Source organism: Paenibacillus sp. HJGM_3 (genome assembly GCF_045062745.1).
Taxonomy (GTDB): Bacteria; Bacillota; Bacilli; order Paenibacillales; family NBRC-103111; genus Paenibacillus_AA.
Genome location: NZ_JBJGED010000016.1, coordinates 57,672 through 115,342, shown reverse-complemented (window position 1 = coordinate 115,342; position 57,671 = coordinate 57,672). Strand labels below are relative to the sequence as shown.

The window sequence follows — 57,671 nt, the reverse complement described above, 5'->3', positions numbered from 1 at the left end:
GTTCGAGATCGCGATTCCCGGGCAGGATGAGAACGGACAGCCCGTGCTGCGGCCCGCTTGGACCCGCGACGGCACTTTTTCGCTCAATGCGAACCCGGGCGATCCGGATAACTTGTATTTGACGACCAAACAGGGCAACGCGGTTCTGGGCGTCAACAATGAACCGATCCGCATCCCGAATTATCACAAGATTAAGGTGGAAGCGGACGGCACGATTTTGGCCTTCAACGAACGGACCCCAGGTGCCCCGGCAATCCCCGCGGGCCAGTTGAAGCTCGTTCAGATCGTCCGGCCGCAAGTGCTGCAGCAGATGGGCGAGAATATGTACACGGTACCGGATACGATCGATCCGGCCGTGGGCGATGTCATTCGCGTAGTAGGTACGGATGCGAACAATCCGGAAGCGGCGAAGCTGGCGGTACGGCAAGGCTACGTAGAGCAATCGAACGTGAATTTGGCGGATGAGGTTACGGAACTGATGTTGACGCAACGGGCCTTCCAATTGAATGCGAAGGCGCTTGTGTCGGCGGACAATTTGATGGCTCTTACGAATTCCCTCCGGAGCTGAGCCTAACGTGAAGCCGAAGGATCTGAAAGCGCCTGCCGCTCGTCCGGCCTCGACCGGCGATGGGTCGCCATCCCCGTCGCAAGCGAAGCCAAACCCGCCGAACGCGAAGCCCAACCCACCTGCCTCTTCCGCCAAGAAGCGCATGCCTACCTGGCTGCGCCTTACGCTTCGGGTTCTCCGGACCATCGCTATTCCGCTGCTTTGCCTCCTTGCCCTCGTAATTGGAGTGCTAGTGGGCTACGGTTATGTAGGCGGACGGGATTACGGCGACGTATGGAGCTTGGACACTTGGAAACACTTGTTTGAATTAGTATTTGCCGAATGAACACTCCCAGTCGGAACGGACGATTGAATCGTCGGTTCTGACCCCGACGGGAGTTTTATTTTTAGGGTAAGAACGGTATAATGAATGGATGATAGTACGATGAGGGAGAGGGTTGCGATTGAATCTTCCTAACTTGCTGACGCTATGTCGCTTTGGGTTAATCCCGATATACGTCCTTTTTTATAGCCTCGGGTACATCAAGACCGCTTTCGGCATCGTCGTGCTGGCGGGAGCGACCGATGTATTGGACGGCTATTTGGCGCGAAAACGGGGCCAGGTCACGGCCATCGGAGTGATGCTCGACCCTCTCGCCGACAAATGCATGATGGTGACCGTCATCATCTCGCTGCTCGTCACCGGCCGGATTCCGTGGGAAGCCGCCGTGGTGATGCTGATCCGGGACGCAGGGATGATTTTCGGCTCCGCCTTCTTCCACTTCCGGGGAAAGCGCACCGTTCCCGCGAATACGATGGGCAAGGTGGCCACGGTGCTGTATTATTTGGCGTTCTTGTTCGTCTTCTTCGATCAACCGCTTGGGATTGTGATTCTCTGGTCGGCGATCGGTCTGTCGTTCTTGGCTTCCTTCATCTACATCGTGCTGTTCAAATCGCTGAATCAGGAAGCACCGCCGACGCCCCCTTCTCCGCCGCAAGCCCAGCCCCAGGACGCAGGAAAAAGAGCATAGGGAAGCCCATTCGGGGGATCTTGCCCTATGCTCCTTATGTGAACCTTCTCGCCTGCAGACGGGAAGGGACATTCGTTAGTCTAAGTACATCCCGATCGAATTATGCGCTATACATGAAAGGAGTTGCCCACATGCTGGATATTAACCAAATTCAAGAGATCATTCCGCATCGATACCCGTTCTTGCTCATTGATCGGATTCTGGAGGTAGAGGAGGGCGTTCGCGCCGTCGGCGTGAAGAACGTTTCGATGAACGAGCCGCATTTCGCCGGCCATTTTCCGGGGTATCCGGTCATGCCGGGCGTGCTGATCGTAGAGGCGCTGGCGCAAGTGGGCGCGGTCGCCATTCTGAAGATGGAAGCGAACCGTGGCAAGCTGGCGTTCTTCGCCGGCATTGATGAATTTCGGTTCCGCGGGCAAGTCGTCCCGGGCGATACGCTGACGCTGGAAGTGACGATTACCCGGCTGAAGGGCACGATCGGCAAAGGTCAAGCGGTTGCGAAGGTCGGCGATCAGGTCGTGGCCGAGGGCGGGCTGATGTTTGCCCTGTCGAACAAGAATTAAGGGATCCTAGTTGCTAGGGGCTGAAGGAGGAGAACGGCTTGGATAAAAGTACAGCGCAACTTCGCTATGAAGCGTGGAGGAACGATGCGACCCTTGACGAGGCCACTCAGCAGGAGCTTCGCTCGATTGAGGGACAGGCGGCCGAGATCGAGGATCGCTTTTATAGAGATTTGGAGTTCGGGACCGGGGGCCTGCGCGGGGTGATCGGGGCGGGGACGAATCGGATGAATCGTTACACGGTCGCCCAGGCCACGCAGGGACTCGCTCAGTACGTGCTCGAGGAGCAGCCGGCGGGCGGTGCGGTGCCGCCTTCTGTAGCGATTGCGTACGACTCCCGGCACCAGTCGCCGGAATTCGCCCTGGAGTCGGCGCTCGTGCTGGCGGGGAACGGCATTCGCGCGTACGTGTTCGACTCGCTCCGCCCTACGCCGGAGCTGAGCTTTGCCGTGCGGCATCTGCGCGCGACGGCCGGCATCGTCATCACCGCGAGCCATAATCCCCCCGAGTACAACGGGTACAAGGTGTATGGCGCCGACGGCGGTCAGCTCGTGCCTGCGCACGCGGAGCGGGTGCTCGCGCACATTCAGGCTACGCACGGACCTGGGCAGGTCCGGCGGCTGGCTCAGGCGGACGCTGTGGCGCAGGGCTTGCTGGTGTCGATCGGCGCCGAAGTTGATGAAGCGTTTTTGCAAGCCGTGACGGCGGTCAGCCTGCATCCGGATGAAGTACGCTCTGTGAGTGCGGACTTCCACATCGTGTACACGCCTCTGCACGGCGCGGGCAACGTGTCCGTTCGCCGGGCGCTGGCGGCGATCGGCTTTCAGCATGTGCATGTGGTGAAGGAGCAGGAGCTGCCGGACCCGAATTTCACCACGGTGCGCTCTCCGAATCCGGAGGAGCGTGAAGCGTTTACGCTCGCTCTTGCATTAGCGAAGACCGTCAATGCGGAGATCATTATAGGCACCGATCCGGACTGCGATCGCGTCGGAGCGGTCGTTCGGAACGGGGATGGCGAATACGAGATTTTGTCGGGCAACCAATCGGGCGCGATCCTGACTTATTATTTGCTGAGCGGTTTAAAGGAGCAAGGAAGGTTGCCTGATAACGGCGTCTTGATAAAGACGATCGTCACCAGCGAGATGGGAGCCGTCATTGCCGCCTCTTACGGAGTGCCGACCTTGAATACGCTCACCGGATTCAAGTATATCGGCGAGAAGATGACCGAGTTCGAAAGGACCGGCGCCCATACGTTCCTGTTCGGCTACGAGGAGAGCTACGGCTATTTGGCCGGCAACTACTGCCGCGACAAGGATGCGGTGCTCGCCTCCATGCTGCTCTGCGAAGCCGCGGCGTACTACAAGAGCCAAGGCAAGACGCTCTATGAAGTGCTGCAGGAGCTGTACCGAACTTACGGGACTTACCTGGAAGCGCTCGAATCGCGCACGATGAAGGGCGTGAACGGCGTGGCCGCCATTCAAGGCATTATGGCCGATTGGCGCTCGAATCCGCCGGCCGTAGTTGGTGGCGTGCCTGTGGCGACGATCCGGGATTATGCCGAGGGGATCGAAGGTCTTGTGAAGGCGGACGTGCTGAAGTATACGCTGGCGGACGGCTCTTGGTTTTGCTTGCGCCCATCGGGTACCGAGCCGAAGATCAAGGTGTACTTCTCCGTCTGCGGGCAGACCGCGGCCGAGTCCCAGTCTAAGCTGGAGCAGCTGCGGAAGGACGTTATGGCACGCGTAGATGGATAGACTAGCATAAGAAAGTTAGGAGTGGACGTAGTGCTGGAACGGTATTTGCAATACAACCGCCGGGTGAGCCGCTGGCTGTGGGTGCTGGTGATCTTAGGCTTGATCGCGGCGTTGCCGCTGGCCATGGAACGTGTGCAGACGGAGCGCTCCACGAAGAACGTCGAGATCGTCTTCGACTACCGGGACTTGCTGGAAGCGTCGCAATACAAGCCGAACCCGCAAGCTTACGTGCAGGAGCAGCTGACCCGGCTGAAGGAGGCCGGCGTCTACTCCATGGCCGTCTACGAGGCGACTTTGGAGGAGCTGAAGTACAGTCGCAGCATCCAGCTCTACACGGCGAACGAATATGCGGCGATGACCGGCAAGCCCGCGGCGATTAACGAGAACTTCACGTATTTGCTGTTTACGTCGACCGAGGCCAAGAACACGCTTCAACCCATGATCGAGAATGTGTACCGAAACCGGGTGAAGACGGAGGTGCGGCCTTGGACCTTCAATGGCCAGAGCGGGCTCATCATTCAGCTTCCTTATGAGGAAGCGAATACGAAGCCGCTGCCGCCGGATCCGATGGCGATGGACAAGCTTAAGAATCAATATGGTTTTCATATTGTCGCCCGGTTGTCGAACCGCTTGCAGCCCTTTTCCAAGGAGGAGTTCGAGGCCGTCGTGAAGAGCTTCAGCCACTATGGGGCGAAGCGCGTGATCTTCGATGGAGCGCAAGTGACGGGCTACGACGAGGATCCCGAGAAATCGCACGTCGCGGACGTTGTGGAAGTCTTGAAAGAATACAAGATGGGTACGGCGGCGATCGAGCGGCTGAAGGCACCTCAGAAGGGCTTTACTGTCTCCTTCGTTAACAAGCTGGGCGGCAATGCGGTGCGGGTATTCCCGCTGTACGAGACCGAGGCCAACCTGAAGCCGGATGTGATCGCGGATAAGTTCGTCTTAGGTGTGAAGGACCGGGATATCCGGATGGTATTCCTGAACACGAAGGCGGGCAAAGATCTCGACAAAGGCTTCATGAACGACTATATGGACAACCTGATCGATAGCTTGAACGGGCCGGATGGGGCCATCAAGCGGATCGAGAAGTTCGGCTTCGACATGGGCGAGGCCCACGCTTTCGTGGAGCACGGCAAGACGATTAGCTGGCTGAAGCTTGTTCTGCTCGTTGGCGGCACGGCGTTCATTGCGCTGACGATCGGGTATTTCGTGAATTCGCTCGTCTTGATCTTGTTTCTTCTCGGCGTGGTCGGGATATTCGGCCTGTACGGCCTCTCGAATTCGGTCGCGCGTCAAGCGATGGCCTTCGGGGTAGCCGTCTGCGCACCGACGTGGTCGACGATGTACGCCATCCGCACCATTCAGGCATGGGCGCGGAATGGGGTCCGGCCTAACGTGGGTCGAGCGGTGTGGGTGTTTTTGCGGACTTCGGTGCTTACTGTGGTGGGGATTGCCTATGTGGTCGGGCTTTTAACCGGGCTCTCCTACTACCTCGTGCTGGAGCAGTTCCGCGGGGTGGCGATGCTGCATTTGCTCCCGATGGTGCTGGTCGGCTTGTACGTCCTCTTGTTTTTGGGGCAACCCGGGCTGCGAGGCGCGATTCAGCGGGCGCGGACGATATTGTCCGCCAAGATCAGCATTCTGATGGTCGTCATTGGCGGCGTCGCGTTGGTCGCCGTCTGGTACTATTTGACCCGGACCGGCAACGAAGGACAAGCCTCTAGTCTGGAAAAAACGTTCCGTACCCTTCTGGAAGACACAATGGGCGTCCGGCCGCGCAACAAAGAGTTTTTATTTGCGCATCCGCTGTTTATACTGACCGCCTACTTGTTTATGAAATATAAGAATGCGGCTTACTTGTTCGCCGGGGCCGTTATGGGCCAATTGTCCATGGTCGATACGTTCGCGCATATCCACACGCCCGTTCTGATTTCGCTTACCCGAATCACGTACGGCCTGATCTTGGGGCTGATCATCGGCCTGATTGCCGTAGCCGTGTGGGAAATCTTGGCGAGGAGTTGGAAGCGTTGGTCGCCTTACCTGTTCGAAAAATAGCGATCTCGGGCTATTACGGGTTCCAAAACAGCGGGGACGAGGCGGTGCTGCAGTCCATACTGCTGGCGCTGCAAGCGGAAGGCGAAGCCCAGGGCATCCGGGTGGAGCCTATCGTACTGTCGGCGGATCCAGCGTGGACCGAGCGCACGTACGGCGTAAGAGCCGTTCCCCGGATGAAGCTGGGGGAAGTTGCGGCGGCACTGCGGCAATGCGACGGCCTGATCAGCGGGGGAGGCAGCTTGCTGCAGGATGCGACAGGTGCGCTCACGATTCCGTACTACTTGACCATTCTGCAACTGGCTCAATGGTTCGGCAAACCTACCTTTATATATGCGCAGGGGATCGGACCCGTCAATAGGCGCTTGTATGATCCGTTTATTCGGGGCATCTTTAAAAGGAGCCGGTATCTTTCCGTCCGAGACCAGGAGTCAGCGGAGCTGCTGCAACAGATGGGCGTACCTGCGGCCCGGATTGACGTCGTTCCGGATCCGGTAATGGGTTTGCGACTGCGCGAGTCGGCTGAGCGCAAGTCTGGGAAAGAAGGGCAAGCCCCGGTTGTGGGTATTTCCGTACGGTACTGGAATAAGGAGCGGGCCGAGCTGAACGCCCTTGCTGAAACATTGAAGCAAGTGTTGTCGCTGTCGGAACGCGAAGTGACCCTGCGGTTTCTTCCGTTCCACCTGCCTTCCGATGTGGAAGCCTCCGGATACGTCATGGAGCGACTGCGCGAGCTCTCAGTCGAGCCGAGTCGACTCCAGCTTGTAAGCGGAGTTACGCATCCGCAGGATATGCTGGCGGAAGTGAGCGCTTGCGACGTTCTGATCGGGATGCGGCTGCACTCCTTGATCTACGCTGCCTCGCAGAGCGTGCCGCTTGCCGGCTTGTCCTACGATCCGAAGATCGACCAGTTCTTGCATCGGCTCGACATGAGGGCGTCGGCATCGACTTCGACCGACGGCACCGAGTTCGATCCGGGCCGAGTCGCCGGCGAGGTGCTGGAGCTGCTTGAGCACGGAGAGGCCTGGAGGGCGGCGAAGCGTGATCGGATCGAGCGCCTGCAGCAGGAAGCGCAGCGTCCCGCGCAACAAATCGTCTCCATTTTGCGTCCGAAAGGATGAAAGACCGCATGACATTTTCTACCGTTTCGATATTTGGGGTTCCGTTCTCCAAGATGAGCATGGCGGATACGGTTGCGTATCTGACCGAAGCGATCGAGAGCCGGAAGCCCCATCAAGTCATAACCGCCAATCCGATCATGGTCATGGCCGCGCTGCAGAGCCCGGAGTACATGGCGATGATGAAGCGAGCCGAGTTGATCGTCCCGGACGGCACCGGTGTCGTCTGGGCTGCTTCCTATGTGGGCAATCCGGTCGCGGAGCGGGTGCCGGGGATAGAGCTGATCCACAAGCTGTTCGCCGTTTGCGAGCGCCGCGGCTGGAAAGTGTATCTCCTCGGTGCCGCGCCGGACGTCGTTCGGGAAGCGGGTCTGAAGATTGCGGAGCAATTCCCGAACCTGAACATCGTCGGGGTGCGCGACGGCTACTTCGGGCCGGATCAAGACGCGGAAGTGATCGCGTCGATCCGGGAGACCGCTCCCGACCTGCTGCTAGTCGGCCGTTCGGTTGAAGGCCAGGAGCCGTGGATCGACCGCTACAAATCGCAGCTCCAGGTTCCGGTCACCATCGGCGTGGGTGGCAGCTTCGACGTCATTTCGGGTCGGCTGAAGCGGGCTCCCGCCTTGTTCCGCAAGCTCCGGCTCGAATGGCTGCATCGGTTGCTCAAGGAGCCGAAGCGCTACAAACGCATGCTTGCGTTGCCGAAATTTGCAGTGAAAGTGATCCGCGAAAAAGAGAACGTCCAGAAAACGTGAGAAATCACGAGAAATCTGCCTAAATGCCGGTTTATTTCCCATTTTTAGCTGTGGTAATTCTATGGTTCAGGGAGTATAATGTGTCCGTTGGCCTACATGCCTAGAAGGGAGACCTGCCCAGTCTCCTTCGTGAACGATAGAACAGAAGCAGGGGGGTGCAAGAAGACAGATGGTATTTCTATATGGAATCGGCTTTCTCGCGGCTTGTTTGTTGGCGATTTGCTTGACTCCTGTTGTGAAACGATTTGCCTTCTTAGTTGGCGCCGTAGACAAACCAAATCAACGTAAAGTTCATACGCGCATTATGCCGCGTTTGGGCGGATTGGCCATCTTCATCGCCTTTGTCGGAGCTTTCTTCGTCATTGCTCCCGCCGTTGATGATTATAATGTGAAAGTAGCTTCAGCCTTGCTTATCGGCGGTTCGATCATAGTGCTGATCGGGGCTTTGGACGATAGATTCGATTTGTCTCCGCGGGTCAAATTGGCGGCTGAGATTGTAGCGGCTCTTGTGATTGTGTTTTATGGGGATATCCAGATTGAACTGTTGAATCTGCCTTTCGGCGATGCCTTCGAGACCCGTTGGCTGAGCATCCCGCTTACGATCCTCTGGATCGTAGGGGTTACGAATGCCGTGAACCTGATCGACGGCCTGGACGGACTTGCGGGTGGGGTATCCGCGATTGCTACCGGTACGATTCTCGTCATGGCGATTATCATGGGCAATCCTACGGTTATCGTCCTGAGCGTGCTGCTGTTGGGCAGCGTGATCGGGTTCCTGTTCTACAACTTCCATCCCGCCAAGATTTTCATGGGAGACTCAGGTGCGCTCTTCTTAGGGTTCAGCCTGGCTACTTTGTCCGTCTTAGGATTTAAGCAAGCTACGGTCGTCTCTTTCATCGTGCCTATCCTGATCCTGGGCGTTCCGCTGTCCGACACGTTCTTTGCTATCGTTCGTCGGAAGGTGAACAAACTGCCGATCTCGGTGGCCGATAAGAATCATTTGCACCATTGCTTGCTTCAGTTCGGCTTCAGCCATCGCAAGACCGTACTGGTCATCTACGGCATTTCCCTTTTCTTCGGGACGTGCGCGATTGTGTTGTCTCAAACTACGCTGCTCTGGGTGACGCTGGTGTTCGTGGCGGTGATCCTGCTTATTCTGCAGCTCGGCGCCGAATGGATCGGCATTGTGAGCAAGAGCAAGCGTCCGGTCATCAACTTGTTCCTCCGGGTGCGTTCCAAGTCGACGTCCAAGTAAGTGGAACTTTTTCTGAATTAATATCGATTATGGGAAACCAATCCGGGGACGGGTTGGTTTTTTTGCGTTTGTTTCATTTTTCGGCATCTCTAAAATTTGACTCAACCCTGACCGATAACAACTATACGTGAAACTTTTGCTTCAGGCTCCGCGTCTACATCATCAGCCATGTCATATTCTGGGAGAGGAGATCGAAACCGTAGCTGCGAGGACCTGTTTAGATAGTAGAGAGAAAAAGAACGATCGAACATAAGGAGGAACCGGTTTTGAAGAAGTCCTACCGCAAGTGGACAAGTCTCCTCGTGGTCTTGTCTATGCTCATGAGCCTTTTCCCCGCGCTGACGGCCTACGCCGCTACCTCGCGGATTACGATCAACGGGCTGTTCATCTCGGAGTCGCAGCCGGATTTGAAAGAACCTCTGGTCACGAGATTGACTACTAATCCGATTAGCCTGCCAGTAACAATCGAGAACATTAGCGATAACCAGATCCCTAACCTGTACTACGAGATCACAAACGTCAGCATGGGCGGATCTCCAGTGGCTGATAAGTCCAATAAAGCCCAGAAGACCTCTCAGTACGATGTGGTCTTCAACAATGTACTGCTGACTGAAGGTTTAAACAAAATTACTGTTAAACTCGGGGATACAAGCGTTGTTTCATCTGCTCCAGCCTGGGTGTACTATACCCCTACGACTAATTTGGAAACCATCAATGTGAATGGCGTTCCGTTCCAAGATGGGAAGATGTATCCCGAGAACCCGCAACAATCGACAATGTTGAACATTTCGGGAACCGCGCCAAACGCGACGGAAGTCAAGGCATACTTGTATGGCGATCCTGTGGCTAAGAATGCTTTCTTTAGCAATGGCAGTTACTTCTTTTTGGCTGACGATATTAACAAGCCATCTTCTACGGCAGCTTTCCGCTTGCGTCCGGGCGACAACCCATTGACGATCATGGCGGTGAACAACTCGAGAACGTATGAAATCCAAAAGAATCTTATTTATGATAATGGGAAGCCGTTCGCTTTTAATGCCAAAATTGGCGAGTTGGAAAATGACGGGACTCCTGTTAAGGATGGCTTTGGGAATGTAATCCCTCCACAAGATTTGATCAAAACTCCAACCGTTACCAAGCCTAAGGCGCAAATTTCCGCGTACTTAAAGGATGATCTCACTGCATTAGGCGATCTCCAGTATAAGTTCGTCGAGGTCATGGTTGGCGGTCAACGCTTTGGTCCTTACAATTTGGATGGGGCTAACGCTGCACCAAGAGTGTTTTCTTTGAATACGAACGTTTTGTATGAAGGCTATTCTGCAACAGACTTGTTCGTAACCGGGCAAGCCTTGTCCAGTTCGGCTTTGCTCACGTTGAAAGCTAAAGACGGTACAGCAGTTTTACCAGATGCAGCTCCCATTGCCCTGAACAGTAGCAACACAGTAGCTGCTTATCGGATTCCGGCTGGCTTGCTAACCGCAGTTGGTTCCCCCTATACGGTAGAGGTTGAGGTTGGGAACAGCCTGATTCATGATAGTGTGCTCACGCTCGCAGTTAATGCTCCAACTGGCATCACTACGCTTCCTCGCCTAGATGGCAATGCGATTACCAGTCCAGTTCCTCCGGGGACGGTGACATGTCCGACATCAACAATACCAATACCGTGTGGAGATTACGTCAAAGCCGGCACTGCGCCAGCACCAGCCTCATTCACGATCTCTACGGCACCGGATCCAGCCGGTAATACCTACGGCATGCAGATTACAACCGTTCAGAACGCACCGGTTGCTACGCTTACAGGAACGGGGGCAGGACCAGTATCCTTCCCAATGCCAACCATCCAGAATGAGGGAATGTATAAGTATCGTATTACCTATGCTGGTGTCACGGTCATGGAACGGGCATTCACCGTGGGCAAGAAAGATCCGACTCCGCCTAGTTTGTCCATCAATGGCCCTAGAGTATTGAGTCATGCAGGGGCTGTCGCTGGTTTTTCAACCACAAATCCAACTACGCTGTATTTTAGTGGCGCTAACTTGGGGACAAATGCTTCCGATATTCAGAATCCAAGGTTAGTTGCGGGAGCTACTACTATAGCTCTTGAAGTAGTGGAAGTAAAAGACACCAGTATCTTGTTCAAGATTCCAAACCAATCCGCCTTGAACCCGTTGACGAACTATCAACTGGCATTCGACAAGAGGCTTCGCTATCCCGACGGTTCCCTAGGCAGCACCGTCCCTTATTCCAGCGGAGCTACTGTAGCGGAGTCGGTATATGCCTCTTCTACAACCGGTACCATTGCGATTACTGGAGTTACGATTCCTCAAATGTTGCCTTCTGAGGTTAATACGACCACGTTCACGGTAACAGGAGTCGGCATCGATCCGTCTAATCTTACGCTTACAGTTACGAATGAAGACGGTTCTAATCCCAGAAACGCTGCCAATGTAGCGGCAGGAGCTACCTCGACTCAAATGAATGGGAACTTCAGCACTATACCGGGCTTGATCGCAGGCGGCTACATGTTGAAGGTAATCAATAAAACTACAAACGAAGTGCTTGGACAGTACCCGTTCGTAGTGGTGGATCCAGCTCTATCCGGATTTGCGGAAGTTGGTGGGGATCTTCAGGCAATCGGGACTAATTTTGGTCGTGATGTGAATCTACTCAAGCTTCGCTTTTCGCTGAATGACAACCCAGCGCAATTCGTGGAGCAGACCGCCCAGTCCATTGAAGCTGGAAGACGCGCAATTTTCGATATTCCGAATGGACTGTCAAACGGGGCGTATACTTTAACTTTGCTGTATAACGACACGGTGGTAGGGAATCCGTTCCCTTATAATGTGAGTGCTGCAGCCACAACGTTGAATGAGGTTGCTGCCTGGTCCAAAACGAACCGATACAAAGTATTCGACTTTTCGGCCAAGCTGGACATTCCCACAGACAAGGTTCAAGTCGTTGAGTTCCGCTTCTTCAACTCTTCGAATGATGTGGTGCCGCCTACGTCATTCACGTTTAATTATGTAGATCCAAACCTGCCGTACATCGAGAGTACGAAACGTTCCGATGGGATGCAATTGGTCGAAGGCGGACGGAATGATATTACCGAACTGCCATCGACACTTACTATTACCACGGATCTGAAGACGGAGAAAGTCAATGTCTATATAGGGGATTACACTTCAAGCACTCCTATCGAGACTTCATTGGATCAATTTGTATTAAATGCAGATGGAACAAAACGATTATTTAAATACTCGATTCCTGGGACGTTTAATAATGGGATTACTAAGGTTACTTTTATCCCTTCCACTAATGCAACACCAATGTCCAAGGCTGGGGAGAACTATTCAGGTAGACGACAGTACGACCTAACGATCTCCAATACGCCATATCTGATTGTGAATAACATTTACCACGGCCGGGTTGTAAAAAACCCGAATTTGGAGATTACTTGCGTAAAGCCGACCGAATCGATTGCAACAGGTAGCTGTATTTCAGGAAAATTGGTCAATATCCCGATTCCACTAGGCAATCCGTATTCGGTTGAAGTCATTGTGAATGAGAGCAAGACCAACACTTTGGTTGCTGAGCCAGATTTCAACACCTTCTATGTACAGGTAGGTAATTTTGTAGAAGGTAAAAATACGATCAAATTTAACGTAATCAAGAATGGCCAAATTGTAACTTCAAGCTCTTATGAATTGTTTGTTTTCAGCACCGATGCACCTGAGTTCTTGTCCATTAAACCGGTGGAAACCACCGATGTGCCGAAATTCGTACTAGGGAGTCAGGCAGAAACGTATTCAACGAATGAAACATCGGTATCCTTCTCCGGTCAGTTTGCTAACGCGAGTGAGATCAAGTTGACCGTTCGGAGCAAGGATGGAAACGGGGTGCCGGTAGTCAAGTACGACCGGAGATACAATAACTTTACGTCCGCGGAGCCTTTGAGCGCGAATCCTAATTTCTTTAAACGTCTGAACAGCCCTTCGGCTGGTCAATTTGAAACGAACCCCATCACGTTGGCAACCAAAGGAGAAACGATTTTCGAATTCTCGATCACGAACGCATCTGGCATTACTGTCATGCGCACCATCACGATTAGCCGTGAGCCGTTGCCGTTCGTCATCAAGTACCCGACACTCATTACGAACGAGAAGGGCGAACTCCAAGCCAATATCAACAGCAACTACATCGAGATTGAGATGGAAGCCGAAGGCGCCGATAGCGTTGTGTTCGGCAAAGACATGGCCGTTCAGCGTGAAGTGATTGATGAGAATAGCGTCAAGCGCAAGCGGTTCTTCTATGAAGTCGATGATCTCAAAGCAGGCAAGAACAGCATTAGGTTCACGGTCAATCGCGGGACTCAAAAAACGAATGGGACATTTGTTCTTTATAATGTGGACACACCGGTTGAAGGGGCACAGTACAAATCGGCGCTAAAGTCTTCAATCGATGCATTCGATGGTAAAGTGAAGCTTGTGTTCCCGAAAGGAACGAACTTCATCCGCAATGAGCCAGGTGCAGTGAATCAGTTCCTGACGGCTGATCGGAAAATTTTATTCGGCATTGCTAGCCAAGCCGATGGACGTGTCGACAAGTACAGACACCCATCAGTAACAGACGGGCAATCACCCAAATTCCCGTATGCTGATACGAGAATAGGAGCGCAGTATTTGAGCGAGCCGAGCGGTCGTTTCCGTCCTGCAGGACCGTTGATATGGATTGACGCCGGCAGTATTCGCAAGAATGAGACGGACATGAACAAAGCACTAAGCGGAAGTGGCCGGCTTCCATATGACAATGAGACCTTCTACTCAAGAAGTAAAGAAGATCAAGTGGTCCCGACAGAGCGAGGGACACTGACGCTGAAGTACGATTCGATTATCCGTGATGATGCTTGGAAGTATGTTTCGGTCTATCACTTCGATATATACGAAGACTATACCGGAACAACACAATGGCGGTGGAGAAATCTCGGCGGGGTAATCAACACATCGAATAACACCATTACAGTACCGTTCGATACCTTTGGGTATTATCAAGTTATGTATATGGGAAGCAGTTACGATGACGTAACGGGCCATCCATGGGCTCGTAACGAACTCGACACTCTGTATTCGAAAGGGCTTATGCTGAACAAAGAGGCCTCCGCATTCGTTCCAAACGATGCGATTACTCGCGGCGAGTTTGCGACGATGCTTGTCAAGATTTTCGACATTCCGTTGCAATACACGGAACAGCCGACCTTCACGGATGTACCGCGTGTCAACATCTTGACCCGCCTGTACGACTACAAGTACATCGAGACGGCCGCAAAGGCGGGGATCGTCCGTGGTGCAGCTCTGGGCCGGTTCTTGCCGGACAGTGCCATCACTCGTCAGGATGCTGCGGTCATGATCGCCCGTGCAGCTGATCTGAAGCTGGCGTCTGATTCGACGCTGGATAAGGTTCTGGCTAACCTGCAAAAGAGCTTTACGGATGCAGAACAGATCGACATCTACGCCCGTTCCTCTGTAGAAGCCGTCACTAAAGCGGGGTTGATCGAGGGTAAAGAGAACGTACTGCAGCAAGGCCAGACGAAGGCCACCGTTCGCTTTGATCCGCTCAACACCTTCACCAGAGCGGAAGCCGCGGTCGTCGCGATGCGCGTGCTCCAGCAGCAGAAGAAAGTGCCTAAATGATGACCCTGAGCTGTCGGTCTCCGGACCGGCAGTTCTTTGTTTTCATCGGGCTGACCCGGTCGGTATTACTGGAAAATACTTAATAATGACGTATGCTGATAGATGGTTGTATACTAAGCACGTAGCCGATACAAACAGCATCAAAGTATAGCACACATATCAACTCTGCTTCAGAGCTTGAACGCATGGCATACATAGTTCGAAAAAAAGTTTTTTGCGGGACGCGCAACTTTTTTTAGCCCTCTGCGTTTAATTAAGTGAACCAAGCAGAACACCGGGAACTGAGACGGATACTTGGGTAATTTTCACAAATATCTCTTTACGCTAGATATTCACCATTGTATAATGTTATAGTGGTGTCTATGTCTCTAGTTTTCTATCCAAAATTTGTTTACTAGTTTCTGTGACATTTTGTTGCAGACATTTTATAGTAAATAACGCTCAGCTCTGGGAAGGGGGTGAAATGGCCGATGAGTGAATCGAGCTTGATTTTAGAACCAAATTCTCAAACATTGAATGGTAATCGAGGAGGAGAAAAAAAGGTTATGAAGAAAAGTTTATCCGTTCTTGTAGCAGGTGCAATGGTTTCTTCCATGTTTGCATCCATCGCATTTGCCGCTGACACTCAATTGACGACACAACAAAAGTTAGACGCACTTATCGCAGCAGGTATCTTCGACAAAGACGGAACTGGTAACGGTTCTGAGCTCGACGCTAACATGACTCGTGAGCAACTGGCTAAAATCTTGTTTAAGCTGAAGGGTCTGACTGAAGTATCCGGTACTAGCTATGGTGACGTAGCAGCTGACCGTTGGTCCGCTGGATTCATCCAAGCAGTAACTAAGGCTACTCCTCCGTTGATGGAAGGCCAATGGGAAGGCGTATTCAACCCGGCTGGCGATGTAACCATTGAGGAATTGGCTACTGTAGCGGTTCGCGCATTGGGTCTCCAAGTTGACAGCAGCGCTTCTGTAACTGGCAAAGTATCTGATTGGGCTAAAGGATACGTCGGTGCAGCTCTCAAAGCCGGAATCCTGCCTAACACTTTGACGGACTTCACAGCAGAAGCTATCCGCTCACAGCTGGTTGAAGTTACTTACGCTGCGAAAGATATCGTAAGCGTTCCTGGAAAGGTTTCCGTAAAAGAAGCTAAAGCAACTGGCGTTTCCAAAGTACAAGTAACTTTGGACAAAGCAGTTGACACAGCTAAGGCAACTCTTACTCTGAAGAAAGGTGCAGCAACAATCACTACTACTGCTACCTGGTCTGACGATAAGAAAACAGCCACCTTGGCTCTGAAGGACACCAAACTGTCTGCTGGTGATTACACTGTAACTCTTGGTGGTCTTGAAGCATCTGAGATTGCAACGGCATCGGCAAGTTTCAAAGCAGAAAACGAAACGGTATCCAAGATTGAGTTCGTAACTGCTAGCGAAGAGATCGCAAAGGCACCAAAAGTAACTTTGAAAATCAAAGCTTCCAACCAGTATGGCGAAGCTGCCTCGTTCCCGGCAGGATCTTATTCCTACCTCGTATCCGCTAATGGTACGAATCCAAACCTGACTAAGGGTGACGACGGCCTGCTTCAATTGACTTTGAATACTTCTGGAGCTGACCTGTTGACAGGAATTGGCGTTGTGCCGATTACGGTGTATCACAACGAAACTCGCACAACGGTTACTAAGACCTTCAAAGTTGGTACAGAAGCTTATGTAGCAAAAGTTGAAGCTGCTGAAGCTACTTACTCTAACGAGCGTAAGGCCTTAGCATCTACAGATGACAAAGCTACAATCAAATTGACATTGTATGATCAATACGGCGGTGTCTTTACAAAGGATTCTATCAATGCTACACAATCGAACAAACCAAATATTCAAGCATTGGTAAGCCCGTATGAGCCAAACTTCAAAGAAATTACAGCTGATGCTGAATTTAAAGAAATTACTGTTCAACTCAATAAGAATGTTGAGAAGAACGGTGAATACACTATCACTATCTATGCAGGTACTTCCAGCACAACTGCAAAGGTAAAGGTTGAGTCTTCCAAGGTAGCTAACAAAGTTGAATTTGTTGATTATGCTGGCACCCTTGCAACTGGCGACGTAAATAAGTACATCGTAATCAATGCATATGATGCAGCAGGCAACAAACTTTCGGCAGACGACATCGTTACCAACGCACAAGCTGGTCGTTTCTCTGTATCCATCAATGGTGCAATCACTGCAAGCGAAGCTACTGACACTAGTGTCGTGGGTACCACTGGAATTGTGAAATATGGCGAGCACAAAGGTAAGATCAAGCTTTCCGAAATCAATTCCCCTGCCAAAGGCATCGTATATGCAAACTTGGGTATCTATACAGCCAATGTTCAAAACAATGCAACATTGACCGTTCCAGTTGTAGATGCTCGTGTTCCTAGCTCGATTTCGATTGACACTGAAGCCGCTACTAAAGCTGTTCTTGGTGCAGAAAGCAAGTTCAAGTTCTTGGTGAAGGACCAGTATGGTGAGAAGCTGGATTCCGTTGCTACTTCGAGAGTAGAAGCTGACGACTACAAAGTGGTAGTTACGGTTGCGGACGCAACATATGGTGGCTTGAAAACGCAAAAGACAGGTAATGCAGTGGTAGTTAGTGGTACGGAGTATAGTGCAACAGGATTCGCTGACTTTAACGCTGGGTACATCTTCACAACAACTGGTGTTGTAGGTAAAGTAGAATTCGAAGCTAAGTTGTATGACACAAAAACTGCGACTGCCCGTGAGATTGCATCTGTCAAGAGATCTATCGAAACGGTTAACGCAGCTACAACCAATTTGACTTATTCGATCAATGCAATCACTGATTTGTTCGCTGCACAGGATAGCGCGTTGATTCCTGCAGCAGATAAGGCAGACGATGCTGGGAAATTTGGAAGCACTCTTGCTAAAGCCATCACAATCACTGCTAAAGACGGCGCAGGCAATGTTGTTGCTTTGCCAGCTAAGGGCCTGATCCAAAATGTTACTTCTTCGAATCCTACTGCAGTGACTGCTGTCGTATACGGAGCTCAAACTGAAGCCAAAGTGCTTGGTAACAAAGCTGGAACGTCTACGATTAATGTCTTGTTCCAAACTGCTAAAGGCGAACTTCAAACCCAATCTGTCGATGTTGTATCTAAAGCGGACGCTGTTGCAGCTGTAACTGTAACTGCAAATGCAGCTAAGACGATTAGTTCACTTACTGGTGCTACTCCTCCAGTGGCAGTGACAGCTGTTAACTTGATGGGCTTGAAAGTGAAGGACAACTACGGTATCGAGTTCTCCGGAGCGAATATTGCTAAATACAGCAACTTTATCGGAGTACTGTACTCTGTATCGGATGTAAAACTTATCAATCCGAATGCTGCTGCAAGTGCTGCTGACCTTGTAACAATTGACCAAGCAACAGGTGCAGTAACAAGAGGTGCTAACGTTGCAGAGTTCGTCCTGAAAGCTACGACGAACAATGGTAAGACAGCAAGCACTGTAGTTACTCCATAATTTGGAGCTTGAGAAAAGAAGACCCGACAGGGTCTTCTTTTTTTTTGGTACGCCCAGCGTGGGCGCCATCTTTAGGGCCTGAAGGAAGCCGAAGGCGTCTGAAGTTCCAGAAATCTAGAAAGCAATCTGCTTTTTTACCGAAAGAAACGCCCGACCTGAATGTAGGAGTTGTGAGAGGATGACATTAGTCACCCCAGAATAAATAAAATCCAATTCCGCGAAACAAACCTGTCACATATATCGTCTATACTTATGATAAAATCTATTTATTCCCAAGTAGGAGGAGGCCCGACAACGTGGCAAAGCCATCAAGGTTCAAGCGATTAACGGTCCAATCGGCAGTGGTATTCACCCTTTTAGCGGGAGCAGTAGTACCGTATGCTTATGCGGACCAAGCACAAATAACAGCGAGTAATGAATTGTACAATCTCCCATCAGTAGGATCGGTATACATAACAGATAAAAGTTATTTTGAGATCAAGGAAGCGAATCTCTCGGTTGGTTCCGATCAGAATGTGGTGAACTTCAGAGTTAAGATTTACAACGGAGAGGCCAGCGATCTTTCACTGATTGATTACTGGATCAAACTGCAGTCCACTTCGGGAATCAAATACACGGTGAATGTGGCGCCTCAGGATAAGGACAAAAACACCATTTCCCCACAATCGAGTCAAGAAATCATGTTCTATGCTAAAGTGGGGCCTACGGTTGGGCTAGCCGATTTGATTTTCAAAATCATCAAGTGGGATTTCAGTATTCCAGGGTTCGAAAAGAACTTAGGGGAAATCACGTATCCGGCAGATTATAACAATGTGGTGCCTGCGTATCGGAAAAGGAATCTACAGATTTTAAAAACGGCGGTTACGACAAGCATTAAGAAAGCAACGATTGCTAGCAACCAAGACAATTACTTACCTACCTTGCTTGTGGAGTTGCAAAATGCGGACACCCGTAGTCTGAAGTTGCCGCAGCTCCAATTCTCGATTCGGACACCAGATGGTCTTCAATACCCGCTACAAACAACGAACCTTACAGATAAAACAACGATTGATCCGCTTATGAAGAAGGAAATAACGCTAAGTGGCACGATTCCTAAATCGATCAGCGCTGAAGGGTGGCAGTTGGTTGTGGAGCAAGTCGCCGATACCGGCAATACGGGAGCCGTTAACTTGACATTAGGCGTATTTGAGGTGCCAAAGCCGGTTGAGTCGGAGCTGTCCACCGAGAAAGAGCAATCCTTTACCAGTAAAGACGGTACCTATATCGCGAAACTGGAGACGATTGAACGGTTGCCTTGGGAAGATCAAGATTTGATCTCAGTGAAGTTAAGTTTACGAACCAGTGAAGATAGGTCATTGCCCATTCCGAATCTCAGCGGATACTTCAAGTTGGACGACAATGTGAAGGTGGATGCGAAGCTTATTCGGCTGGACAATGTAATTGGACTTCGTTCGGATAAAGATGTAGAAGTTCAGTTGGTAGGGAAAATTCCGTATACTTACGAATTCTCGGATGTTACGATTGTGCTTCAAGAAGCAGCAAGCACTGGAGGGACTACAACTCCAACTGGAGACACAACGGGATCCGAGCTTGTTCAATTCAAAGTAAGCTCCACGATGGACAGCGTGCCGCTTGTTAAAGCCGGAGAAAGCATTGGTATTGGCGGTGTAGGCCGGAGTGGCGAGTATCAAATTCATTCAATCCAAACGTTCCAGGGAAAGACCTCTGAAGTATTCGCTGTGCAGTTAAGTGTACAGAATAGTGAAAAACGCATGAATGATCTCAGTAAGCTCGTAGCTTATTTCAAAACAACCGATGGCACAATGATCCCCGCGGAGCTTAGCCAAATCAAGAATAAGATCGCCCCTTCCAATAAGGCACTCCTGAATGTTTCGGCCTCGTTCATGAAGGATGGGTCTAATCAGGTGAATCAATTGATTATTGGTGAGGCCTTAACCGATGGTAAATTTACAACTGGAGATGGCAAGCCGGACTCCTACGTTAATGCCGTTTCGTTTGCAATGCCAGTTGAGAACACGACACCGATTAATGAGATCAAAAATATTGAAATGTTCCCGTATCAGCTCAGCCTCAGCAAGGTGGGGACTTCCATTAAGATCGGCCAAGCGAGCAATAATGTGAAAGTGAGTTTCAACTATGACCTGCAGAAGCAAGCAGGTATTGAAGTCAATGCCCAGGATTACAAAATTGTGTTCGAAATGGAAGATGTGAAAGGACTGGCAAAACTGTCGCAAGTCCTGGATGTTGAAACAGCGGCTCAAGCGGGAAGCACAACGGTTCTTCAGTTGGGTACTAATTCGATGGAATTCAATTTGACGGATACAGAGCTGATTTATAAAACTCAAAACCTGCAAAAATATAAATTAAACATCTACCAGCAATTCAAGGATCACAAAAAATTAATCGCATCTAAAGAATTGGATTGGTTTGTTTATTCAGATTAATCAAACGTTTGAACACCAAAGTGCCGAGTCTGTGTCTGCGGAGACACGGCTCGGCTCTCTGTGCTATAGTAGGGAAGGAGATTGCTAGACACGGGAGGAGAACCGATGCATCCTAAGAAACTGAAATTGCTCTACGTCCCTGTATTGTTAGGCGGAGCCATCTGGCTGGGTACAACGATCATCTCGAATGCAGCGGACGGGGGCACGACAAGCAGCACGCAACCGGGCTCTGTAGACGACCCTGTGATCACCAAGAGCTATTTTGACCAGCAAATCAATCAAAAGGTGGCCGAAGCGATTACGAAGCAACCGGCGACCGATGCGGCGATTCAGCAGGCCGTGGCAGCGGAGATCGCGAAATTGAAGCAGGAGCTGGCCGCAGGAGGGCTAGGATCGGGCACTGGAAGCCCAGGAACAGGTTCGGGTACTGGAACGACTCCGGGCACCGGGACAAGCGTTGACGGGCAGCTCCAAGTCGTCCAGCTTCCCCCAGGCAAGACGATCTATGCCGGCGTAGGCGCGGAGCTGATCGTACGTACCGGCAAAACGATAGCGGTGAGCAACGACGATAACGGCATCCCCGACGTAACTGCAGGTAAAGACATCCCAGCCGGAGCAGCCGTCGAGAACAACCACCTGTTGATCTTCCCGCGTGAAGGACGCGGCGTTAAGCCGGATCCCAAAAATGTAGGCGACATCTATATTATGGTGCGCGGCGGCTATATTATTCCTTAACCTGTTTTCCCCGGTTCTGACAACAAGATGGACGGGTGAACAAAGTCACCCCAGCCATACTATAGATACACCACTCAAGGAGGTCTCTGTAGATGGCTAGAAATCGACAACTGGTACCCGAGTGCAGCAAAGCCTTGGATCAAATGAAATACGAAATTGCCGCAGAGCTAGGCATTCCCGTGGGCGCCGGCCGGTCCAGCGTGCATAATGTCGAATTTGCAACCGAGCTCGGTACGGTGGCAGCCGGCAGTGTAGGCGAGGATTATTGGGGGCATGTGACGTCCCGGGATGCTGGCGCCGTAGGAGGCACCATTACGCAACGTCTGGTTCAATATGCGCAGCAACAATCCATGCAAACTTTGCAATCTTAACCATCATCTTTGGGCGTTCCTTTTGTTGACACCTGTCGACAAATCCAGTAAAATTTTATGTTGAAGGTCATGCTATCAGATGCAACCTTTTCCAATCGGAAAAGGTTCATTTTTTTGGGCGGAGAACGCTTCGTGTGTAGATTCAATGATCTTATTATATACTATGTTCCAGGAGGTTGATTCACACATGGCAGTAACGAAGGGCAGACGTTTGTTCACATCCGAGTCGGTAACAGAGGGACATCCGGATAAAATATGCGATCAAATCTCGGACGCCGTGCTGGATGCATTCCTGCAAAACGATCCCAATGCGCGCGTAGCTTGCGAAGTATCCGTAGCGACGGGCTTGGTGCTCGTGATCGGGGAAATTAGCAGCAGCGCCGATTATGTCGATATTCCGGCGATCGTTCGCAAAACGATTAAGGAAATCGGCTATACCCGTGCGAAGTACGGCTTTGACGCGTCAACTTGCGCGGTATTGACTTCGCTGAACGAGCAGTCCGCCGACATCGCAATGGGCGTCGACAAGGCTCTGGAGGCCAAAGAGGGCACCATGACGGACGAGCAGATCGAAGCGCTCGGCGCCGGGGACCAAGGCCTCATGTTCGGGTTCGCCGTGAACGAGACTCCTGAACTGATGCCATTGCCAATCGCCTTGGCGCACCGTCTCGCTCGCCGCTTGTCCGAAGTGCGCAAGAATGGAACATTGCCTTACCTGCGTCCAGATGGCAAGACGCAAGTGACCGTCGAATATGACGAGAACAACAAACCGGTTCGGGTAGATGCAATCGTCGTCTCGACGCAGCATGCCGAAGAAATCACCCTGGAGCAAATCCAAAACGATATCAAAGAGCACGTGATCAAACCGGTTGTACCGGCTGAATGGCTGGACGCAGCCACGAACTACTTCATCAACCCAACAGGTCGGTTCGTCATCGGCGGACCGCAAGGTGATGCTGGCTTGACCGGCCGCAAGATTATCGTCGACACCTACGGCGGTTACGCTCGTCATGGCGGCGGCGCATTCTCTGGTAAGGATCCGACGAAGGTCGACCGTTCCGCGGCATACGCTGCGCGCTATGTAGCTAAGAATATCGTCGCCGCTGGCCTGGCCGACAAATGCGAGATCCAATTGGCGTATGCCATTGGGGTAGCGCGTCCAGTGTCGATCTCCGTCGACACGTTCGGTACAGGCAAGGTGAGCGAAGAGAAGCTGGTGGAAGTGATTCGCAGCAACTTCGACTTGCGTCCGGCCGGCATCATCAAGGAACTGCAGCTCCGCAACCCGATCTATCGCCAAACGGCTGCTTACGGCCACTTCGGCCGCACCGATATCGATGTACCGTGGGAGCGCACGGACAAAGCCGAGCAGCTGCGCAAAGAAGCGCTCGTCTAGAACCCAACAGGCACCGCGAAACACATCACCGCAGACCACTCTATGAGCGAATCCCTTGAATCGCGAATAGGGTGGTTTTTTGTATGATTTTGCCGAAATTGCACGGAAAATATAACAGTTAAAATCTCCCAAAAGACCTAGATTTATGCGAGAATTGTTGTATAATATAGGAAATTGAAGAAAAAAAGGGGTTGGGCCGTTGAGAAGAATAGTAGTACTCGCTCATTTGGATAAGAAATCAAAGTTAAAGATGAAGCCCATCAAGGAAACTCGCAAAAGCAGACAGCTAGAATATATGGCGGCTAAGGCGTATGCGGAGGCCATAGTCAAGCAAGCGACAACGTTCAAACCAAGCAAATTCCACAATTTCGGAGCCCTCACCATTTCCGACCACATTACATTTTCCGAGATCCCGAATCACCCCTTCTGGAGCAAAATCGAAAACCGTATCGACTTCACTATCGCGGATCACTTATTTACCCGCCTGTACACTCCAACAGGAGTTCGTCCTTATGCTCCCACACTTAGGCTAAAAATTAAGCTAGTGCAGGTCTTTGAACAGCTGTCACCCGCCGATCTGGAATTAAAGCTTATGTTCGACATGGCAGTCCGCCGGTTCATCGGCATTCCTATGTCTTTTAAGAAATTCGATATGCATGCTTTAGCTTTGACGGGATCACCGCTCGAAACCGTGGTGTTAGAAGCATGTCTCATCCAGCTGCTGCTCCAGGCCAAGCCTTACTTATCCAAAAGAAGCGATAGCGAAGCCGGATTCGACCAGTGGTTCTCGGATTATGTGAGTTCCGATCGGTTGGCGAGCTATCCACGAATCTTGAATGGAGTGCTGAAACTAGTCCAGCACCTCAGGCAAACCCATCCTGTGCTGATCCGGTATGCCTACAAACAATTTCCGCTAGACGAATGGCTAGCACGCAATCAACAACACTCCTCGATCCACGAGAAGGCGAACGCCATCAGTCTGATGTCGATCCGAGCTATGATGTTCCTGAACTGGTTTGATTCCGACGAAGTACGCACTTTGTTACGGATATGGAAAGACCCCGTCCAACAACTTCGCTCCCTAGAACTGCAAGCGCTGCTATACGAAAGCCTATGCCCAACAGCCTTCCAACCTGCAAAAGAACCCGTGCTAGTATAACCTGAGATTCGCGCCTCTCCATCCTCTCAAAAGTCGAACTCTGCTACGAATGCTATAAAGCAGGCCTAAAGTCACGTTCCGGCGACAACCGGTAAAAAGATCGTAACTTTTTGGCTAAAAGCAGAGTCTATATTACTAGAGAGAGATACCAACTAACGAGAGATGGAGAGGAAAAAGGTTATGTCAGGCTTCCAATCAGTCCCCCCTCAAGCAGAACCTACTGCCCAAACGAAGAAACGGAAACTCATCCCCGCCTTAGCCGCGGCCGTGCTCCTGCAGGCCATATGGACGACAACCGCGATTCCGGCCAAAGCAGCCAGTCCGGCCGATTCACCCGTGACGTTCATCAGTCAGGAGCCGCTGACATATGGTGCCATCCTGAAGCACTATGAGTACAATTTCGACCGCAACAAAACGCCGGTAAAAGTAAAAGCAGACGTAGTCGAGGTCGACCTCCAGAACCCGATGGTGCGTCTGGATACCATGGCCGGGACTAAGGGGCAGTTCACGAAGAAGCAAACCGTGCGCGAAATGGCGAATGAGACCGGCGCGGTAGCCGCGATCAATGGGGACTTCTACAATACGCAGGCCGAAGGGGTGCCGATGGGCCCGCAAGTCATGAGCGGCAAGCTGCTCGCGACGCCTCCTTATTTGCCAGGCTTTTTCTCCTTTGCCCTAACAAAGGACAACAAGCCGATCGTAGATCTCTTCACCTTCCAAGGCCAAGTGACGGCCAAAGACGGAGCGACCTATCCGCTGGGCGGGGTGAACAAGACCTATTACTGGTTCGAAGCCGATGGGATCCACGAGCAGGACAAGCATAGCATGATCGACGGACTGTTCATGTACACGAATACGTGGGGACAGGTCGACCGGTCCAATGACGGGGTAACCGTCCCGACCGAGGTTCTAGTGCGGAACGGAGTCGTCGAAAAGATTGTAACTACAGGCATTATCAATGAGATCGCTCCCGTCGACGGGTACATTCTAAGAGCTTCCGGGAAAGCTGACGAATTCGTCCGCCAGCACCTGAAGGTAGGGGACAAGATCGCAGCGGATTATAAAGTATTCGGACAGGATTTTAGCAAAAATTACGACGCGGCCAACTTCAAAATGATGATCGGCGGCCATACGATTTTGGTCGATGAAGGCAAACCGTCCTACTTCTCGCGAGATGTGTCGGATATTGGCGGCTATCGCTCCAGAACGGCGATGGGGTATTCCAAGGACCAGCGCTTCGCGTACTTGATCACAGCGGACAATGCAGGCGACAGCAAAGGGCTCAGCTTGCCCGAACTGCAGCAATTCATGATCAAGATCGGGGTCTGGAAAGGGTTGAACCTCGACGGAGGCGGATCCACGCAATTGGTCACCCGGCCCCTGGGCGAATTCCAAACGGTCTTGACCAACAACACCGAGTATGGAAGCGGGTACGAGCGTAAAGTGGTGAACGGCGTAGGGGTGTTCTCCATGGCGCCGAAGGCCGACGTCAAGGACATTCTGGTGAAGGGGCCTACAACGTTGTTCCTTCAGGAGAAGGCCTCTTATAGCCTAAAGGCCTACGACAATTACTACAATCCGGTCCAATTCGGATCGAATGGGGCCCAGGCCCAATGGTCCAGCTCGCAGCCGATCGGGACGTGGGAAGGCAACACATTTACCGCTCAAAAGCCAGGAAAGACGACCTTGACGGTAACCTCCGGAACAGCAACGAAAAAGCTGGATGTGGAGATTATCGGACGGGACCAGCTGAGCAGCCTGAAGATCCAACCGTCATCCAACGTGCTGCTGCCGAACGCGATATACAGACTTCCGGTAGTCGCGACTACAAAGCAAGGCGTGACACGGACGGTACCGGCTCAAGGGATTCAATGGAAGCTGGAAGGCTTCAAAGGGCAGTTCGACGGCGACAAGCTGACGGTGCAATCGATCGACCCGGGCGTCAAACTGGGACGCGTGTATGCGCAATACGACGGGTTTACGACGATGCTGACGCTGCCGCTGGGGCAGATGCAGACATTGCTGGATTTTGAGACGGACAAGGCACCGGTCACATTCACCGGTTTCCCGGCAGAAGTGAAGGGGACGGCGAAACGCCTATCCGCGGCGAATGTACCTTCGGGCGCTTACGCCTTGTCGATTAATTATGATTTCACGGGTGGAACCGGCACGAAAGCGGCTTACGCGGTACTCGGTGGCAGTGGCATTCAGGTGCAAGGCCAACCGCAGACGCTGTCGGTGAAGGTGAAGGGCGACAACAGCTTCAACTGGGTGCGTGCCGAAGTGATCGATGCGAAAGGCGCATCAAAGCTGATCGATCTGAGCCAGAACATGAACTGGACGGACTGGAAGACGCTCACGGCCGATCTTAGCTCTTATGGCGTCGCCTATCCGATTACGCTGAAGCGGCTGTACGTGGCGAATCCGGCCCAAGGACAGGACGAGCGCGCTAGTAAAGGCGAAGTGCTATTCGACGACGTTTCGTTCCAATATGCGCCAACGGTCGACGCGACACGGAATCTCGTCAAACTGGCGATCAATCGCACAACCATGACGGTCAATCAAACAACCATCGAGCTGGATCAAGCGCCGATTCTGCACAAAGACAACACCATGGTGCCGGTACGGTTCGTGGTAGAAGCCATGGGAGGTCAATTGACCTGGAGCGATGCGGAACGCAAGGTGACGGTGGTCAAGGATAGTCACTACGCGGAGATGTGGCTCGACAAGCCGGACCTAATTATCGATGGGCAAGTGGTTACGGCGGAAGTAGCTCCCATGCTGGTAGGGGAGCGGACCATGGTGCCTCTAAGACTTTTGTCGGAGAAAATGGGATGGAAGGTAGGATGGGATCAATCGACATATTCAGTCACGCTGGAATAATTTAGTTCCATATCATCACGTCAAAAGCTCTAGAAATATGGTAGTATGTAGAGAAGGAATATGGGATTCCGGGACGGATTCGTTCTCAAATGCGAAAAAAGGGGCTCTGGTTGGCTTGCAATTCGATGCGATCGACAAAGTCATTAAAAACGCCATAGGGGTCATGGAGTCTAGCAAATATCAAATCTTTGAAATTGCCGAAAGCGTGCGTTCCGAATGGGAGGCGCTGAACAAGGAACTCCAGCAGGTGAAGGACGAAGCCTCCCAGATGATCGATCAGGTCGACCGGCTTGAGATTGAATACAAACGGGCCAGAATCCGGCTTACGGAAGTGAGCCGGGATTTTCACCGTTTCAAGGAAGAGGACATCCGGGTTGCGTACGAAGCGGCCACACAGCTTCAACTGCAGCTGACGATTGCGAGGGAGAAGGAGCATCAGCTAAGAAACCGGCGGGACGAGCTGCAGAAGCGGATCAAGAACCTGGAGCGGCAAATAGAGCGGGCGGAAGCAATCGTCATGCAGATGAACGTCGTGCTCGAATATTTGTCCGGCGATCTGAATCAGGTAACCCGTATTCTGGAGTCGGCCAAAAACCGGCAAATCGTAGGGCTGAAGATCATCCTCGCCCAAGAAGAAGAGCGCAAGCGCATAGCAAGGGAAATTCATGACGGACCGGCGCAAGCGATGGCCAACATCGTACTACGCTCGGAGATCGCCGAGCGGATGCTGGCGCGGAGCGAATACGGGGCCGTCAAGGAAGAGCTGTCCGATTTGAAGACGCAAGTGCGATCCGGACTGGAGGAAGTGCGCAAAATTATTTTCAACCTCCGGCCTATGGCGCTTGACGATCTGGGGCTCATCCCAACGCTGCGCAAATACATACAGGATTTCGAGGATCGCTCGCGGATCCGGATGAAGTTCGAAGTCGTAGGTGTCGAGAGCCGGCTTCCCTCCGCGATGGAGGTAGCCATCTTCCGCCTCGTACAGGAAGCGCTATCGAATGTGGTCAAGCACGCCAGAGCCAGTTATGTATTCGTAGAAGTGACGTTCCAAAAGCAGATGGTCAAGCTCGTCATCCAGGACAATGGAGTAGGCTTCAGTCTCGAACGGATGGAGCTGCAGATCAACAAAGGCAATTCGCATTTCGGCATCATGGGCATGCGGGAGCGCGTCGAGCTATTAGAGGGCCGCATGGACCTGGAATCTGCCGTGAATGCCGGAACCAAAATCGTCATGCTGATTCCGATCAGCGTCGAATTCAAGGAGGATTGAGGCAATGGAAGCAAGCCGCACCGTCAATATTGTCATCGCCGATGACCACCAGCTGCTGCGGGAGGGCGTCAAACGGATTTTGAACATGGAGATCGATTTCGAGGTTATCGGGGAGTGCGGAGACGGCATCCAAGTCGTCGAGCTGTGCAACGAGCTTCGTCCGGACGTCGTGCTAATGGACATCAACATGCCGATCGAGAACGGCGTGGTGGCCACGGAGCGGCTGAAGGAGTTTTTCCCGGAGATCAAGGTCATCATCCTATCCATTCATGACGATGAGAGCTACGTGTTCGAGACGCTGCGCAAAGGGGCTTCCGGCTACTTGCTGAAGGATATGGAGGCGGAGTCGCTCATTAATGCGATTCGGTCCGTCGTGGCGGGGCATGCTTACATACATCCGAAGGTAACCGGCAAGCTGATCAACCAATTGCGGCGCATGACCTATCTGGATACAAGCGGAGTGGCCGGGGGAGACAACAGCGCGCGTGAAGCGGGCGTGAAGTACATCCATCAGCCGAATAGCCCGCTCACCCGTCGGGAGGCGGAAGTGTTGCGTCTGCTCGCGGAGGGCAAGAGCAACAAGTCGATCGGCGAGATTTTGTTCATTAGCGAAAAGACGGTTAAGAACCATGTGAGCAGCATTTTGCAAAAAATGGAGGTTGAAGATCGGACCCAAGCGGTCATTATCGCGATTAAAAATGGGTGGGTGACCTTATAAGCAACGCGCTTCGAGCGCCTCAAAAATATACGGTTTCCTAAAGAATAGGACCGGCAGAGTTGGAACCATAGGCAGCATAACGGCATATACTGGATTTAAGGGAGGGTGCCGCTATGATTGTCGGATTGCTTTTGATTGTGGGAAGCTATGGTTCGGCTATTGCTTTGGTCCATTTTTGTCATTCCGTGTTTCGCTGGAACCGAAGGAAGCCGCTGACTTATTTGTTGATCACGAAAAACAACGAGCTTCATGTGGAATGGTACCTGCGCTCCCTGCTGCTGTTCTCCTGGTTCAAGGGTCGGAAGGTCAAGGTGCATTTGCTGGATGAAGGCTCGACCGATGAGACGCTAACGATTGTGAAACGCATGGCCGCCGATCGGCCGGAGGAAATCGAGTGCATGCCCTTGGTTGGCCCCGATGCACTCGATCAGGTGATCGCCCAGTACGAGCAGGAGGAAGTTATTCTGGTGCGTCTCAGCAACGAGCCCGAACTGCAAAAGATTCCGCTAGTTCATTAGGAAATCGCTTTCAATGGAAAAGGTTACTCCTTGGCTGAGATCCAGGGTGACGGTAAACGGGGGAGAAAATTGGAGTTGTCAGGAGGTCATATGAAAGCCGTTTTGTACGCGCTTGTCAGGAAGCTGCAGTGGAAATGGAATGTTAGTGTGGCGGTTGAGGTGGATGGCGCCTTCTGGTTCGAGCCGTACGGTGGAGTGGTCTCCATGGTCGTGCTCGAGCCCGAATTGTCGCTGGGACAAGCCCATGCGCTGCGGATGCAGCTGGAGGATACAAGGCGGCGGCCTCGGACGGAAGAGGGCTGGTTGCGGCTGATTCAGGCTGGGGGACGGGATGCTGGGGTTCCGGAGGCGGTGGCAGGTCAATTCAGGCTGAGGCGTGTTGAGTGGGAGCAATATGTAGGGGGGGAGTTGGGAGGAGCGGGGGAGTATCGGGATGAGCGGGAAGCGTTGGGGGCGGCTGAAGATGTGGGGCGAACGTGGGGAGGGGCTGGGAGCGGCCGAGCTGAGTGGGGGACGATGGGAGCTGCTGAAGCAGTAGGGCCAACGCGAGGAGGGGCTGGGAGCGGCCGAGCTGAGTGGGAGGCGATGGGAGCAGCTGAAACTGTAGGGCCAACGCGAGGAGGGGCCGAGGCTGGGGGGAGCCCTGCGACTGTAGGGACGAGCCGTGCGCCTGAGCTTCGGCTTGACGTCCTGGAGCAGCTGGAGGCGCTGCTCCAGGGCCGCTCCCTCACCCGCGACGAACTCGCGGGCTTGCTCGAGCAGGCGGGCCTCCCCCTCCCCCGGGGGGAGGAGGCCCGGTACCTGCAGGCCGCCGCCCTGCGGGGCGCGGCCCAGCTCTTGACCGGGCTCGAGCGCGTGCCGCGAGCCCGGTGGTGGTGGCCCGCGCGCGGTTCGCGGCGCGGGGCGGGGTTGCGCTGCCGCCGCTGCGGCAGCGGAGGCGCGCGCTTGCACGCGACGGCGTGCCCGCATTGCGGCGGGCCGTGCGCGTACTGCGAGGCGTGCCTCGGGATGGGCCGGCAGCGGCAGTGCTCGCTGCTCGTCCGCGGGCGCGCGCCAGAGCGGCAGCTGCCGGTGGTGCCGCAGCCTGTGCCGCTCGTGGCGGTGCCGAGCGCGATGCCGCCGGCCCTCACGCGTGAGGAGGCGTCGCCGGGCAATGGCGGCGACCCGCTGGCCCGCTGGGGGCTGAGCCCCGCCCAGCGGGCTGCGGTGGAGGCCGCGCTCGCGTTCCTCGCCTCGCCATCTCACGAGCCGGCGCCTAGATCGAGTTCCCGTGCCACTCGAGCTGCCCGCGCCCAAGCGGCCACGCCAGTTCCACGGCCACAATCGCCATCCCTTGCCCCATCCGTTTCGTTGACATCAACGGATGCCTCCGCCTTAGCGACCTCGCCCATTCCCGCGACTCAACCGCCTTCCGGAGCCTCTCGAGCTGCCACCGCCCTAACGGCCACGCCGGCACACCTGCCTCAATCCACCTCTTCAGCACAATTGGGCGCGCCACCGCGCTCGTTCCTGATCTGGGCCGTTACCGGCGCAGGCAAGACCGAGATGATCTACCCGCTCATCGAAGCCGAGCTCGCCCGCGGCGGCACGGTCCTCATCGCCACCCCGCGGCGCGACGTCGTCCTGGAGCTCCGCCCGCGTGTGCAGCGGGCGTTCCCCGAACGGACCCTCGTCACGCTCTACGGAGGGAGCGAGGACCGCTGGAAGCGCGGCGACATCACGCTGGCGACGACCCATCAGCTGATGCGCTTCGGGCCGACTTTCGACCTCGTCATCATTGATGAACTAGATGCGTTTCCCTATCATAATAATCCCGAGCTGCAGTACGCCGCTTCGCAAGTCATCAAACCCGGCGGGACGTACGTGTTCCTGTCCGCCACACCGCCGGCGGCGATGCAGCGCGACGTCGCACGCAAACGGCTAGCTAGTGTGCGCGTGCCGGTGCGCTTTCATCGCCATCCGCTGCCGGTTCCCCGTCTCCTCTGGATCCGCCGTAAAAATCCTCTGCCGCCAAAACTCCAGCGTGCACTAGCCGCTTCTCTGAATCGGGGGGCGCAGCTCTTCATCTTCGTCTCCGCCATCCGAGAGGTCGACCCGACCGTTCAAAGGCTGCAAGCCAAGTTCCCCGGCATCCCCATCGCCGGCACGTCCTCCCAAGACCCGCACCGCACCGACAAAGTGATCGATTTTCGCGAAGGCCGTATACGAATGCTGGTCACGACAACGATTCTTGAGCGAGGCGTCACCGTACCCAAGAGCGACGTGTTCATCCTTCAAGCGGACGCCTCCCTCTTCGATGAAGCCTCTCTGGTGCAGATGGCCGGCCGCGCCGGAAGATCCAAGGATGATCCGAACGGATTCGTATATTTCGCCTCCTCAGCCAAGACCAATGCCCTGGCCGGAGCGATCCGCCAAATCAAGCGGATGAACCGCCTGGCCCGCCGGCAAGGCTTTCTCATCCCACGGACCCAATCCAATGAAGGAGGGGCTTACCCTGCACCCAACTAAAGCGCATCTATGGAAGCTGCTGCACCGGGTTCTACCGACGGGCCTGCGTTCCCTGGAAACTTTGCTGCGTCCTGACACTGATTTGTGCGCCTACTGCGGGCATCGTATCCATTTGAAGCCGAACAGGACCTCCGCTCCAAATTTGAACCGCCTCTGCTTTCGCTGTGCCGAGCAGCTGCAGTGGATCGACCCCATCGAGTGCCTCATATGCGGGCGAGGGGCTCACTGCAACGACTGCCCAAGACGGAAGGAGACCTTCATCGTGGCGAACCGGAGCGCAGTGCGTTATACGGATGCGGTTAAACCCTGGCTCGCCCGCTTTAAGTACCGGGGAGACGAACGATTGAAGCATCTTTTCGTCGATATGCTGGAGAGTACATACCATCGTCATTACAATCCGCGGTCCGGCAGCCTATCCACCCAAATCGATTTCCTTACCTACGTGCCGGTTAGCCGGGAGCGTTTCGAAGAGCGGGGCTTCAATCAAGCTCAATTGCTGGCGGAAGAGCTAGGCTTGCGGTTGCGAATACCGGTGGTCCCGACCCTCCTGCGATCCAAACATACCGGCAAGCAAAGCTACAAGACCCGCGAGGCCCGATTTGAGGATTTGAAGGACGCTTTTGTCATTCATCCCGAGGCTCAAAAACGGATCTTCACTAATCTACCCTATCGTCCGATATGTATAGTAGTCATCGACGATGTCTATACGACAGGCAGTACGCTCAACCATTGCGCCAAAGTAATAAGCCAGCATCTCCCTGCACGGGTTTATGGCTTAACCTGGGCCAGGTGAACGCATCCACACCGGTATTGGAACGCAGGCCCGCTCACAAAAATCAAGGGGTGGTTTTCAATGGCTATGAATCTGGATAATTGCCCTCAATGCGGCAAGGTGTATGTCAAAAATAACTACAATATATGTCCGGCTTGCTTGAAGGGAATCGAAGATCAGTATCGACTGTGTGTGGAATATTTGCGGAAGCATCGGTCTTGCAGCATGCATGAACTGAGCGAAGGCACCGGGGTAAGCGTGCGCATGATCACCAGATTCATACGGGAGGGGCGGATTACGAACCGGGAGGCGCCCAATGTTCAAACCGCTTGTGAAGTGTGCGGCGGTTCCGTGAAGGATGGGACGATCTGCGACACATGCAGGATGAAGCTTAGCAAGGACATGAACCATCTGAAGGAAGATGTGCTGCGTCGGGCGGAGGAAGAAAGGAAGAAGAATCCGACTTTCCAAATCAAGGACCGGGATGACAATAAACGACTTTAAACGATGCCGAGTCCTGTCGCAGAAATACCACTAATTACCCACCGCGCTGCTCTAAACAATAGGGTGGCGCTATCCGATAAATGAAATATGAAACGGGTTCCAGACCGTTTGGAACTTATAGAGCGGGGTGTGTCGGAATGAAAATCAATGGTATCCATTCGGTTGGAGGAACGAATCCTTATAATCGGAACCAAGAGACGCGTACATCGGAGTGGAAGAGCGCACGGGAGAAACAGAAGGATGAGGTCCGGATCTCGTCCGAGGCCCAAGAACTGCTGGAGGCGCAGGGCAGTCCGGATGCACAGCGTCTGCAGAAGCTGCAAGAGCTGAAGCAGTCCGTTTCTACCGGGACTTATCATGTAGAAGCCGGGAAGATTGCGGAGAAGCTGCTGCCGTATTTGAAGTCGTAAGGCCTTCGGGCGGAACTTTGGGCTGAAAGAGCTAGGTGAAGGGCTTTCTATGGAAACGATACTTAAAATCCTGGATCAGATGATCGAAGCGCATCGGAACTTGATCCAATTGGGTCAGGACAAAAAGTCGGTCATCGTCGCCAATGAGGTTGATCGGCTGGCCCAATTGACGCAAAAGGAGAACAAGCTGACCAAGCTGATCGAGGATCTGGAGGCGCTGCGCATTCAGGCCGTGCATGCGTTTCTCCGGGGCAGAGGCTTATTCCCGGCAGGGCCGGTCAGCATTAGTGATTTGGCCAAGCTCGTCGTGAAGGTGGAGGACAAGGAGGCGCTGATGTCTCGCGGGCAACAGCTGGTGACGCTGGTCCGGGAGCTGAAGGCGATCCATTACCTCAATAAGCAGTTAATCGAGCACTCGCTTGCTTACATTGACTATTCGCTCGACCTGTTCGCGGCTTACCCCGAGCAGGAGGCTACGTATACACATCCGATGCACGATCAGTCTTATGCGAATCGCAACCGGATGTTCGATCGCAAGGCTTAACGGAGCGCTGCCGGTGCGCGTTTCTTTTGACAGAGGTATTCGAAAGGGGCAAATCCATGGGTTCCACATTTGGCGGTATCGAAATCTCAAAGCGGAGCTTGTTCTCCCATCAAGCGGCGTTAACCACGACTGGTCATAACATTGCCAACTCCGACACGAGGGGCTACACGCGCCAAGTCGTGAATCTGGTGGCGGCCCGGCCGATGGAAGCCGTAGCCATGGCGCGTACGACCGTGCCCGGGCAATCCGGCCAAGGGGTCGAGTTCACCTCGATTACGCGGATTCGGGAGCGTTTTTTGGATACACAGTTTTACAATGAGAACAAGTCGTTCGGGGAGTGGTCGGTACGCAACGACGCGCTCGAGAAGCTCGAAGCGATTATCAACGAGCCAACCGATACGGGGATCCGCCAAGTTATCACGAACTTCTGGAACGCCTGGCAGGAGCTTAGTAAAATCCCGGACAACCTAACGGCCCGGTCGATTGTCAAAGAAAGCGCAATCGCCATGACCGACGCCTTCAACCATACATCGAAGCAATTGGCTGATCTGAGATCGGACCTGACCGACAACATCAACGTGAAGGTCACGGAGATCAACTCGACGATCAGTCAGATCGCGGCGCTGAACAAGGAGATTTACCGGATCGAAGGGCTGGGCAACGATGCCAACGATATACGCGACCAGCGAGACGTGTTGACGGACGATCTGTCGAAGGTCGTGAATATTAACGTCGTCGAGACGACGAACGGATACAACATTTCGATGGGCAATGTTGAGTTGGTTAACGGCTTTGACGTGTCTACTACGGCCACGGCCGAATTGATGGAGCAATCGTTCGCTAGCAAGGACTTGAGCAGCGGGGATATATTCGGGATGATTACGGCCCGCGACCTGTATGTGAAGGGTTATGACGATCAATTGAATTCTATGGCAAGGGCTATGGTACAGGGTGAAGTGAAGATTACCTTACCAGCGGGAGTTGTTATTCCTGAGGGGACGGTTCTTAATGGTACGACTTATACCGGGTCTGTGACGGCCAGGACATTAACGGCCCCCCTCGAGACGACCGTTAATGGTTTCAATGGCCTGCACAGCCTCGGTTACGTGCTGGGCAACCGCGCTCCGGAGACGGGCGGGGACTTTTTCTTAACCAAAGACGGCGGCACTACTATAACCGCCGGTAATATCAGCGTGAATCCGGTTATTGTGAACAACGTGCAGAAGATCGCCGCCTCGATGAGGACCTACATGGATCCGGTTACGAATACGGAGAAACTGGTCGTGGGCAATAACGACTTGGCCTTGCTCGCGGCGGGGCTGCAGCAAACGAAATTCGACTTTGATCCAGATAAGACTGGGACGGCTGTGTTGAACGGAGGCACGCTGGACGAGTTTTTCCGTGCGGTGGTCGGTCAGTTGGGGGTACAGTCCCAGGAGTCGAAGCGCCAAGCTTTGAACCAGAAAATCATGGTCGAGCAGGTCGAATCCCGCCGACAATCGGTCAGCGGGGTGTCTCTTGACGAAGAGATGTCCAATATGATCAAGTTTCAGCATGCCTACAATGCCGCTGCCCGTGCGCTGACGTCGCAAGACGAAGTGTTGGACAAAGTCATTAACGGCATGGGCCGCGTCGGTCTGTAATTAGTTCATCCAATGACTCGGAGGTGGCTCCTATGCCGTTTCGCGTGACCCAGAACATGATGAATACGCAGCTGCTGCGTAATTTGAATAATAACATGACCCGTATGGACAACCTGCAGAACCAGCTGTCCACGGGACGCCGCATTAATAAGCCTTCCGACGATCCGGTCGGGATTAGCTTCTCGATGCGCTATCGTACGGAGCTGTCTTCGAATGAGCAGTATCAGAGCAATGTGGATGCAGGCTTATCGTGGTTGTCCTTCTCGGACACGATGATGGACCAAGCGGGTTCTGTCATGCAACGAGTACGGGAACTGGCGGTGGCCGGCTCGAACGGGACGAACCCACAGGCGGCGCTCGACACGATGAAGAAGGAAGTCGACCAGCTCTACGAGCAGATGGTCGATATCGGCAATAGCCAGTTCAGCGGCAAGTATGTTTTTAATGGGCAGTTGACGGACGTGAAACCTTATACGCTTGCGAATGCGCAGAATGAGTCTACCGATGATTCCCTAATTGAATTCGAAGTTGGGGCGGGCGTGCGAATTCCAGTTAACGTCTTAGGTGACAAAGTCTTCGGCTATCCGACCGACACAGATAATGTATTCAAGGCGATCAAGGACTTCAGTACGGCTCTTGAAAATGGTGATTTTGCTGGAATTAGTGCTTCTATTGGCGTACTCGACTCCCGTATGAATAAGATGCTGGACGTACGCTCCGACATCGGGGCCAAGACGAACCGGATTGAACTGGTTGAGGCGCGGCTTAAGGATATTTCGCTGAACGTGGAATCGCTGCAGTCCAAGACCGAGGACGCCGACATGTCGATCGTCATCACGAACCTGAAGACCGACGAGAACGTGTACCAGGCCTCGCTTGCTGCCGGGTCCAAGCTGATCCAGCCTAGCCTGATGGACTTCCTGCGTTAGTCATAGTAGTCGAATACGATTGAGAAAGGAGGCCGAAGCATGCCGTCCATTCCTCAAATCCAGATCAAAACAACCCCTGCGATCATGGTCGTGGATGGGGATTTAGGCAAATATGACATGAAGCAGCCTCGGCCGACTTTCGAATTGGAGCAGCCTCCGGCCAAGATGGAGATCCATTCTTCCAATGGGGATTTGGAGATAGATCAGGATAAAGCTTGGGATGCCCTGGCGCTTACGAACATCCTGGAAGTGATGAACCGGATCTTCGATCAGACGAAGAATCTCGTCTTAGAGGCCATCGGACATATCGTGGACGAAGGCAATCAGATGGGCGATATCGCTAAGAACAAACAGCTCATGATTCCGGAACTGGCCAAAGACGTGACGGTCAGCTTCCCGAATTTCCAATATGCCGGTGAAGCCTCTTACGATAACGTGGACATCCACTACACGGCTCACAAACCCGAGATCAACGTGACCCCGAGCGGGATCCGCCTGACCACTCACCCGAACCCGCCAGAGGTTAATTATACGCGCGGAAAGCTTAATATCTATATGCAGCAGTATCCTAGAGTCGAGATTACCCCACCGGCTATTGACGCCCGGTTGTAATGCGCTACAATCAGGGTATGCGGTAGGACAAGCCAGCTCCTCAGGAGCACTTTCACAAGACACCATGCCGTCCGGATCGGGCGGCTTTCTTTATGAAATCCAACGTAACGGGAGTGAACAAGTAAATGTTAGTAAACACGGTAAGGTTTGGCGAACTGGAACTGGAAGCGGATCAGATCATTACATTTGAGCAAGGGTTGCCAGGGTTTGAGCACTTCCGGACCTTTACGCTCCTTACGCCGGATCCGGAGCTCCCTTTTACGTTCCTGCAATCCCTCGAGGACGGCGAAGTGGCATTTATCTTGACGAACCCGTTCCTGTTTTATGATGACTATGAGTTCGAGCTGACCCCGGAAACGGTGGAGCAGCTGCAGGTAGCAGCACCGAAGGACGTCACCGTCTGGTCGATCGTCTCCATTACGGACGAACTCGCGACCTCCACCATTAATTTGCTGGCCCCGGTTGTGATACATGAGAACGCGAGGCTCGGTAAGCAAGTGATCCTGCATGGGAGCGGGTACGTGACGAAGCATCCGTTAATCCCATTGAAGCCAGTTGCGGCATCTCCTGAGACGGCTGCGGGAAAGGAGGCGCGGCATGCTCGTATTGACACGTAAGAAGGGCGAATCGATCATGATTGGTGACCAAATCGAGGTCATTGTGCTCGCTTCCGAGGGAGATACCATCAAGCTGGGCATTCAAGCCCCGAAGCAAGTCCAAGTGTATCGCAAAGAAATTTACACCTCGATCCAACAATCGAACCGAGAAGCGACGCAGAGTGTACTCTCTCCGGAAAAACTTGGAGAAATTTTCCGGAAACAACCGAAAAGCGATGAGAACGAGAGAAAAGTATAAGATCCACCCTGAAAAAGGACAATTTTCGCCAGAAAATAGTCCTTTTTTCCTGCTCAGCCCCCTATAATTTTGTGCGAAAAAACACGATATATATGACAGTCCCTATTTTGTCCAGGCGGCCGACCGGATGAAGTAGTTAGACAGACTCTATTTCCCACAAGGATGTGGGGAATCCAATTCAAGGAGGAAGACAAGAATGAGAATTAATCACAACTTGGCGGCGTTGAACACTCATCGCCAGCTGACAACCAACACTGGTAGCACGAACAAATCTCTGGAGAAATTGTCCTCTGGTTTCCGCATTAATCGTTCTGCGGATGACGCTGCCGGCTTGGCAATCTCCGAGAAAATGCGCGGTCAGATCCGTGGTTTGGATCAAGCTTCTCGTAATGCCCAAGACGCTATCTCCCTGATCCAAACCGCTGAAGGTGCAATGAGCACAACTCATAACATCCTTCAACGTATGCGTGAACTTGCAGTACAATCCGCGAACGACACGTCGACAGATTCCGACCGTTCTCAGCTTCAAAAAGAAATCGTGCAGTTGAAAGGCGAGATTGACCGGATCTCTAGTACAACGGAATTCAATACAAAAAAATTGCTGAACGGCAGCTTAAGCGCATCTAAAGCATCTCAAGGAACAGTAGCTACTTCTGCTGTTATTGATGCAGCAGATATTGCGGCTACCTCTTCTACAACATCTGCTGGATTGCAGATCGCAGTGAGCACAGCAACTGCTGCTCAAGCGGGAACTGGGTATAAAGCCATTGCTGGTGCAGCTCTTGCCGATAATACCATCATCCAAACAGGTATCAATGATACGTTTGATATCAAGATTAATGAAGTTGCGTATACAGACGTAACAATCGCAGCAAGTACAGCAAAAGGTTATACAAAGTCCGAATTTATTGCTGCATTAAACACTGCCATTCAATCAAAAGTTGGAGCAACTGAATGGAGCAATGAATTCAACCAAGCGTTCTTCTCACTCTCTTCAGATGGTCACCTAGTCGCAAACACAGTTGCAACCGGTGCTGGTACAGGCACTACGGAAATCAAGGTTGAAATCGAAGATCCTACCACCAATGGCGCAACAGGTTCAGCTCTGATGGCAATGGGTTACTCCGCTAAAGCAGTGGAGATTAAAGGTACAGTTGACTTGACTGCCTCGAACTTGAAGACAGGTACAGCTGGGAATAACGTCCTCAAAGTTACCCTTGGTGACAACGGTGGCGTAAACGTTGACTTAGAGGCTTATGGTCTGACAGCAAGTACAGCCTATACACTTGGTGAATACAAAACTGCGTTGCAACAAGGTCTGGACGCAGTAATAGGTGTAGGATCAATTACTGTGGGTGACGATGGAAGCGGACACTTAACCTTCACTAACAATGTTGGTACTGGGACATTCTCTATTGCAAATGGTACTGGTACTCTAGGAACTACATTGGGTATCGTTGCGACATCTGCCAGCGTTGCACAATCGGCTAACGTTAACCAGGCGGGTGTTGAGCAAATTAATGCGAACCTTGGTGGGACGGTTATTTCCAAGGACGCAAACGACCAATTCAATATCTCGGTTGATGGTGGCGCTGTTCAAACACTTCGCTTAACCGCTGGGCGGTATGATACCCAACAAAAGCTTGTTGATGAAGTTAATAATCAAATCAGTGCGAATAGTAATCTGGTTGGGAAAGTATCGGCTAGTCTGTCTGACGGTAAGATTGTGTTCAAATCGAATAGCACAGGCGCGTCTTCTGATGTGACTGTCTCAAACCCGACAGCTAACGCACAATCTGCCCTAGCTGCTCTTGGCTTGGCGGGTTCTGCAGGTGACATTAACGGTGCAACAAACATATTGCCGGGTGTTGACCTCAGCACTGCAGCAAATGCCAAGATGGATGTAAGACTCGGTAATCGTACGGTAACGATCAATTTGCAGGATCAAGATATTATCAGCAATACAGCTGCTACAACAAAGACATCAAGCCGCGATGCTATTGTAAAGGCACTGCAAGCTGAATTGGATAAGGCTTTCGGAACAGGCGCATTGACTGTTAACACGGTTAATACAGCCGGGAACGATAAATTAACGGTTACGAACAATGTACGTGGCGCCAACTTCACGATCTCCAACGGTGCAAATAACGGTGCAACAACATTGTTTGGTGCTGCCACCAACACTGCACTTGTAGCAGCTGACGGGAACAACACCAAGGTTGCTGGTTCTTCGGCCGTGGTTCAATCAATTTCAAACAATACATTGCTAACGGATCTTGCAGATTCCGATGGTAATGGAGTAGGCTTGAAAGCGGGCAACGTAATTAATATTATCGGATCACAAAACGGAGTAGGCTTCTCGACGTCGGTCAACGTTTCCGCGACTTCCACCGTGGCGGACGTATTGAATTCGTTGCGTGCGCTAGATCAGTTCGCAGGGGCTACGGTGTCGTTGGATTCTACGACAGGCAAGATCAACATTAGTGGTGCAGCAGGGGCGACGAAGGATATCTCTAATCTGAGCTTCTCCGCACAGAAATCGGCTACGGATGCCTCCATGGTTACAGACTTCAATCGTGTATTCGGCAGCTTCGCGGTAACGCAACAAGCGCAAAATGCCAGCTCCGATAAGTCGCTTGCGATGCAGATTGGTGCGAACCAAGGTCAATCGCTGCAAGTTGACATCAACGATGTGGGCGTAAATTCTCTGCGCTTGAACTCGGTTGACGTGTCGACGGCGAAGGGTGCTCAGGACGCGATCAGTGTCGTGAACAATGCTCTGGAAGTTGTTTCCACAGAGCGCGCAAAACTTGGCGCCTTCCAGAACCGCTTGGAGCACACGATCAGCAACCTGGGTACTTCCTCCGAGAACTTGACTGCATCGGAATCCCGGATCCGTGATGTAGACATGGCGAAGGAAATGATGGAGTTCACGAGAAGCAACATCCTTTCCCAAGCTGCTCAAGCTATGCTTGCTCAAGCCAATCAACAACCTCAAGGTGTCCTGCAGCTTCTTCGTTAAAATTAACTATTTTTCGAGAGGCCTTAGATTTATTTCTAGGGCCTCTTTTTCAAATATTAGGTTGCGGTAACCTTAGTAACATCACTTGTGGAATGTATCATTTATCAATTTGTGGCAAGGAGCACCTACTATGGACCAAGGCATGCAAAAACTATTAGTGCCGGAGTACATGCAACGATTTTCATGTACAGGATCACAATGCGAGGATACCTGTTGTTCCGGATGGGTTATCTCGGTTGATAAACAGACATACAAAAAATATAACAACATAAAACACAAAGAATTGTCCAAACAGTTTGATCAACATATTAAGAGAAATCGAAAAGACCCGATTGATGCCACATATGCTAAGATTAACTTAAACCAGGACGGATTTTGCCCCTTCTTGTCGGAAGAGAAGTTATGCGGTGTTCAACAAAAATTGGGCGAAATTTATTTATCGAATGTTTGCGCGACATATCCTCGTGTCAGTAATAGTATAAATGGAATCATCGAAAAGTCTGGGACGATATCCTGCCCGGAAATGGCCAAGCTAGTCCTGTTAAATCCGGAGGGAATTGAGTTTATTGAAACACAAGAGCCGGAGATTACTCGTAATATTATTAGCACGAAAATGAAAACCGACCATCCTGCGATAGTCTCTATTATTGAGCATTATTTCTGGGAACTTCGCATTTTTACCATACAGGTTTTGCAAAATCGTAATTATTCCGTTCAAGATCGATTTATTATTATTGGTTTGTTCTATAAAAAGCTCCAGGACATGCTGGATACCGATCCAAGCACAAATCCTTCTCAGATGATTGCAATGTTTACTAATTTGATTGAGGCAGGTGATCTTCGGCAGCAATTGTCTGAGATCCCAGTTCAATATGCCATTCAGATGGAACTACTCAAGGAACTGGCAGACCAACGGTTCAATCAATTCATCAACAGCAAGCGCTACATGGAGTGCTTTGCTGAATTTCTTCATGGACTCGGATATACAAGCAAGGCGACTGTTGAAGAAATTGCTGAAACATACGAATATGCTTTTAAACAATATTACGAGCCGTTAATGAACCAACATGAATATATAATTGAGAATTATTTAGTTAATTATGTTTACAAAACCGTATTTCCGGTCCGACGTACGGATTCTATTTTCGATGAATTTGTTTATATGGTGTTACATTATAGCCTGATTAAATTGCATTTAATAGGTATGGCAGCCTACCACAAAGAAAGTTTTAATATAGATCATGTTGTAAAACTTATTCAATCGTTTGGGCGAACAATTGAGCACAACACACTCTACTTTAAAGATATAATGAATTTAATAACTGAAAACAATTACAAGTCAATGGCTTATATGTCCATTCTGATCAAAAACTAAAAAAGTACAAGCGATCTACCAAAAGCCTTCAAATTCATTCTAATGTTCCCTCCCTCTACGGCCGATATATACGCTAAGAGTATATTTCGGTTCATGGAGGGTTTTTTCATGGAGAGCAACCCAGTAGGTATGGGAGCGCCCAAAGTCCCTTCGGCAGGAAACGAACAGCACACACCACCGCCCATTCATACAACGCAGGAGCTGAAGCGCGCCGAAGTGCAAGGGGAAAGCGTCCCGATCAGCGAAGAACAAATGGTCAAAGCGATTAACAAAGCGATCAAGGCCGCGGAAGGCGCCACCACGGAGCTGAATTTTTCTGTGCACAAGGTGACCAAGCAAATTATGGTGAAGGTTCTCGAGAAGGACACCGGCCGCGTCATTCGCGAAATTCCACCGGAGAAGATGCAGGATTTTGTCGCCAAGCTCTGGGAGATGGCCGGCATCCTTGTAGATGAGCGCCGATAACCTACTAACCGAAGCGAGCCTGCCTCGACTACAAGATAAACCGCAAAAGGAGGAACCGCCATGCCGATGCGCATTGCAGGTCTATCCGGGTTTGACGTGGACAACACCGTCAAACAAATGATGACGGCCCAGCGAATTCCATTAGACAAGCTGGACCAGAAGAAGCAAACGTACGAATGGCAGCGGGACGCCTTTCGGGACATGAACCTGAAGGTGACCGATTTCCGCAATAACAAGCTGTTCAACTTCAAGCTGGAAGGCACGTTCAACAAGAAGGAAATCTCGATTACCGGCAATGCCGAGGCCGTAACCGCCAAGGCAACCGCGTCTGCGATGGACGGGAGCATTCTCGTCAGTGTGACGTCCTTGGCCACGCCGGCCGGCAATTACAGCGAGAGTGAGATCACGTCGGCCGGGTTCGACCCGACTAAGCCGCTCAGCACGCAGAGCGACAAGCTGACGCACGGTACCCCGCTGCCGGCCCAATACAGGTTCGCGATTAACGGCAGCGAAGTCATCACGGTAGACCCAACCAAGGAATCACTCAACGACATCATCACCAAGATCAACTCCACGACGAATGTATCGGCGTTCTACGACGACGTGAACAAGAAGCTTAGCTTCGTATCGAAGGAAACCGGACTCGTGAACGGGCCGGAGAAGAATGGACAATACATCATTTTCGAAGACAAGTCCGGCAATTTCCTGAACACCGTAGCCCAAGTCTCCACGCTCGGGGCCAATAAGACCGCCGCGGCCAATGCCTCCATCTCGATCAACGGCTTGGCCACAACCAGGACGAGCAATACATTCAAGGTGAACGGTATCGAGATCACGGCGACCAAGGCCGGAGGCGGAGCGGCCAACATTCAGCCGCGGACGAACACGGACGAGATCATGGAGTCCATCAAGACGTTCGTGTCGGATTACAACGATGTCTTGAAGACGCTCCAGGATAAAGTGACGGAGACGAAGGACCGCAGCTACGAGCCTCTGACTCGAGAACAGCGGGATTCGCTCAACGCCGATCAAATCGAGAAGTGGGAGTCCAAGGCCAAAACCGGCATCATTCGGAGCGACGGCATTGTGAACGGAATTATCAGCAACCTCCGTTCTACGATCACGGGCCGGGTGGATACCGGAGATCCCACGATTCGCTCGTTGTCCGACATCGGGATCACCACAGGACAATATTATGAGAACGGCAAGTTGTACGTGGATGATGAGGCCAAGCTGCGAGCCGCCATCGAGCGCAACCCGGAAGCGGTGAAGGCTTTATTCACCCAAGACGAGAAGGAAGGCGCCAGTTCTACCACGGTCGGACTCGCCGAGCGGCTGTACACGAGCTTGAAGATCGGCTTGGATCAACTGACCTCAAAAGCGGGGGTGGCCAATGCTGCCTACGACACCAGCACGCTGTCGCTTCAGATCTCCCAAGTCGCCAAGGACATTACCACGAAGGAGAAAAAGCTGCAGGATCTAGAAGACGCGTACTATCAGAAATTCGCTGCCATGGAGGCGGCCATGAACAAGTACAACTCCCAGTCCTCTTATTTGGCAAGTCAATTCGGCGGCGGCTCCAGCTCGTAATAAACACCAGGATCAGGGGGGACTACGGTGCTTCAAGCGCAACCCAATAAATATTTGGAAAACTCCGTCCAGACGGCTTCACCGGCTCAATTGCTCATCATGTTGTGCGACGGGGCGATCCGCTTCGGGAAGAAGAGCATCGAGGATATCAAGAACCAAGACTTCATCTCCGCCAACACGAACATCGGCAAAGTCCAGGACATCATCAGCGAATTCGTCATCACGCTCGACAAGGAATCCCCTATCGCGGAGCAATTGCTGCAGCTGTATGAGTACTTCAGCTACCTGCTCATCCAGGCGAATGTGAAAAAGGACCCGCAGCCGATTCAGGAGGTTGTGGGCTACCTCATGGAGCTGAAGGAAACTTGGCTGCAGGCGGCCAAGCTGTCTGTCGGCGCGCGGCCGGGAACTTCGAATGGCTGAGTGGATCGAGCAGCTGGAGCGGCTGACCGAGACGGCGGCGGCTAACATTCGCGAGATGACGCATGAGGAGCTGCTGCACTTCGTTGAGGAACGCGGCCGTTTGATCGACCAGGCGCGGCGGCCGGAGCGCGAGTCGGGAACCGCCGGAACGGCAGGAGCCGAACTGAGCCAAAGCCAAAACGAAAGCACGGACCTGCAGCGCCGGGTTCACAAGCTACTGGCGCATGACGCCGCCATTCGCGCCCGGATGGAAGAGCTGCTGCGGGAGCACGAGGGCTCCTTCGGGAAGGTGCAGCAGGCCAAACGGCAGAAGACGGCATACGACATGGAATACACGCCGGACAGTTTATTTTTCGACAAAAAGAAATAAAGGGACAGGACCTTCTGCATAGGTACCCGGCAGGAGGTCTTTTTGCATTTGCCAACCAAAAGAGCGTAGAGGAGCAGAAGAAATACCCAATTTGAGTGGAATCTTGTGCATATCTTGACGGAAAACCTGTGGATAATGTGTATAAGTTTGTGAATAAGTAATGAAAATAAGCTTTCATGCGGGGATCTAGGTGTAAATAGCCAAATTTTCTCGCAATTCATGCAATACGTAGGAAACTGGAATCATTTAGGACAGGAACTCGCGTAATTGCATTGACATCCTTCCGCGGATGGTGATATATTCGAAATGTGGGATGACCACAGTTATTTGAAGATGAAGGGAATGTTCTGCATGCAAGGTAAAGTAAAATGGTTCAACGCAGAAAAAGGTTACGGGTTCATCGAGCGTGAAGACGGAGGAGACGTATTCGTTCACTTCTCTGCCATCCAGTCTGAAGGGTTCAAGACTTTGGAAGAAGGTCAAGCCGTAGAATTCGATATCGTAGAAGGCGCACGTGGACCACAAGCAGCTAACGTCGTTAAAATCTAATCATCCGGCGTGAAGCGCTGTTTTATAGATGGTTAAATAAAACGCTAGCTCACACCTCGGACTTGTTCCGGGGTGTTTTTATTTTTTGTGGAAATTCAAGGGCATTTTTATTTTGTCACAAATATTAAGAATATTTTGAATTATTATTAAATTCTTTTGAAGGGGATGCCAAAATATGATAGAATGAAAGTACGAAAGGAGCTGTTGAACAATGAATTTTAACATTCGTGGTCAAAACATTCATCTTACTGACGCGCTGAAAGATTACTCGATCAAGAAAATCGGCAGGCTCGAACGGTATTTTGAAGCTCCACCATCGACAGACGTGCATGTGACGCTAAGTGTTTCCAAAACGCTGCAAACGATCGAAGTTACGATCCCCTTACCTGGAGTGCTGCTTCGAGCCGAGGAACGACATGATGACTTGTATGCGGCGATCGACCTCGTGACGGAGAAGCTGGAGCGTCAAATTCGCAAGCACAAGACGAAAGTGAACCGGAAATTCCGTCAGGACGGGGGCCTTCGCACCTTGTTCCGCGAAGGGACCGAAGGATCGTCGGCCACCGCGCTGCGTCAGTTGGAGGATGAGGATGACCTCGAATTGGTTCGTACCAAAAAGTTCAACTTGAAGCCCATGGACATAGAAGAAGCGATTTTGCAGATGAACATGGTGGGTCACAGCTTTTTCGTATTCGCGAACGCGGAGAACGAGCAGGTCAATGTCGTGTACCGTCGCAATGACGGCAAGTACGGCTTGATCGAGCCGAATACTTAATGTTTACCTGAACAGTAGGATGTTCTTCCTTGTAAATAGTGGACAGCCTGATTCCGAAACGAATCAGGCTGTTTTCGCGTATATAAGGGTATCTCGGGGGTGCAAGGAATCCCGCAGTCCCCGAAAAGTAACAGGATTCTGCTGCGTAGGGACAGTTCACTTTTGAGGTAGAGCAGGGGTGGAATTTGGATTGTTGCCACGCCCTTTGCAAACTGTTACAATTTATGCAAACCGTTTTTCAAACTTATTCGAAGTTTGGCTTCCTATCCGAATAAACAAGCAAGCGAATGAGATACACTGTCATGAAAGGGGTCTAACCCATGCTGGGACTCGTGAAAAAAATATTCGGCGACTCGAACGAACGCGAAGTCAAGCGGCTGCTGAAGGTCGTAGACTATATCAATGAGCTGGAGCCGACGTTCAAGGCGCTGTCGGACGAGCAGCTGCAAGGCAAGACGGCGGAATTCCGCGCACGGCTCGAGCAAGGCGAGGACTTGGACGACTTGCTGCCGGAGGCGTTCGCGGCCGTACGCGAGGCGTCCTGGAGAGCGCTCGGCAAGCGCCACTTCGACGTCCAATTGGTCGGCGGGATGGTGCTGCACGAAGGCAAGATCGCGGAGATGAAAACCGGGGAAGGGAAGACGCTCGTTGGTACCTTGCCCGTCTACCTGAACGCGCTCTTGGGCAACGGCGTGCATGTGGTTACGGTCAATGATTACCTGGCCGCGCGGGACAGCGCGGAGATGGGGAAGATCTACTCCTTCCTCGGCATGACGGTAGGCGTGAACCTGCACAGCCTGACGCATGAGCAGAAGCAAGCGGCGTATGCCTGCGACATCACGTACGGAACGAACAACGAGTTCGGCTTCGACTACTTGCGCGACAACATGGTCTTGTACAAAGAACAGATGGTGCAACGCCCTCTGTATTTTGCCGTGATCGACGAAGTGGACTCGATTCTGGTCGACGAAGCCCGGACCCCGCTGATCATCAGCGGACAAGCTGCGAAGTCGACGGATCTGTACTATAGTGCGGATCGTTTCGTCAGCCGTCTTAAGGAAGAAGAAGATTACACAGTCGATATCAAGGTTCGCTCCGTCAACCTGACGGAAGAAGGGGTGGCGAAGGCCGAGAAGGCGTTCGGCATCGACAACTTGTTCGACCACCAGAACATTACGATCAACCACCACATCACCCAAGCGCTGAAGGCGCATGCGATCATGAAGCGGGATGTGGATTATGTCGTGCAGGAAGAGGAAGTCATCATTGTCGACGAGTTCACCGGCCGTCTCATGGTGGGACGCCGTTACAGCGACGGCCTGCATCAGGCGATAGAAGCGAAGGAACAGTTGAAGGTGCAGAACGAGAGCATGACGCTCGCGACGATTACACTGCAGAACTACTTCCGGATGTACCGCAAGCTGGCCGGTATGACCGGTACGGCGAAGACGGAAGAGGAGGAGTTCAAGAAGATCTACGGCCTCGAAGTTGTGACCGTGCCGACGAACCGTCCGATGATTCGGCACGATATGCCGGATATCGTCTACAAAAGCGAGAACGGCAAGTTCAAGGCGGTCGTCGACGTCATTGTCGAGCGACACAAGAAGAACCAGCCGGTGCTCGTCGGGACGGTGTCGATCGAGAACTCCGAGAAGCTGTCCGAGATGCTGAAGCGCAAGGGCATCCAGCACAAGGTATTGAACGCCAAGTACCACGCCGAAGAGGCCGAGATCGTCTCGCGTGCGGGGCAACCTGGTGCCGTCACGATCGCGACCAACATGGCCGGCCGGGGTACGGACATTATGCTGGGCGACGGTGTCGCGGAAGTAGGCGGCTTGCATATTATAGGGACGGAGCGGCATGAGAGCCGGCGGATCGACAATCAGCTGCGGGGCCGCGCCGGCCGTCAAGGCGACCCGGGCTCCACGCAATTCTACCTGTCGATGGAAGACGAGCTCATGCGCCGCTTCGGCTCGGAGAACATCATGGGTATGATGGACCGCATCGGCTTCGAGGAAGACCAGCCGATCGAGAGCAAGCTCATCACACGGGCCATCGAATCCGCGCAGAAGCGCGTCGAGGGCAACAACTTCGACATGCGGAAGGTCGTCCTTCAGTATGACGACGTCATGAACCAGCAGCGGGAGATCATCTACAAGCAACGTCGCGAGGTGTTGAGCTCCGAGAACATCAAGGACATCACGCTCGGCATGGTTATGCCGGTCGTCGAGCGCATCGTGAACGCACACTGTCCGGAAGATACGATTCCGGAGGAGTGGGATCTGGAAGCTGTCGCGGAGTATGCAAACTCCACGTTCCTGAAGGAAGATCAGCTGACGAAGGATGAGCTGTGGGGCAAGGAACGCGAGGAGATGATTGAATACATCCAAAACCTCGTGAACGAGCTGTACGAGGAGCGGGAAGCGACCATCTCGCCGGAGATGATGCGGGAGTTCGAGAAGGTCGTCGTCCTCCGCGCCGTCGACAGCAAGTGGATGGATCATATCGACGCGATGGAGCAGCTCCGTCAAGGGATCCATCTGCGCGCCTACGGCGGTACAGATCCGCTTCGCGAGTACCAGTTCGAAGGCTTCGCGATGTTCCAAGAGATGATCGAGAACATCCAGGAGGAAGTAGCCAAGTACATCATGAAGGCTACAGTGGAATCGAATCTTGAGCGTCAGGTCGTGGCCGAGGGTCAGGCGGTCGATCACAAGCTCGCGGCGGAAGGCAATCGCCCAACCGTACGCGATGAGAACAAAGTAGGACGCAACGACCCGTGCCCGTGCGGCAGCGGGAAGAAATACAAGCAATGTCACGGTAAATAACAGATGACGCTAAGTGCAGGCCCGGCGATCGCCGGCCGGCCGACGAGCCCCCTCGACAGGGGGCTTCGTGCGTGCTGGGATCGAAGCCTGACCGCGCGTCCAACACATAAACAAGGTGGCGATACACGATGTTAGATCCAGAGATTAAGCAAGATTTGCGGGAAGTGGCGAAACGAATCCAAGACCTTAGGGGGTCTCTTTGACTTAGATCTGAAGCTGGAGCAGGTGGCGAACTTCGAGGAGAAGATGGCGGCGCCCGACTTCTGGGACGACAATGAGAAGGCGCAGCAGACGATCAACGAGTTGAATGCCGTCAAATCGGTGGTCGACGAGTTCCAGGCGATGGCGTCGGAATACGAGGACATCGAGGTCATGCTGGAGCTGGCGGAGGAAGACGCCGACGATTCGATGGCGCGTGATCTGACCGAGTCGATCAAGGCGCTGTACAGCAAGCTGGAGGCGTTCCAGCTGAAGCTGCTGCTCAGCCAGCCGTACGACAAGCTGAACGCGATTCTCGAGCTGCACCCAGGCGCAGGCGGCACTGAATCCCAAGACTGGGCCGACATGCTGCTGCGCATGTACCGCCGCTATGCGGAGAAGCAAGGCTTCAAGGTCGAGGTGCTCGACTACCTCCCGGGCGATGAAGCGGGCGTGAAGAGCGTAACGCTGCTCATCAAAGGCTACAACGCCTACGGTTATCTGAAGGCGGAGAAGGGCGTACACCGCCTCGTCCGGATCTCGCCGTTCGATGCATCCGGACGCCGGCACACGTCTTTCGTCTCTTGCGATGTCGTGCCGGAGATCGAGGATGACGTGGAAGTCGATATCCGCACCGAGGATTTGAAGGTCGACACGTACCGGTCGAGCGGCGCGGGAGGACAGCACATCAACACGACCGATTCGGCCGTGCGCATCACGCACATCCCGACCGGCATCGTGGTCACGTGCCAGACCGAACGCTCGCAGATCAAGAATCGCGAGCGGGCGATGAAGATGCTCCGGTCGAAGCTCTATGAGAAGAAAATCGAGGAACAGATGAAGCACCTGGCCGAAATTCGCGGTGATCAGTCGGACATCGCCTGGGGCAGCCAGATTCGCTCTTATGTATTCCATCCATACAGCATGGTGAAGGACCACCGGACTTCCTTCGAGACGGGCAATGTCCAAGCGGTGATGGACGGAGAGCTGAATGCGTTTATCGATGCGTTCCTGCGGCTGCAGATTAACGGGGAGAAGTCTTCATAAAGGACCAAGGAACGGATTATCCTACATACAGAATGTAGGGTAGTCCATTTTTCCTGAGAGGGGGAGTGCAGGTGGAGGCCATCAACAAGCGGCGGAAAAAACCGCTAGTTCCCTTAGGCAGTCCGCTGCATCAGCTATACGAGTACGGCTTGCTGCTCGCCGGCTGCTTCCTCATAGCCGTCAGCTTCAACCTGTTCCTCAACCCGAATGAGATCGCATCCGGCGGTGTCTCGGGCATCTCCACGATCGTGCAGAGACTGTTCGGCATCGAGCCGGCCATCATGCAATGGCTGCTCAATATTCCTTTATTCATTCTTGGCTTGCTGCTGCTCGGAGGGCAATTCGGGCTGAAGACGGCCGTCGGTTCGATGGTATTGCCGCTATTCGTGTTGTTGACGAGCGATTGGGGAGCGCTGACCGACAACCCTCTGCTTGCCAGCATCTACGGCGGCATAGGCGTAGGAGCCGGGTTAGGCATCGTCTTCCGTGGTCGAGCCTCGACCGGAGGACTGGATACCGCGGCACAGCTGGTACATAAATACACGGGCATTCGATACGGCTTGGCCATTGCGATCTTCGACGGGCTGGTCATCTTGACGGCAGGTATGATTTTTAGTCCGGAAAAAGCATTGCTGGCTCTAATCGGCCTGTTCGTGACCACCAAAACGATTGACGTAGTCCAGCTCGGGTTCCGCTCGTCCAAGGTAGCGTTCGTCATTACTCGGGAGACGACCCGGGTTCGAGAAGCCATTCTGTATGATCTGGACCGGGGATTAACCGAACTGACAGCGCGTGGAGGCTTTACGGGGGAAGAGCGGCCGGTGCTGATGGTAGTCGTGAGCCAGACAGAAGTAACTCGGCTCAAAGCGCTGGTGAAGTCGATCGATGTGGAAGCATTCGTGATCTTGGCGGATGCCTCGGAAGTGCTGGGCGAAGGGTTCAAGCAGCAATTTTCTCATTGAATTATTATTCCGACGGTCGTATAATAATACATATCCTTTTTACGGACCGGATTGTTAGTCTTATTGAGGCTTAATTGGGAGGTTGGAAACCATGGGGAAACTGGTAAAAGCCGCCATTGTCGGATCGACCGGATACGGCGGAGTAGAATTGATTCGTTTGTTGCTTGCGCATCCTCACGTGGAGATTACATCGGTGATTTCTTCATCGAGCGCGGGGGCGCCGATCGCCGAAGGATACCCGCACTTGTCGGAGATCGTGACCGATCAATTGGACGCGCTGGATGTAGAGGACATGAAGCGGAAGGCCGATGTCGTGTTCCTGGCAGCGCCGCACGGGGTGAGCACCGAGCTGAGTCCCAAGCTGTTGGATGCCGGGCTCAAGGTTATCGACGTATCCGGGGATTTTCGGCTGAAGTCGGGCGAAGTATACGAGCAATGGTATAAGCATAAGCCGGCTGATCCGGCCTATCTGGCCAAGGCCGTATACGGCTTGGCGGAAGTATTCGGCGAGGAGAGCTACGGGGCGGACATCATCGCGAATCCGGGCTGTTTCCCGACCGCGACTACACTGGCGCTCGTTCCGCTGGTGAAGGCGGGCTGGGTCGACAACAAGACGATTATCGTAGACGCCAAGACCGGCGTATCCGGGGCGGGACGCGGGTTGAAGCTCACGTACCATTACTCGGAGATCAATGAAAATACGCTCGCGTATAAAGTGAATGCCCATCAGCATACGCCGGAGATCGAGCAAGTGCTGAGCCGGGTAGGGGGCGAGGATGTGGTCATCACGTTCACGACGCACCTGCTGCCGATGACGAGAGGGATTCTGGCGACGTGCTACGCGACGTTGAAAGAGAAGCGCACCGAGGAGGAAGTGCTGGAGCTGTTCCGGCAAACTTACGAGGGGCGGAAGTTCGTCCGGATTCGCGACAAGGGCAAATGGCCGGCGACGAAGGAAGTGTGGGGCTCCAACTATTGCGATATCGGGATCTCAGTGGACGAGCGCACGAACCGGGTGACCGTCATCTCCGTCATCGACAACCTGGTGAAGGGCGCGGCGGGACAAGCGGTGCAAAACTTGAATCTGATGATGGGCTGGGACGAGACGACGGGCTTGCTGTTCTCTCCGGTATATCCATAACAAATAGCGGGTCGCGGTAAAACGAGTGTACAGTTGAAAGAGCAAAGGGACAGGTGATGGGGAGACATGTCGCAGCAAGGACAGTTTACGGTAGTGGAGAACGGTTCGGTTACGACGCCTAAGGGCTTTCGCGCGGGCGGCCTGCATTGCGGATTGAAAAAGACGAAGCGAAACGACCTCGGGGTTATCGTCTGCGACGTGCCGGCCACGGCGGCGGCCGTGTACACGCTCAATGCGTTCCAGGCGGCGCCGCTCAAGGTGACGAAGGAAAGCGTCGCGGTAGAGGGCAAGCTGCAGGTGATGCTCGTCAACAGCGGCAACGCCAACGCTTGCACCGGCAAGCAAGGCGAGGAGGACGCCCGGGCGATGCGTTCCGGGGCAGCCCGCGCGTTCGGCGTGCCGGACCATTATGTGGGCGTAACCTCGACCGGAGTAATCGGCGAGCTGCTGAAGATGGACCGGGTGAATCCGGGCATCGCCGGTCTGCCAGCGGTCGTGTCGTCCGACGAGAACGGCGGGGAGCAGTTCTCGCAAGCGATCTTGACCACCGACCTGGTCAAGAAAGTGACTTGCGTCCAGCTGACCGTGAACGGCAAGACCGTGCACATCGCCGGCGCGGCGAAAGGCTCCGGCATGATCCATCCGAACATGGCCACGATGCTTGGGTTTATTACGACAGATGCCGTCATCTCGTCGGCCTATCTGCAGCAGCTGCTGAATCGGTCGACGGACATGACGTTTAATATGATTACAGTCGACGGCGACACAAGCACGAACGACATGGTGGTGACGATGGCGAGCGGGCTGGCGGAGAATGCGCCCCTGACACCGGAGCATCCCGATTGGTCGGTCTTCGCCGATGCGTTCCAATATGTCGGGGAGTATCTGGCGAAGGCGATTGCCCGTGATGGGGAAGGCGCAACCAAGCTGATAGAAGTAACCGTCGCGGGCGCGGCTTCCGTGGAAGATGCAAGAGCGATAGCCAAAACGGTCATCGGCTCCAGCCTCGTGAAATCCGCTTGCTTCGGCGCTGACGCCAACTGGGGACGAATCATCGCCGCAGTAGGTCGTGCAGGCAAGCCTGTGAATACGGAGACGGTCGACATCCGGATCGGCGACATCCCGGTTATGGAGCAGTCCCGCCCGCTGCCGTTCGATGATCCGAAGGCGACGGAATACCTCAAGGGCGAGTTCGTGCTCATCCATGTGAACTTGAACATGGGAGAAGCGTCCGCTACGGCTTGGGGCTGCGATTTGACTTACGACTATGTGCGCATTAACGCGGCGTATCGGACGTAGGGAGGAGAGCGGAAAATGAGTCAGTCTTGCTTTGTTATGAAATGCGGGGGCAGCACGCTCGCGGCGCTGCCCGATTCCTTCTTCGCCGATCTGCGAGCCCTGCAAACGGACGGGATGATCCCCGTCATCGTGCATGGCGGCGGTCCGGCGATCTCCGAGATGCTCGGCAAGCTCGGCATCGAGACGGAGTTCGTAGGCGGCCTGCGCAAGACGAATGACGCGGTGCTGGACGTCGTCGAGATGGTGCTGGCCGGCCAGATTAACAAGGAGATCGTACGCCGCATCCAACTGTCGGGCGGCCGAGCGCTGGGCTTGTCCGGCGAGGACGGGCACCTGATCCACGCCGAGCCGGTAGCGAATGCGAGCGAGATCGGTTTCGTCGGCGACGTAACGCATGTGAACGGCGAGCTCGTCCAAGGCATCGTGGACCTGGGCTACATGCCGGTCATCGCGCCGATCGGGCTGGATGCGAAGGGACAGCGGTACAACATCAACGCCGACACGGCGGCCGGTGCGGTTGCCTCCCATATCGGCGTGGAGCGGATGATCGTCGTGACCGACGTGCCAGGCATCCTGAAGGAGATCGACGGCGTGAAGCAAGTGCTGCCGGTCGTGACCGTGGCCGAGACGGAAGCGATGATCGCGAGCGGCGACATCTACGGCGGCATGATCCCGAAGGTCCGGGCGGCTACGCAATGCATCCAGGGGAAGGTGCAGGAGGTCGTCATCGTGAACGGCAGCGAGCCGGGCGTCCTGAGCAAAGTTTTGAACGGCGATCCCATCGGGACGCGAATTACACGGGGAACGGAGTGAGAAACCATGAGTGAGCAGCAGAGCGCATTGTTTCCGACGTATGCCAGATTTCCGATCACGATGGTGAAGGGCGAAGGCAGCAAGCTGTGGGACGATCAAGGGAACGAGTACCTCGATTTCGCGAGCGGGATTGCGGTGACGAACCTCGGCCACACCCCGAAGCGGGTGAGGGACCGGCTCGTCGAGCAGCTCGATCAGCTGTGGCATGTGAGCAACCTGTTCCACATCCCGAATCAAGAACAGCTGGCGCAGCTGCTGACCGCGAACAGCTTCGCGGACGCCGTATTCTTCTGCAACAGCGGCGCGGAGGCGAACGAAGCGGCGATCAAGCTGGCTCGTCGATACAACTCCAAGATTCTCGGCAACGACCGCTACGAAGTGATCACGTTCCAGACCTCGTTCCACGGACGGACTTTGGCTACTCTGACCGCTACCGGGCAAGATAAAGTCAAAGAAGGCTTCCACCCGTTACCGGTGGGCTTCGTGCATGCTCCGTATAATGACGTGGAAGCGCTGAAATCGTTCGTGACGGACAAAACGTGCGCCATCATGCTTGAGTTCGTGCAGGGCGAAGGCGGGGTTATCCCGGCGACGCCGGAATTCGTGCAGGAAGTGGTGCGCTTATGCGACAAGCATAACCTGCTCCTCATCGCGGATGAAATCCAAACCGGGATCGGGCGGACTGGCAAGCTGTTCGCCTACGAGCACTACGGCGTCGAGCCGGACATCATGACGCTGGCCAAAGGGCTCGGCAGCGGCTTCCCGATCGGCGCGATGCTCGGCAAGGCGAAGCTGCGCGACGCCCTCTCGGCAGGCAGCCACGGCACGACCTTCGGCGGCACGCCGATCGCCACCGCGGCAGGGATCGCCACGCTGGAGCAGATGCTCGAAGAGAAGCTCGTCGACCGCGCAGCGGAGAAAGGGGCTTACCTGCAGAATCAGCTGAAGGCGAAGCTCGCCGGCAATCCGCTGGTCAAGACGGTACGCGGCCTGGGGCTGCTCATCGGCATCGAGTGCGCTCAGCCTGTAGGCGAAATGGTGTCCGCGATGCACAAGCAAGGACTCATCGTCATCAGCGCGGGCCCGAACGTGATTCGGCTGCTGCCGAACTTCCTCGTCACGGACGAGGAGCTGAACCGCGGCGCCGAGATCATCAGCCGGGTGCTGGCCGAGCAAGCTTCCGTGGCCGGCGCGTCCTGACCGCCCGTCGAATCTGAAGAGAAAGAAGGAATGAGCATGGCCGAAGCTACAATGGAAGAGATGATCGCCAGCCTGAAGGGAAGAGATTTTCTCGCGCTGGATGACTATACACCGGAAGAACTGCTTTATTTGATCGACCTGGCGATCGATTTAAAAAAGAAACAAAAGGCCGGGGAAGTGTACCAGCCGCTCAAGGGCAAGACGCTCGGAATGATCTTCGAGAAGTCGTCGACGCGGACACGGGTTTCGTTCGAAGTCGGGATGTACCAGTTGGGCGGCCACGCGCTCTTTTTGAGCAAAAACGATCTGCAGCTGGGTCGGGGTGAACCGGTCTGGGATACCGCGCAAGTGATGTCCCGTTACCTGGACGGCATCATGATCCGGACGTTCGAGCATCGCCGCATCATCGAGCTCGCCCGCGGCGCTACGATCCCCGTTATCAACGGTCTGACCGATCTGGAGCATCCGTGCCAGGTGATGGCGGACTATCAGACAGTGCTGGAGCACAAGGGCCGCCTGAAAGGGCTCAAAATCGCGTATATCGGCGATGGGAATAATATGGTACACTCCTTGATGATGGGAGCGGCCAAGCTCGGAATGCACATCTCGGTCGCTTCGCCGGAAGGGTACATGCCGAATGCGGAAGTGCATCGCGCGTCCAAGGAGAATGCAGCTCGGACCGGCGGTTCGGTGTACGTGTGCCAAGATCCGAAGGAAGCGATCGCCGATGCGGACGTGGTCTACACGGACGTATGGGCCAGCATGGGCTTCGAAGAAGAGCAGCAGGAGCGGGAGAAGGCGTTCCGCAACTTCCAAGTGAACGAAGATCTTGTGAAATACGCGAAAAAGGATTACTTGTTCCTGCATTGTCTGCCTGCCCATCGGGGCGAGGAAGTGAGCGAGGGCGTCATTGACGGCCCGAACTCGATTATTTTCGACCAGGCGGAGAACCGGCTGCACGCGCAAAAAGCCATTATGGCAGCCCTGATGTAGGGTGAATTCATAGCTAAAGGGGAAACGAAGATGGCAAAAGATAAAA

The 57,671-nt window shown here is 53.3% G+C and carries 47 protein-coding genes (2 of these 47 cut by a window edge); all 47 read left to right on the top strand.

Annotation, left to right across the window (positions count from 1 at the left end):
• On the top strand, positions 1–568 hold the 3' portion of the coding sequence (locus ACI5FR_RS18340; RefSeq protein WP_405456883.1) for a flagellar hook-basal body protein. The gene continues 305 nt to the left of window position 1, outside the view; the window shows 568 of its 873 coding nt (coding positions 306–873); the start codon falls outside the window, past its left edge; its stop codon occupies positions 566–568.
• Between the two features lie 7 nt (positions 569–575).
• On the top strand, positions 576–893 hold the full coding sequence (locus tag ACI5FR_RS18335; RefSeq protein WP_405456882.1) for a DNA-directed RNA polymerase subunit beta: 318 nt from the start codon (positions 576–578) through the stop codon (positions 891–893).
• 118 nt (positions 894–1,011) lie between these two features.
• On the top strand, positions 1,012–1,578 hold the full coding sequence (locus tag ACI5FR_RS18330) for a CDP-alcohol phosphatidyltransferase family protein (protein ID WP_405456881.1): 567 nt from the start codon (positions 1,012–1,014) through the stop codon (positions 1,576–1,578).
• Positions 1,579–1,709: 131 nt separating this feature from the next.
• A complete protein-coding gene (fabZ, locus tag ACI5FR_RS18325; RefSeq protein WP_405456879.1) occupies positions 1,710–2,141 on the top strand; it encodes a 3-hydroxyacyl-ACP dehydratase FabZ in 432 nt (143 codons plus the stop codon).
• A 38-nt stretch (positions 2,142–2,179) separates the two neighbouring features.
• Complete coding sequence (locus tag ACI5FR_RS18320; protein WP_405456877.1) at positions 2,180–3,892, top strand: phospho-sugar mutase; 1,713 nt, start codon at positions 2,180–2,182, stop codon at positions 3,890–3,892.
• A gap of 30 nt (positions 3,893–3,922) precedes the next feature.
• Entirely contained in the window at positions 3,923–5,950 is a 2,028-nt protein-coding gene (locus ACI5FR_RS18315) for a DUF5693 family protein (protein ID WP_405456875.1), read from the top strand.
• A complete protein-coding gene (csaB, locus tag ACI5FR_RS18310; protein ID WP_405456873.1) occupies positions 5,923–7,068 on the top strand; it encodes a polysaccharide pyruvyl transferase CsaB in 1,146 nt (381 codons plus the stop codon). Before ACI5FR_RS18315 ends, csaB begins: the two co-directional genes overlap by 28 nt.
• A gap of 8 nt (positions 7,069–7,076) precedes the next feature.
• Positions 7,077–7,820, top strand: a complete 744-nt coding sequence (locus tag ACI5FR_RS18305; RefSeq protein ID WP_405456871.1) for a WecB/TagA/CpsF family glycosyltransferase — start codon at positions 7,077–7,079, stop codon at positions 7,818–7,820.
• 169 nt (positions 7,821–7,989) lie between these two features.
• Positions 7,990–9,075, top strand: a complete 1,086-nt coding sequence (locus ACI5FR_RS18300) for a glycosyltransferase family 4 protein (RefSeq protein ID WP_405456869.1) — start codon at positions 7,990–7,992, stop codon at positions 9,073–9,075.
• Positions 9,076–9,341: 266 nt separating this feature from the next.
• Entirely contained in the window at positions 9,342–14,762 is a 5,421-nt protein-coding gene (locus ACI5FR_RS18295; protein ID WP_405456866.1) for an S-layer homology domain-containing protein, read from the top strand.
• A 470-nt stretch (positions 14,763–15,232) separates the two neighbouring features.
• The gene (locus ACI5FR_RS18290) at positions 15,233–18,280 is read left to right on the top strand and encodes a hypothetical protein (protein ID WP_405456865.1); all 3,048 of its coding nucleotides are present in this window, start codon (positions 15,233–15,235) and stop codon (positions 18,278–18,280) included.
• A 296-nt stretch (positions 18,281–18,576) separates the two neighbouring features.
• On the top strand, positions 18,577–20,745 hold the full coding sequence (locus ACI5FR_RS18285; RefSeq protein ID WP_405456864.1) for a hypothetical protein: 2,169 nt from the start codon (positions 18,577–18,579) through the stop codon (positions 20,743–20,745).
• A gap of 105 nt (positions 20,746–20,850) precedes the next feature.
• Positions 20,851–21,480, top strand: coding sequence for a hypothetical protein (locus ACI5FR_RS18280; RefSeq protein ID WP_405456862.1), 630 nt, complete (start codon positions 20,851–20,853; stop codon positions 21,478–21,480).
• Positions 21,481–21,572: 92 nt separating this feature from the next.
• Positions 21,573–21,851, top strand: a complete 279-nt coding sequence (locus ACI5FR_RS18275) for an alpha/beta-type small acid-soluble spore protein (protein WP_405456861.1) — start codon at positions 21,573–21,575, stop codon at positions 21,849–21,851.
• 187 nt (positions 21,852–22,038) lie between these two features.
• Positions 22,039–23,247: a methionine adenosyltransferase gene (gene metK, locus ACI5FR_RS18270; RefSeq protein WP_405456859.1), complete on the top strand. Its 1,209-nt coding sequence runs from the start codon at positions 22,039–22,041 to the stop codon at positions 23,245–23,247.
• A gap of 199 nt (positions 23,248–23,446) precedes the next feature.
• Positions 23,447–24,406: a transposase gene (locus ACI5FR_RS18265; RefSeq protein ID WP_405456857.1), complete on the top strand. Its 960-nt coding sequence runs from the start codon at positions 23,447–23,449 to the stop codon at positions 24,404–24,406.
• 180 nt (positions 24,407–24,586) lie between these two features.
• Positions 24,587–27,289, top strand: a complete 2,703-nt coding sequence (locus tag ACI5FR_RS18260) for a stalk domain-containing protein (protein WP_405456856.1) — start codon at positions 24,587–24,589, stop codon at positions 27,287–27,289.
• A 115-nt stretch (positions 27,290–27,404) separates the two neighbouring features.
• Positions 27,405–28,562 (top strand): sensor histidine kinase, encoded by a 1,158-nt coding sequence (locus ACI5FR_RS18255; RefSeq protein ID WP_405456854.1) that lies wholly within the window; start codon positions 27,405–27,407, stop codon positions 28,560–28,562.
• Positions 28,563–28,566: 4 nt separating this feature from the next.
• On the top strand, positions 28,567–29,280 hold the full coding sequence (locus tag ACI5FR_RS18250) for a response regulator (protein WP_405456852.1): 714 nt from the start codon (positions 28,567–28,569) through the stop codon (positions 29,278–29,280).
• 113 nt (positions 29,281–29,393) lie between these two features.
• Positions 29,394–29,798 (top strand): glycosyltransferase family 2 protein, encoded by a 405-nt coding sequence (locus tag ACI5FR_RS18245; protein WP_405456851.1) that lies wholly within the window; start codon positions 29,394–29,396, stop codon positions 29,796–29,798.
• A 90-nt stretch (positions 29,799–29,888) separates the two neighbouring features.
• Positions 29,889–32,306, top strand: coding sequence for a helicase-related protein (locus tag ACI5FR_RS18240; protein WP_405456849.1), 2,418 nt, complete (start codon positions 29,889–29,891; stop codon positions 32,304–32,306).
• Positions 32,307–32,568: 262 nt separating this feature from the next.
• Positions 32,569–33,099 (top strand): ComF family protein, encoded by a 531-nt coding sequence (locus ACI5FR_RS18235; RefSeq protein ID WP_405456847.1) that lies wholly within the window; start codon positions 32,569–32,571, stop codon positions 33,097–33,099.
• A gap of 60 nt (positions 33,100–33,159) precedes the next feature.
• Entirely contained in the window at positions 33,160–33,582 is a 423-nt protein-coding gene (locus ACI5FR_RS18230) for a flagellar protein (RefSeq protein ID WP_405456845.1), read from the top strand.
• 137 nt (positions 33,583–33,719) lie between these two features.
• Positions 33,720–33,992, top strand: coding sequence for a flagellar biosynthesis anti-sigma factor FlgM (gene flgM / locus ACI5FR_RS18225; protein WP_405456842.1), 273 nt, complete (start codon positions 33,720–33,722; stop codon positions 33,990–33,992).
• 49 nt (positions 33,993–34,041) lie between these two features.
• Positions 34,042–34,536 (top strand): flagellar protein FlgN, encoded by a 495-nt coding sequence (locus tag ACI5FR_RS18220; RefSeq protein ID WP_405456841.1) that lies wholly within the window; start codon positions 34,042–34,044, stop codon positions 34,534–34,536.
• A gap of 56 nt (positions 34,537–34,592) precedes the next feature.
• The gene (gene flgK, locus ACI5FR_RS18215) at positions 34,593–36,179 is read left to right on the top strand and encodes a flagellar hook-associated protein FlgK (protein WP_405456839.1); all 1,587 of its coding nucleotides are present in this window, start codon (positions 34,593–34,595) and stop codon (positions 36,177–36,179) included.
• 32 nt (positions 36,180–36,211) lie between these two features.
• Positions 36,212–37,108, top strand: a complete 897-nt coding sequence (gene flgL, locus ACI5FR_RS18210) for a flagellar hook-associated protein FlgL (RefSeq protein ID WP_405456838.1) — start codon at positions 36,212–36,214, stop codon at positions 37,106–37,108.
• A 39-nt stretch (positions 37,109–37,147) separates the two neighbouring features.
• Positions 37,148–37,720, top strand: a complete 573-nt coding sequence (locus ACI5FR_RS18205; RefSeq protein WP_405456836.1) for a DUF6470 family protein — start codon at positions 37,148–37,150, stop codon at positions 37,718–37,720.
• A 125-nt stretch (positions 37,721–37,845) separates the two neighbouring features.
• A complete protein-coding gene (gene fliW / locus ACI5FR_RS18200; protein WP_405456833.1) occupies positions 37,846–38,337 on the top strand; it encodes a flagellar assembly protein FliW in 492 nt (163 codons plus the stop codon).
• The gene (gene csrA / locus ACI5FR_RS18195; protein WP_405456831.1) at positions 38,318–38,575 is read left to right on the top strand and encodes a carbon storage regulator CsrA; all 258 of its coding nucleotides are present in this window, start codon (positions 38,318–38,320) and stop codon (positions 38,573–38,575) included. The genes fliW and csrA overlap by 20 nt, the downstream gene beginning before the upstream one ends.
• A gap of 196 nt (positions 38,576–38,771) precedes the next feature.
• Entirely contained in the window at positions 38,772–41,597 is a 2,826-nt protein-coding gene (locus ACI5FR_RS18190) for a flagellin N-terminal helical domain-containing protein (RefSeq protein WP_405456830.1), read from the top strand.
• A gap of 130 nt (positions 41,598–41,727) precedes the next feature.
• Positions 41,728–42,972: a flagellin lysine-N-methylase gene (fliB, locus tag ACI5FR_RS18185; RefSeq protein WP_405456828.1), complete on the top strand. Its 1,245-nt coding sequence runs from the start codon at positions 41,728–41,730 to the stop codon at positions 42,970–42,972.
• Between the two features lie 108 nt (positions 42,973–43,080).
• The gene (locus tag ACI5FR_RS18180; RefSeq protein ID WP_405456825.1) at positions 43,081–43,437 is read left to right on the top strand and encodes a flagellar protein FlaG; all 357 of its coding nucleotides are present in this window, start codon (positions 43,081–43,083) and stop codon (positions 43,435–43,437) included.
• A 60-nt stretch (positions 43,438–43,497) separates the two neighbouring features.
• Entirely contained in the window at positions 43,498–45,027 is a 1,530-nt protein-coding gene (gene fliD / locus ACI5FR_RS18175) for a flagellar filament capping protein FliD (RefSeq protein ID WP_405456824.1), read from the top strand.
• Positions 45,028–45,054: 27 nt separating this feature from the next.
• A complete protein-coding gene (gene fliS, locus ACI5FR_RS18170; protein WP_405456821.1) occupies positions 45,055–45,450 on the top strand; it encodes a flagellar export chaperone FliS in 396 nt (131 codons plus the stop codon).
• Positions 45,443–45,820, top strand: coding sequence for a flagellar protein FliT (fliT, locus tag ACI5FR_RS18165; protein ID WP_405456820.1), 378 nt, complete (start codon positions 45,443–45,445; stop codon positions 45,818–45,820). The genes fliS and fliT overlap by 8 nt, the downstream gene beginning before the upstream one ends.
• 351 nt (positions 45,821–46,171) lie before the next feature.
• On the top strand, positions 46,172–46,369 hold the full coding sequence (locus ACI5FR_RS18160) for a cold shock domain-containing protein (protein WP_120749609.1): 198 nt from the start codon (positions 46,172–46,174) through the stop codon (positions 46,367–46,369).
• Positions 46,370–46,580: 211 nt separating this feature from the next.
• A complete protein-coding gene (gene hpf, locus ACI5FR_RS18155; protein WP_405456817.1) occupies positions 46,581–47,144 on the top strand; it encodes a ribosome hibernation-promoting factor, HPF/YfiA family in 564 nt (187 codons plus the stop codon).
• A 320-nt stretch (positions 47,145–47,464) separates the two neighbouring features.
• A complete protein-coding gene (gene secA / locus ACI5FR_RS18150; RefSeq protein ID WP_405456815.1) occupies positions 47,465–49,972 on the top strand; it encodes a preprotein translocase subunit SecA in 2,508 nt (835 codons plus the stop codon).
• Between the two features lie 128 nt (positions 49,973–50,100).
• Positions 50,101–51,217, top strand: a protein-coding gene (gene prfB / locus ACI5FR_RS18145) for a peptide chain release factor 2 (RefSeq protein ID WP_405456814.1) whose coding sequence is annotated in 2 segments (ribosomal slippage) — positions 50,101–50,172 and positions 50,174–51,217 — 1,116 coding nt in all. Because the reading frame shifts where the segments join, the coding sequence is not laid out codon by codon here.
• A gap of 80 nt (positions 51,218–51,297) precedes the next feature.
• Complete coding sequence (locus tag ACI5FR_RS18140) at positions 51,298–52,179, top strand: YitT family protein (protein WP_405456993.1); 882 nt, start codon at positions 51,298–51,300, stop codon at positions 52,177–52,179.
• A gap of 91 nt (positions 52,180–52,270) precedes the next feature.
• Positions 52,271–53,320, top strand: coding sequence for an N-acetyl-gamma-glutamyl-phosphate reductase (gene argC / locus ACI5FR_RS18135; protein ID WP_405456811.1), 1,050 nt, complete (start codon positions 52,271–52,273; stop codon positions 53,318–53,320).
• Between the two features lie 66 nt (positions 53,321–53,386).
• On the top strand, positions 53,387–54,619 hold the full coding sequence (argJ, locus tag ACI5FR_RS18130; protein WP_405456809.1) for a bifunctional glutamate N-acetyltransferase/amino-acid acetyltransferase ArgJ: 1,233 nt from the start codon (positions 53,387–53,389) through the stop codon (positions 54,617–54,619).
• A 15-nt stretch (positions 54,620–54,634) separates the two neighbouring features.
• A complete protein-coding gene (gene argB, locus ACI5FR_RS18125; RefSeq protein WP_405456807.1) occupies positions 54,635–55,432 on the top strand; it encodes an acetylglutamate kinase in 798 nt (265 codons plus the stop codon).
• A gap of 6 nt (positions 55,433–55,438) precedes the next feature.
• Complete coding sequence (locus tag ACI5FR_RS18120; protein ID WP_405456806.1) at positions 55,439–56,632, top strand: acetylornithine transaminase; 1,194 nt, start codon at positions 55,439–55,441, stop codon at positions 56,630–56,632.
• Between the two features lie 36 nt (positions 56,633–56,668).
• A complete protein-coding gene (argF, locus tag ACI5FR_RS18115) occupies positions 56,669–57,625 on the top strand; it encodes an ornithine carbamoyltransferase (protein WP_405456804.1) in 957 nt (318 codons plus the stop codon).
• Between the two features lie 30 nt (positions 57,626–57,655).
• Positions 57,656–57,671: the 5' portion of an argininosuccinate synthase gene (locus tag ACI5FR_RS18110; RefSeq protein ID WP_405456802.1), read on the top strand. It continues 1,223 nt past the right edge of the window; 16 of the gene's 1,239 nt are visible here — the first part of the coding sequence; it begins with the start codon at positions 57,656–57,658; the stop codon falls past the right edge of the window.

Excerpts from the sequence above, each read along its gene's own strand:
- fabZ (WP_405456879.1), top strand. The coding sequence starts at position 1,710 with ATGCTGGATATTAACCAAATTCAAGAGATCATTCCGCATCGATACCCG.
- ACI5FR_RS18305 (WP_405456871.1), top strand. The coding sequence starts at position 7,077 with ATGACATTTTCTACCGTTTCGATATTTGGGGTTCCGTTCTCCAAGATG.
- ACI5FR_RS18300 (WP_405456869.1), top strand. The coding sequence starts at position 7,990 with ATGGTATTTCTATATGGAATCGGCTTTCTCGCGGCTTGTTTGTTGGCG.
- ACI5FR_RS18290 (WP_405456865.1), top strand. The coding sequence starts at position 15,233 with ATGAGTGAATCGAGCTTGATTTTAGAACCAAATTCTCAAACATTGAAT.
- ACI5FR_RS18280 (WP_405456862.1), top strand. The coding sequence starts at position 20,851 with ATGCATCCTAAGAAACTGAAATTGCTCTACGTCCCTGTATTGTTAGGC.
- ACI5FR_RS18275 (WP_405456861.1), top strand. The coding sequence starts at position 21,573 with ATGGCTAGAAATCGACAACTGGTACCCGAGTGCAGCAAAGCCTTGGAT.
- metK (WP_405456859.1), top strand. The coding sequence starts at position 22,039 with ATGGCAGTAACGAAGGGCAGACGTTTGTTCACATCCGAGTCGGTAACA.
- ACI5FR_RS18260 (WP_405456856.1), top strand. The coding sequence starts at position 24,587 with ATGTCAGGCTTCCAATCAGTCCCCCCTCAAGCAGAACCTACTGCCCAA.
- ACI5FR_RS18250 (WP_405456852.1), top strand. The coding sequence starts at position 28,567 with ATGGAAGCAAGCCGCACCGTCAATATTGTCATCGCCGATGACCACCAG.
- ACI5FR_RS18245 (WP_405456851.1), top strand. The coding sequence starts at position 29,394 with ATGATTGTCGGATTGCTTTTGATTGTGGGAAGCTATGGTTCGGCTATT.
- ACI5FR_RS18240 (WP_405456849.1), top strand. The coding sequence starts at position 29,889 with ATGAAAGCCGTTTTGTACGCGCTTGTCAGGAAGCTGCAGTGGAAATGG.
- ACI5FR_RS18230 (WP_405456845.1), top strand. The coding sequence starts at position 33,160 with ATGGCTATGAATCTGGATAATTGCCCTCAATGCGGCAAGGTGTATGTC.
- flgM (WP_405456842.1), top strand. The coding sequence starts at position 33,720 with ATGAAAATCAATGGTATCCATTCGGTTGGAGGAACGAATCCTTATAAT.
- ACI5FR_RS18220 (WP_405456841.1), top strand. The coding sequence starts at position 34,042 with ATGGAAACGATACTTAAAATCCTGGATCAGATGATCGAAGCGCATCGG.
- flgK (WP_405456839.1), top strand. The coding sequence starts at position 34,593 with ATGGGTTCCACATTTGGCGGTATCGAAATCTCAAAGCGGAGCTTGTTC.
- flgL (WP_405456838.1), top strand. The coding sequence starts at position 36,212 with ATGCCGTTTCGCGTGACCCAGAACATGATGAATACGCAGCTGCTGCGT.
- ACI5FR_RS18205 (WP_405456836.1), top strand. The coding sequence starts at position 37,148 with ATGCCGTCCATTCCTCAAATCCAGATCAAAACAACCCCTGCGATCATG.
- fliW (WP_405456833.1), top strand. The coding sequence starts at position 37,846 with ATGTTAGTAAACACGGTAAGGTTTGGCGAACTGGAACTGGAAGCGGAT.
- csrA (WP_405456831.1), top strand. The coding sequence starts at position 38,318 with ATGCTCGTATTGACACGTAAGAAGGGCGAATCGATCATGATTGGTGAC.
- ACI5FR_RS18190 (WP_405456830.1), top strand. The coding sequence starts at position 38,772 with ATGAGAATTAATCACAACTTGGCGGCGTTGAACACTCATCGCCAGCTG.
- fliB (WP_405456828.1), top strand. The coding sequence starts at position 41,728 with ATGGACCAAGGCATGCAAAAACTATTAGTGCCGGAGTACATGCAACGA.
- ACI5FR_RS18180 (WP_405456825.1), top strand. The coding sequence starts at position 43,081 with ATGGAGAGCAACCCAGTAGGTATGGGAGCGCCCAAAGTCCCTTCGGCA.
- fliD (WP_405456824.1), top strand. The coding sequence starts at position 43,498 with ATGCCGATGCGCATTGCAGGTCTATCCGGGTTTGACGTGGACAACACC.
- fliT (WP_405456820.1), top strand. The coding sequence starts at position 45,443 with ATGGCTGAGTGGATCGAGCAGCTGGAGCGGCTGACCGAGACGGCGGCG.
- ACI5FR_RS18160 (WP_120749609.1), top strand. The coding sequence starts at position 46,172 with ATGCAAGGTAAAGTAAAATGGTTCAACGCAGAAAAAGGTTACGGGTTC.
- hpf (WP_405456817.1), top strand. The coding sequence starts at position 46,581 with ATGAATTTTAACATTCGTGGTCAAAACATTCATCTTACTGACGCGCTG.
- secA (WP_405456815.1), top strand. The coding sequence starts at position 47,465 with ATGCTGGGACTCGTGAAAAAAATATTCGGCGACTCGAACGAACGCGAA.
- argC (WP_405456811.1), top strand. The coding sequence starts at position 52,271 with ATGGGGAAACTGGTAAAAGCCGCCATTGTCGGATCGACCGGATACGGC.
- argJ (WP_405456809.1), top strand. The coding sequence starts at position 53,387 with ATGTCGCAGCAAGGACAGTTTACGGTAGTGGAGAACGGTTCGGTTACG.
- argB (WP_405456807.1), top strand. The coding sequence starts at position 54,635 with ATGAGTCAGTCTTGCTTTGTTATGAAATGCGGGGGCAGCACGCTCGCG.
- ACI5FR_RS18120 (WP_405456806.1), top strand. The coding sequence starts at position 55,439 with ATGAGTGAGCAGCAGAGCGCATTGTTTCCGACGTATGCCAGATTTCCG.
- argF (WP_405456804.1), top strand. The coding sequence starts at position 56,669 with ATGGCCGAAGCTACAATGGAAGAGATGATCGCCAGCCTGAAGGGAAGA.